A 56820-nucleotide genomic window follows, 5' to 3' on the forward strand; every position below is an offset into this window, starting at 1 on the left:
GTTCCGTAAACATCATCCAAGGCCATTGTCAAAGGAGCATTTAATGTTACTTCATTGCCATTTATTTTAGTTATAACCCTGTTCCATGAAATATCCCAATCGTCTTTTTTCCAGCCAATCCAACCTGTTTCTGCTCCAAAATCATCCATTTTCAATTCCTTAATCCAGTTTGCCGTTAAAGGTTTTGTGATGATAATTTCATCTGATGGTTTTAATTTTGAGGTATTCTTTAATTGGATTGTTTTTGTTCCGAGTGGCGTATAAGAGGTATTGAATTCAAAAGTTTCGCCGGTTTTTTTATCCTCAATTCCTAAAACCCGAATTACAGCTTCCCGCTTCAATCCGGTTCCTAAAAGAACAGTTCCGTTTTCAGTATTTCCGCTTCCACGCAACACTACGCCGGACTTCTTAATATATAAAGTTCCATTGATTTTAAAAATACCTTTGTCTAAAAGAACTGCTCCTCGAAAACCTGCTTTATTTGGTTTAAGATTGCTTACATAATCTATCGCTGCCTGAATTTTTTGAGTAGCATCGTCTTCTTGTTTTGAAACAAAAATTTTATTGTCCAGATTCGGAATTGCTTTTTCAGAAGACATGTAACCCGCATAAGAAAAATCGGGAATCAGATTTCCTTTATTATCAGCTGTAAAAGAAAGTTTTCCTTCTTTGGTTTTTATGATATCCGGGAAATTAGTTTGTGCTGATCCTGTATGAATGCCGAAAAGGATCGCGAAAGCAGACAAAATGATTTTATCTTTTTGACAGGAAATTATATTTTTTAGCTGATTGAAGTTCACTTTAAAATATTTTTTGTGGTGATTTATCCTAACAGGTTTCTAAAACCAGTTAAGTATTAACTTTACTGTTTATATTCTCGAATTAATTCTTATTTATATTCTTGAATACCTAACAGGTTTTAGAAACCTGTCAGGATAATTTGAAATAGTATTGTTAACGGAATAAATTTAAGACTTTATTGCAATAATCCTTTTAACTTAGCTAATGTGTCTGTATTGTTTTCGGTTTTTGTCCAGTCAATTTTAGATTTTGGATCAATTCCGTTAAAATATTTCTCAATATTGGTATATCCATCTCCGTTCGTATCTTTATTGGCATCTGAAGCATCATTTGGATTTAAACCAAATTTCTTTTCCCATGCATCCGGAATCCCATCGTTATCAGAATCTTTATAGGCTTTTCCTTTGTATACCGGATAACCGCCAACTTGATCAGGATGTGTTATAATTCCTTTTTTATAAGAATCTGCCGGTAATCTTCTTTTTACAAATGCTACACCAATTGCATTTTCTAATCCGTCCTTCACTTCAATTTTTCCTGTGCGTACTTGTTTGATAATTCTTTCGTCAACAATGTCTCTTTTTGGAAAAGTGGCTCCCACATTATTCAATACAAATTCATAAGCTTCTTCTGCCGTCATAATGTTGAACTTGGGCATCGAGAAGGCTTTGGGTTGCTTTATTAATTCCAGATATGATTTTTTTTGTTCATCAGGCATATCTTCCAATTGTATACCTCCATTCCAGTTGTCCGCTGTAACTTCCGGCGAACCGTCTATATAGTTTCCGGCAACATACGCTCTTCCGTATGTTTTTGGCACCATATATCCTGATTCCGGTTTTAGAATTCTATAACGAATTGGCTGATCTGTCGGTGTTATTGGTCCCGGCTTATAATAATTGTTAATGATATTAAACATCGAGCGGTAATCACCACCGTCAACAGAGCGGTTCCACCAATTGAAAATCACATTATTCACGAAATTAAAATCTCCGTACATTCCCACAGAAGCATTTCTTGAAATATTATCTGCCCACAGATTTCTCATAAAAGTACTGTTTAGTCCTCCAATTGTACTTCCAAAAGCATGATTGTAAGTGTCTAAACCTTCTGATGAAATGGTGTTTTGAATGGTAATATTACAGGCCGGTAATTTCTCTAATTTAGATTTTTCATTGACTTGAAACTGATGTCTGTACAACGAAATATTCTCGTCTAATCCCCAACTTACAGAGCAGTGATCAACGATTATATTTCCCATTGGGTTTCCTCCAAGTGCATCGTCTCTTCTGGTTACTTCAGTTGCACCACGTCTGAAACGCATGTGTCTGATGATAACATCGTGTGTATCTATTTCTAACGTTTCCCCTGCAATGCAAATTCCGTCACCCGGAGCAGTTTGTCCTGCAATGGTAACATACGGTGCACGCATACTGATTCGTTTTTTTAACTGAATAATTCCTGAAACGTTAAACACGATTGTTCTTGCTCCAACGGCTTCACAAGCTTCACGAAAAGTCCCTTTTCCGTTGTCTTCTAAACTGGTTACTACAAATATTTTACCGCCACGACCACCTTGTGTAAAAGCTCCTCCACCTTCAGCTCCCGGAAAAGCAGGAATATCTGCCTGAACAAAATCTTTAGGATAAGAAGCCCACGGTAAATAAGGTTTTCCTTGTTTGGCTTCGGCCTGAATGATATTGTAATTGGCTGTCCAAATTTCGCTTAAGCGTTTTTCTTCATCAGCCAAAATTGCATCGGCTTTTTCCTGAACCGGTTTCGGAATTACAGGATATTGCGCATACGCAGATGAAACCACTGAAAAAAATGAAGCGATCATCATTGTTCGTTTTAGAATGCTATTTGAGGGATTATTTTGCATGAGAATTATGGTTTGCTATGATAACTAAGAGGTCTTTATCTGCTTTGTCTTTTCGACAAAGCAGAAATCAGATAAGGATATCGAAAAAAGAATAATGAATTTCTGCACGAAATTTCTATTGTGATTCCTCCTTCGTCAGAATGACATTATTGTGTTTATTCTTTGCTTTTATTTTTTTCACGTTCTTCAACACGTTTGTGCCAATCGGTGCTTTCTTTATTTAAATCGTATCCTTCTTTAGATAAATAATTGTTGATTCTTCCTTTGTATTTTCCAAACCAACCGTGTTTTTCTTTAGAAGATCCACCATCCATTGCATGTTCTCTTGCTTCTACCAGAGCTTTATAGATGTATTCTTTTTGTGTTGTTGTCAAAGCAGGCAGCATATCCTGATATCCTGCATAAGTAATGGGTAAAACTCCGTAAGTCATTCCGTCTTTTACTTCTGTAATTTTATCTTCGGATAATTGTTTTCCTAATTTTTTAAGATAGGCTTTGTGCAATTTTTCGATAGACTGATCTGCTTTTGATTTTAGCTTATCGATCTTTTCGTTTTGCTTTTCTTTAGATAAACCGGTATCTTCTTTTACTTTTTTGATTTCAGCATCTCTTGGATCCTGAATTGCTGTTAAGTCTCTGAATTGCTGTGCCACAATATCGGTTACTGCTTTTTCTTTCTCAGGATTTTTCAATCCTAATTTATCGACAATTTTAGCCGCTCTTTCGTTGGTTACTTTGATGTATTCCGGATCTGAATGCTGTTGTGCAATGCTGGTAAAAAATACCATTACCATTACCAGAACACTTATATTTTTAATTGATTTCATTTTATTAACTATTATGAATTATAATATTTTTATAAAATTTGCCCAATCTGCGTGCTATTTTTTCACGCAGATCAAGCAATTTTTTTAAAACTTATTCTTGTATAGACTTTGTTAATGTCTCGTGATTGTTGCTTAAATCTTTCCAGTCTGTTTTTTGGTTTGGATCTGTTCCGTTTAAATATTCTTCGATATTAGAATAACCATCATTATCAGTATCTAATTTAGCATCTGAAGCATCATTTGGATTTAATCCGTGTTTCTTTTCCCATTTGTCCGGCATACCGTCTTTATCCGTATCTACGTAAGGTTTTCCTTTGTACTCCGGATATCCTCCAACTTGCGAAATATCAGTGATAATTCCTTTTTTATAAGAATCCATCGGTAAACGTCTGTGCTCGAATTGATAGAATGTTTTTTTCTCTAATCCTTTAGCATATTCAGGAACTCCTGTTTTTACTGTTCTTACGATTCTTTCGTCTACTTTATCTCTTATTGGTAAAGTTGCCCCTACGTTTTTAAGTACAAAATCATAAGACTCTTCAGCTGTCATAAATTTATTGAACCATGGCATCGGAAAGGGTCTGTCGCTTTTCATTTTAGCGAAATAATCTTTGGCTTCATCATACGACATTAACTCTCCTTTTTTGTTTTCGATCTGAATTCCGCCATCCCAGTTGTCTTTGGTTACTTTTTCGTTATTGTTAATAACGTTTCCGTTTACATATGCTCTTCCAAAAACCATATAAGGCAATTTGCTTCTTCCTGATTCCGGTTTTAAGATTCTGTAACTAATTGGCTGCGTTAAATCTGTAACTGGTCCCGGTTTATAAAAGTTATTGATGATATTATAATTTGCTGTATAATCACCACCATCTGTTGATCTGTTGTACCAGTTGAAAACAACATTATTCACAAAATTGAAAATTCCGTTCCATCCAATCGAAGGGTTTCTACCGGCATTATTTGCCCACATATTTCTAACAAAGGCGCAATTTTCTCCCCCTAAAGTACTTCCGAATGCATGGTTGTAAGTATCCAATGCTTCACCAAATAAACTGTTTTGAATGGTAATATTTACTGTAGGTTTCTTTTCGTCCGGATAACCTGCACCAGGACTGTACATATGTCTGTAAATTGACATGTTCTCGTCTAATCCCCAAGTTGCCGATACGTGATCGATCATAATGTTCCCAACCGGATTTCCTCCAATAGCATCATCACGACGGCCTACGAAAGTTTCTCCACGACGAAAACGCATATGTCTGATAATTACGTCGTGCGTATCAATCCAAACTGATTCTCCTGCAATACAAATTCCATCACCCGGAGCGGTTTGTCCTGCAATAGTAATATAAGGCGCACGAATGATTAAAGGGCTTTTGATTTTGATAATTCCGGCAACATTAAATACGATTATTCTTGCTCCTCCTTTTTCACAAGCTTCGCGCAAAGTTCCCGGTCCTCTGTCTTCCAGACTTGTTACCGTATAAACATTTCCGCCACGACCACCGTAAGTAAACATTCCTCCACCTTCGGCTCCCGGAAATGCAGGAATCTCTGCTTGTGGTAAATCATTTGGTCTTGATGCCCACGGAATATAAGGTTTGCCATGTTTGGCTTCTTCTTCGATAATCACGAGTGCTTTTTCCCACGCTTCGTCAGAAAGTCTCGAAGCTTCTTCTTTTATTGCCTTTTCTTGTTCCTGAACTTCTTTACTTAGTTTTGGATATTGAGCGAAACACTTTGCACTTCCTAAAAAAAGCAGGGTTGCGATAAATAATACGGAATTTTTCATGTTAATTTTTACTTTTGGTATTTCTTTTTAAACAAATCACCTGTATCTTTTGATGAGAATACAGGTGAAAAGCTTGATATATGATCTTTTTTGAATAAATATTATTCTTGATAATTGTAGGTTCCCAATCCTCCAAAATTATCATTCCATCCTATCGTTTGCAATAACCAAGGGTTTGAAGTTAAAGCAGTCGTATTAAGACCATTAATATAATAGTTAGGATTGAATTTAATGTTCACAGCGCCTCCGTTAAAATTATCCATTGGTGTAATTAGTTGGGTACGTGTAAAGTTAGTATTATAAAAAGCGGCTAAAGTTGTTAGCTGCGCATCAAAATTAGCTGCATCCGGATCTGCTACAATACTTGCACGAGCAGCCAATAAAGGATCTGTCGTTGAAGATGCTGCAGTATTTTTGAACTGTAAAAAGTTTCCTGTACGTTTTGTTCCGTTAATTGGGGTCAAGCCTAATTTACTAACAGTTCCCGCAGATACACCTGGAAGCGCCTCATTGTCATAAAGCATCCATCTTTGAACATCCCAGAAACGTTTTCCTTCGTACGCCAATTCTACTCTACGCTCATATAAAACGGCTTCTATTGCTTTATATTTATCTGCTAATGTCCCTATTCCGTAATTATTTGCAGAAGGAATACCCACACGGTTTCTAATTTTTCCTAAATATGCTATCGTATTTCCTGTTTGCCCTAATGCAGCATAACATTCAGCAATATTCAATAATAACTCTGCATAACGATATTCGAAGATGTCTGTTCCTGAATATTGGAAGTTAGTTTCTTTACTAGCTGCGGTATTGGTCATTTTTCTAACAAATGCCGGACTTGATATTGCGGTATTTCCATCTGAGAAACCTGCTTTGTTCGCATTATCTACCCAACGGTACGCCCAAAGAACTGAATTAGGAGTTTCTTTAGATCCCCATTTAGCACCGGAGAAAGTAAATGTTCTGTAAAATCTCGGGTCTCTGTTTAAAAAGAATGTAAAATCATTGTATCCGTTTGCAGCAGTAGGTCTTGATCCATCTTTCATTGGAAACAAATCGATCATTTCCTTAGGTGCAGCTACTCCTCCACCTGTCCCGCCTAAACTCAATAAACGAATTCCTTTTTCCCATGAATTGTTAACTACGGCAGGCAAAATACCTGTTCCGCAAAGCTGAACAGTGATCGCCTCTGAACAAAAAGCATTATCAATCAAAAACATTGATTCCCATTGTTTTGCCGAGTTACCATATAATCCGTATCCGTCTTGTGTCAATTGAGCTTCTGCTTCTAATCCTGCTTTTAAAGCGGCATCCCAACGCTCATTTGAGCCATCCCAGTTTTTATTGAATAACGGACTTGCAAATGTTAAAAGTACTCGCGATTTTTGCGCCAAAGCTGCTCCCCTTGTAAAACGTCCGTAAGCCCCAGAACCCCAGTTGCCTGGTAATAAACTTGCAGCCATGTCTAAATCTTTTACAATTTGGGCCACAACCTCAGAAACTTTTGCTCTTGGCAGCTGAATAGACGGATCATTAGCTGATGCTGTCTGAACAGTAGTAACAATTGGTACTCCACCATAAACACGCATCAAATCAAAGTACTGCATGGCACGCATGTAATACATTTGTCCTTTTGCCTGATCACGAAATGTTTTATCTAAGTTTCCTCCTTTTACATCAATATCTTCCAGAAAACCATTACATTCTCGTATCCTGTTATAGGGATGATTATTAATACTCGTTGTTAGCTTTGCTCCATAGTAACCACTGGCATCAGCAGAATTTATAAACGTTTTATTTGGATTGATAAGATCCTGAGTACCTCCAAATTCTTCTGTTAATTTTGAATTGGTATCTGTATAAGAACCAATAATTGTAGCACTTGGTGATTTATATGCATTGTAAAAATCATAATATTGATTGTCTACATAGGCTTGTGCACGTTCCTGAGTTTGGTAGAAGGTGTCATCATACAAACCATAAGGTTTTTTTTCTTTTAGAAAATCATCACTACAAGAAACAGCGCCTGCAGCAAGCAATAGTGATAATGTTATATATTTAAATGGTGTTTTCATAATTGCGATTAATTTAGATTAGAATGATACGTTAAAATTAAGCGTCCAGGTTCTAAGTGTCGGATAATTTACAGAAGAATTATCATACATATTTCTATAATGATCTGGATAAGGATTGTATAAATCCCAAAGGTTATTTCCTGTTATACCCAATGTGATGGCAGCAATTTTAGTATCTGCAAAAACTTTTTTAGGAATATCATACCCTACAGACAGTTGTCTAACAAAACAACGGAAAGTATTTAATTGCCAGAAATCGGATGGACTTGACATATAAGCCCACTGTGCTACGTTAGGATATTTACCATTTGGATTATCTTCAGCGTACATATCATTCCAGAAGCTTTCACGAGACCACATATTGTGTGCAGATGAAGTTCCTTGGTTTACTAAATCTACAAAGTTAGCGCCTCCCCATGAAGTAGAAATTTGACTTCTGAAATAAAACCCTTCTACTTTAAAGCCTAAATTAGTAGTAAATCCGTAAGTTCTACTGCTGTTTGCTAATTTTACGTAGTCATTGTCTTTCATGATCTGACCATCAGCCGGAGCTACAGTTCCGTCAGGATTAAGTTGTCCTGCAACATCCTGATAAGCCAAAGATCCTTTTCTCATTCCCGATTGTGAGTTAATATCTAAATACCTTGGCACTCCTCCTGCTGCAGTTGCACGCTCTGTTAGATATGACCAGTAATTTGCAATATCTTCATCTGTACGTAAAATACCATCTCCTGTAGATGTTCCTTTCCATACTGCAAATCCCCAAACAGGATTGTATCCTACTGATCTTCCTTCTCTTGTTGCATTGTTAGAAGGAAGCACATTTCCTTGGTCAGGGAATCTCTTAACTTCATTATTATTGTAGCTAAAGTTAATTCCTATGTTGTAACTAAAATTACTTTTTATTTTATCACTCCAGTTAAGGCTAAATTCTGACCCCCATGCATTAATTTGTCCGTAATTTTCCTCAGCATATCCTCCTCCTACAGAAATTGGCACACCAACAGCACTACTCATATCTGTTAGCATTTCTTTATTTTTATCATAGTAGAAGTCATATGTAAAATTCAATCTGTTTTTCAACACATTAATATCAATACCTACGTTGTTTTTTATAGAAGTATCCCAGGTAACTAATCTATTAGGATTAACTCTTGGTGTTAAACCATTGCCATTTGTTCCACCACCACCACTAGAAGTACCAGGTCCAAACTGAGCACCTTTATCTACGATAAGATCATAAAACTGCATCCATCTCCATGGCTGAATATTATCTTTACCTGTTTTACCAATCGAGTAACGAACTTTTAAGAAATCAACCCACGGTAATCCTTTTTCAAACCAACTTTCTTTAGAAACGATCCAACCCACCTGAGCAGATGGAAAGTATCCCCAATAATTTTCAGGTGCAAATTTTGTTGAAGCATCACTACGGAAAAGAAATTGTAATAGATATTTTTGTTTGTAGCTATAATTGATACGTCCAAAATAAGAAAGAGTTCCCCCTTCAACTTTAGTAGCTGTACTGTTAGAAGGACTTAATGTTCCCGCAGTACGGTAATCTCCCAAATAGTCTTTACCTGTTTGTTCATAAGCCAAACGAGTAGCTGTACTATACACTTCTGATGCTTCTCCTCCTACCATAGCTCCAATTTGGTGATCCCCAAAAGTTCTGTCGTAGTTAATCATGAAATCTCCCTGAGTACTTTTGCTATCACTATTGTTATAATAAACTCTGGAATTTCTAACGTTTGTATCGATAATATAACTACCTGTTGGGTTAGTAGTTGCATTATAAATAGTAGGATTAGCAGCACTTGCCAAGTGTTTGTCTAAAAGCTGGTAATCTCTGATTCGAGCCAAATCATAAGGCAATTGAATTTGTTCTGTATAAGAAGAATTTTGAGTTCTGGAATAAGTTCCTTTTATAGACAAACCTTTAACTGCTGCTATTTTATAGCTTAAAGATGCATTTATATTAAACGAATTATCATCAGTAATTTGATGCGAACCGTTGTTTAAGTTGGCAAAATAGTTCCAGCCTGCAATTGTAGTGTTCGCATTTGCACTTCCTAAGTTTTTGTTTGAATTAGGAAATGGCGACATATAATATTGTTTTCCATCTACTACTGTTTCCCAAGGCACATGTTGTGGCATGTGTAATAAGAATCCATAATCTGCCTGTTCTCCACCGGCAGCAGATCCATAACTTCCGTCACTAATATTCGATGATGCTTTTGTAAATGATTTATCAATTGTTCCTACATTTCCCGAAACAGAAGCAGAAAAGTCTAAATTCTTAGCGATTTTCGCATTGATTCCGGTACGGAAATTCCACTTATCATATTTTTGATATCCTAAATTGGCACCCTGAGTAAGGTAAGTTGCACCTGCAAAATATGTAACATCTTCATTACCACCGCTTACATTGAAAGAGTGTTTTTGCTGAATAGCCGGTTTCCAGGCTTCATCTAACCAGTTATAATTCAAACCTTTCATTTGCTCCAGTTCAGATTGGGAATATAATGTAATTGGATCAACAACAGCTGGCGCAGCTACTCTCGAAGTATTAAATCTATTGCTAAAAACTCCAAACTCATAAGCGTTTAATACTTTACTATGACTAACAGCATCATTCACAGCAAACTGACTGTTATAGGAGAACTTTGCTTTACCCGCTTTACCACGTTTCGTTTTTACCACAATCGCTCCTTGTGACGCGCGAGAACCGTAAATTGCAGCAGAACCATCTTTAAGAACTGTGATACTTTCAATCTCAGAAGGATCCAGTCTGTTGAATTGTTCTAATGTTGGTTTACCGTTAGCAGGATCTACCTGAATCATATCATCAATGATTATTAAAGGTATGGTTGAATTTCCATCCTTTGAGAAACCAAACGATTGACGAATCTGAATACTACCAGCATCTCCGGGACGCCCTGAACCACTTGTAACTGAAACTCCAGGAACCAGTCCTTTTAAAGCGTCAGATAAGTTTGTTACCGGCAAATCCATTAAATCATCAGGCTTAATAGTAGCAATAGCCCCTGTAAGTTCTCTTTTCTTTTGAGTACCGTAACCAACAACAACAATATTGTCAAGCTGGTTAGAATCTTCTGCTAATTTCACATTAACAATATTTCTTCCGTTTATCGGTAATTCTGATTTTTTCATTCCAATGAAAGAAAAAACCAAAGTTGCTCCGGTTTTTACTTTTATCGTATACTGTCCGTTAAAATCTGTAGTTACTGTATTTTTTGTGGATTTTTCAGTTACGTTAACTCCGGGTAACTGGCCTCCTAAATTGTCAGTAACAGTTCCTGTTACAGTTACAACAGTGTAAGTAGTTAAGTTCTGAGCATAACCCATCACCGTCATTAATGTAAACAAAAGAAAACTACATCTTTTTATAAGTGCTTGTTTCATAAATGTTTTTTTTGGTTAGTTAGTAATTGTTAAGTGTTTGTCATGTTTAATATGCTTTTCTTTTAATAAACAAAATTTAAAGAAATCTTAAACCGATTATTAAATGTTTAAAACACATTTATTAATTTTGATCCAAAAATATAACGATTGCGTATTACAACCGTCCTGCTCTATCCTGCTAAAATAGTATTATCCCAAAAAATTACACTTAAAAAAACAATATTAATAAAAAAAAGAAAAAATCAATAGGTGTATCAGAAAAAATAAGGAGAATATTTGACTATAATCCAACACAAAAACTCCTTTTGTATAAAAAAAAGAAAGAAAATCAAAAAAAGTAATTATAAGCTGTTTAATTCGTAAAATTCATAATTTGTATGTTGATACAGAATCAATTAAACGGGATAGGTCTTTAGTCATTATTTTCGTTTTCATGTAAAAAACACACTTATTAATTACTAAAAAACTTACAGTATCGCTTAAAAACATTAATAAAAACTTACTATACAATTTTTTAAAAAATTTTATTTTTTTAAACGTAAATTCTGACCAATTAAATTTGGCAAGATGTTTACGGTATAAAAAAACATTTTTGTTTAACGATATTAGAAATCATTAAATTTTACAAAAGAAAATAATTCCGGGAAAAACTATCCTTTTTTCATGGCATTAAAAACCAGTCTTGCCACTTCTCTACCGCCTGCAGTCTGAAAATGCGTATTATCGTTTTGTCCGCTGGGATATGCATGAAATGCGCCAGCTTCGAGATTCATGAAGTAATTTTTCGTAACAAAATCCTGTCCTTTAGAAGAGAAAAATTCCATAGACAATTCGTTCAGATCTATTAATTGAACGTTTAATTCTTTTGCTACATCTTTTACCGCTTGTGGATATTCGCCATGAACGTTTGTTAATTTACCATCTTTCCAGGGATAGTTTCTGGCAACGGGAGTCAAAAGTATGGGTGTTGCCCCTTTTTCCCTGGTTTGATTGATAAAAAGACGTAAAAACTCCTTATATCCTTCAATATTTACATAACGCTCTGTCTTTTCGACTGATGCATCATTGTGTCCAAACTGCATCATGACCCTATCGCCTTTTTGAAGTGATTTATAAACTGCAGCCCAGCGTCCTTCCTGAAAAAAAGTTCTGGTGCTCCTGCCGCCTTTGGCCCTGTCGTCAATTTTTACTTCAGTGGCATTGCCTAAAAAGCTTTTTACAAGTTTCAGACTGTCTTTTTCAAAAAAAGGCTGAAACATTTGTCCCCAGCCTACCTGCGGAAATTTCTTTGTCTGGTACTCTTCTTCGAGCGAATAATCCGCTACTGTTGAATCTCCAATTAAATAAATTGTCATTGTTTTAGATTTAAAACTAAAAGCGCTCAAAATTAAAATTGAACTTATTGTAACTATAGCGATTTTTAAATTTTTCATAAATATCAATTTATTATTTATTCGGATTCCATCCATTAAAAACTAAATCTCTACTGTATTTCTTTGCATCTGTTTTTTTAAGCTGATGAGACCATGAAACTCTTTGTGACACATTTTTGGCAGCTGCTCCTTTGCTTGCATATTCAGCATAATAAGCCGTTTTATCTTTATCAGGGAATCTTGAATCAATCCAGGCATTCCAGCCTTCGGGGATAATATGCGAACCTAAGTCTGTGTTTATAAAAATGGTTTGCGCGTATGGTCTCCACGGTCTTCCCAAAAATACTTTATTAACTGTACTGTCTTTTGCTGTAAGCCTGCAATCGGTAAAAACAAAACCATAAGGCTGGTCTTTAGGAGTTGAAGCGGCTGTAATATAGGAGTTAGTTAAACTTTCGATAGTACACTTATAAAAATAAGCTGTTGCAGCACCAAAAATAAAATCAGTTGTGCCGTTTATAAAACAGTTTTCAAAATAGCTGCGGGTATTACCTTCTGATAAATAAAGTGTATCCTGATTTCCTAAAATACTGCAGTTTTTCACTATAACTCTATCACTTTTGATGTGAAGTGCTACCGCCTGCCCCACTTTTCCCGCTGCATTTTCGACAGTAAGATTCTCGAGTGTACAATCATTTCCCTGAATTAAAAAGGAATAAGAAGTTGAAGTTCCGAATTCCTTCTTGCCCGATGCATCCATTTCTCTAAGTGGCTTTCCTGAGTAATCATCAAACGAAATAATCGTTTTTTCACGGTCAGTTCCTTTTAAAGTAATGAATGTTTTAGAAGGAAGAATAACCAGTTTCTCTTTATGAACTCCGGGCTTTATTGTTATCACCACGCGTTTATCCGCATTATCCTTAACATTATTAATGGCTTCCTGAATGGTTTTAAAATCACCGGATCCATCTTTTGCGACGGTTAATTCCAACCGATTATCAAGGGTTTGAGCGCTTAAAAAAGTGGTTGCTAATAAAAATAAAGCTAGAATATATTTCATGGTTTTTAATTTAAATGTTCTCAATATCTTTATCAGTTATTCAAACTTTGAGAAAGATTCGGGTATTTTTTAGTGTGACATCCAAACAGTCATCTCTCCTTTTCCTTTATTTCCCCATGCAAAATACGGAATCAATTTTATAGTTACCGATTTTCCGTCTTTAGCAGCAATTGGCTTGTAAAGTGTTTTATTCCAGGAGTTGTCCGCAATTATAGAACTGGCTTCAATTGTCATAAATTTTCTGTTTTTCAATTCGGCAAAATCAATTTTAAAATCAGAATTCAAATTTAAAATTACATCGTTTACACTTGTGTTTGCAGGAAGCTGATCTGATTCTAAGCAATAAACAAGTGGTCCTCTTTTTACAGCAACCTGATTTTTAACTTCTTCTACTAATGGATTGGCTTGCATTAACTCCACCGGCATTGGAAGATTCAGTTCGATAACATCTCCTTTTTTCCATTTTTGATTTACTTTGAAATACGTTCCGGAAACGATTTTATCATTATTCTTTTTATTATTAATTGAAATTGACGCATTTTGACTCCAACCCGGAATCCTTAGAAAAAAAGTCTGCATCTCTTTTGGTGCTTTTGTAATTTTCAAAGTTATTTTTCCGTCCCAGGGATAATTGGTCTGCTGTTCTATTTCTAATGATTCTCCGTTTAATGTTTTTGTATTTAAAGTATTGCTTCCATATAAATTTACATATAAACCTTCTTTTGAAAGATTGTAAGCATAATTTCCAACTTCGGCAACTGTTCTGGTAACGTTTGGCGCGCAGCAATTGGATAATTTAATATACCCTTCGCGCTCATTTCCCCATCTCTGCTGAAACGGCAAATCATTAGAAACATTCAACGGATTGTTATAACAAAATTTATCTCCTTCGAGGTTTACTCCTGATAAAACGCTGTTGTATAAAGCCAGCTCTACAATGTCAGCATATTTGGCATCTCCGGTAATCTGAAGCATTCTCCAGTTCCATAAGACGTTTCCAATATTGGCACAAGTTTCTGTATGAGCAGTAGCATTTGGCAATTGAAAAGGTCTTCCGTAAGCCTGATGAATTTTCTGAACCACAGTAGGATCATAAGAGGTTCCGTCTGGCGAAACTCCATCATATAAAGCCCCACAAGCGCCTGTTATATACATTTTTCGATAGGTAACATCATCCCAAATTGATTCAAGATTGTCCAGTAATTTTTTTTCTCCGGTTTCTGCATACAAATCAGCCACTCCGGCATAGAGATAATTAGCTCTTACGGCATGCCCCATTGCTGTAGTTTGCTGCCTGAACGGAACTCTGTCCTGATTATCATCAGTTCCGTCATCTGTAGTTCCTCTTATATCAATCAGATTATTGGCGAGTTCCAGATATTTTGGATTTTTAGTGGTTCTGTACATTTCGACAATTCCCATATAATGAGAAGGACAAATGGCATTTCGAGCCAGTTCCGGTGATGCTTTTTTATAGAAATCATACAAATAATCTGCAACGCCTTTTGCAATATTCAGGAAATTGGTTTTTCCCGTTGCACGATAATGAATACAGGCAGCGGTCATCAAATGTCCCATATTGTATTTCTCGAAACCCAGTTGCTTTTTAACTTCTTCAGGTCCCAAAGTTCCCCAGCGTTCGTCGATTAAAACCGGTGTGTGAATGTAGCCGTCTTTGCGCTGTACTTTGGCAAAAAGCGCAATTGCCTTATCCATTTCCTGATCCAGTTTTTTATCTTTTGTTACGGCGTAAGTAGCCGCCATTCCCTCAAAAATCTTATAAAAATCACCATCATGAAAAGAAGGTCCGCTAAATTTCCCTTTCATTAAACCTGCTGCAATTTCGAAGTTTTTATACGCATGCGAAATCGAATCGTTATGATACAAATCCCACATATAAGGCAGAGTGCTTTTGGTTTCTACATCAAATTGTTCTTTCCAGAAACCGTTTGTCCATTTTACATCTTCTAAACCTACACTTTGCAATTTAGAATAAGGGCTTTGAGAATTGGCGACCAATCCTTTGTTCTGTGCTAAAAAGGAAGTAGAAAAAAGTACTGTCGATAATAGGATTATATGCTTTTTCATTTTGAATATGTTCATAGTATTGTGGTTTGTAACGCTGATAACACGGATTGCTAAAGCAAAACGCGGAATACAACAGTTTTTTCATTTAACTGTTTTCCTAAGTCAATGCGTTAATTTTTTCACGCAGATCTAAAAAGATTTGAGCAGATTATAATTTGATTGTATTATTAAAAAATCTGCGTAGATCTGCTTAAATCTGCTAAATCTGCGTGCTATAATTTTATTTCACAAAGAAATTGATCACTCTGCTCATTGAATCTCCATCTGCATCTTTTACTGAAATGATGAATGAAGCGAAGCCTTTATTTGTTGCTGTAAACTGAACTTCTTTTCCTTTTAAAGTTACTTTTCCATTTTTTACTTCTGAAAAAGTATACACTGGTTTTTTCTCATATCCTTTGAAATAATCAGAAGCTGAAAAAGTAATTTTCGCACCGGAATTCACAAAATAATGCGGCGTAGCTAACCAATCTAAATAATTGTCTAATTGTGTAAAACCATCTTTATCAGTATCAGAATTAGCATCAGAGAAATCTCCTGCTTTAGAATTTTCATTTAATCCAAAAGCTTTTTCCCACCAGTTTGGTAATCCGTCATGATCTGTATCCCAGTCTGCCGGACGGCTTTCTGTTGCAAAATTGGGCCATCCGCCTGCATCCGCTTCATTATCGATCATTCCGCCTAAACCGCTTTTGCTTCCTTTATACGTATAAGTTCCTTTTAGGGTTTCTTCTACAATTCGTTTATCGTGTTTGTCAAAGAAAGGCTGATTGGCCCCTACATCTGAAAGTACGTCTTTGTAAGCTGTTCTTGCCGACTGAGTGTTCACAAACGATGGGAAAAATGGTTTATCAACGAAAGTTTCATAATTAACCATTTCTTTGTTGGACACAGTCATTTTTCTGCCTTTTTCCTGAGATTTCTCATCGAAATAACCCGGCATTACATTCCCGTTAAAATAATAACGCTGCATTCCTTTTCCAACTCCTTCGTGCTGTGCATTTAAAGCTACAAAAATATTGGTTGAAGCTCCGGGTTTGTAAAAATTATTAACAAAGTTTACTTCATTTGCTCCGCCATCAGTTGTACGATGTCCCCAATTGTACACGACATTATTGGTGATATCTACCCTGCCGGAATAAAAACCATCTCCGTTTAAACCTCCGCCAATACTCCAGTTACGCCCATAATTGTGCGCCAGTAAATTGTGATGAAAACTACCTATATCACCACCAATTGTTGCCGCATATCCGTGCATTTTTCCAGCCTCATATTTATCATGTCCGGCCACATTTAAAGCTTCCGAAATTAAAGTTCTCTGTAATGTAATGTGATGTGCGCCACGAGAACTAAACGATTCATCGATTGTCCAGCTTATCGAACAGTGATCGATAATACTGTAGTTTGCCCCCGTTAATCCCATTCCGTCAAAAGTCGTTCCGCCGCCAATTCTCACTTTCAAAAATCGAACAATCCCGTCATTTCCTGTAAGGCCAATTGGTGCTCTGCTCAGTGTGATTCCTTCGCCCGGAGCTGTTTGTCCTGCAATTGTAATATAGGGCTGATTGACTACTAATCTGGATGCCAGTTTGATGTTTCCCGATATATTAAAAACAATGGTTCTTGGGCCTATTTGCTGATTTACTGCATCGCGTAAACTTCCCGGACCATCATCATTCAAATTCGTTACTTCCACCACTTTTCCGCCACGACCTCCTACTGCATAACGTCCGTATCCTTCAGCTCCCTTGAAAGCCAATTGTGCAGGCTTAAACGACCATACATTGCCCAAAGTCACATCGCCTTTGCTGTCGACTTCATCAACACGCCAATAATAGGTAGTGCCGCTATACAGATCAGTAACTGGAAATGTATTGGCGGTTAATTTTCCTTTAAACTCTTTTGAGGTTTCATTTGCATTTGTAACTGCCGTTGAATCTTCTCCAAAATACAATTTATGTATTACGGCTTCTTTAGAAGAGTCCCATTTTAAAACTGTCCTTTTATCTGCCACAACAACATGTTCATCTCTACTTTTAGGTTCAGGAGAACGTGCCTGATTCATTAAATTTGGCGTATCGATTTCAAAACCATTAATCACAATTTGTTTTACAACATTAGGATTTGTGACTGGATCTATTTCAAAACGGATAATCACATCTTTAGATTTCTCTGCGTTAAAAATAATATAAGCCATCGCAGCATCAATTTTTGCATTGGCTCTTTGGCTGGCGTTTATAGTTTCTGTAAGTTTTCCGTTTACATAAATTTTGATGGGCGAAAAAGTCTTTCCTGTAATCACATCAAAAGCATTATGAAAGGTCAAAAGTGTATGTTTTCCTTCTTTTAATCCGCTTATTTTTAGTTCTAAATTTTCAGCCGTAACCAGTCCGTCACTTCCTAATCTGTTATAAAAAGGCGCATTCATACCTACTTTATACCATTTTGAAGTAAAATTTCCCTTTAGTTTAAAAGTGACATTATTAAAGGTTTTCTCTGCCTCTTTCCCATCATTAATTACCCACGAATCGTAGTTAGGATCGTGCACTTCTTCTAATCTTCTCTGGAAAAAATCAAAATCGACTTTTACGATTTGTTTTTCAGATTGTGCTTGTCCATTTGCTGCCAAAAGCGTTGCCAAGGCAAAAGAACTCACTAATTTCTTTATCATTTTGGTTTTAGTTTAATTTTGTTTTTTCTGTTTCAGATTTTCCTAACAGATTTATAATGTCTTTTTTTCTTTCTTGCGGAATCACTTTTAAAACTGTCAACTTGCCATTTATAAGTGTTGCTTCGATAGTTGTATTCTGTGTTGCATGTAATTTAAAATGAACGTTCCAGTCTTTTGGCCAGGCCGGAAAAAGATATATTTTTCCATTTGATTCCTGTAACAGCATTTCCTGCATGCCAATCATTCCTGCTCCACCCCAGTTATGATCGGGAACCCAATCAAAACCAGGTCCCCAAAATGCCGGAAATCTTCTGTCTGAGTTGGCCATTTTCAACATATTATATTTTGCTGCTTCATTGGTTACCCCTAATCTTGCAGCAAAAATATTGTCTTGTTTCCAGCCCACATGACTTCTGAATTTTATGGCATCTGTGTCGTATTTCCATGTATTTAGGGCTATTTCTAAATCCGGTTTCCCGATACCGTAAATTCCCCACGGATACACCGGATACAATTGTGGAACCTCAGAATTATTAATTCGCTCCCATGTTTTTGCCGGAACTAATACTTTATGATGATCAATCTCACCATAATTTAATGGCGGTATTCTGGTTTGAAAACCTTTTACATAGCCTAGATCTTCTTTTGATAATTGTTTCGAAGAAAGGTTTAAAAGCTGTTCTGTAATTACTTTCAAAGCCGAAATTGTACTGTTTGCATTATAAGTCATCTTATAGGTTTCTGCTGCTGAACCCGGATACAGTACTAAATGACCATTACCATCTAACGCTTTTCTTCCTCTTTGTTTGGCTAAATATTGATAATGTTCATCAAAAAAACGTAGACAGCTTATGATAAACAAATTGTATTTTTGAATGTCCTCACCTGCATATTCTTTTTGCTGCAGCATCATTTGGCAAAACTCAAAAACGGTGTCCCATTCGTATTCCAGCCAGGCATTGTATTCCATTCCCGGATCGTAATCTGCAGGACGTTTCCAATCGTATTCAGCAGGATTTGGCAAACCAAAATTCTCTAATTGTTCCGTAAATGATGCGCCGTTATGTTTCCAGTAAACTTTACTTCTTAGTTCAGCATTTTTTTGTAAACTCAGATAATAATCCAACTGTGATTTCATCATATCAAAATCACCGCTTTTTATCATCGGAAAATAAACCAATCGCTGGTTTTGAGCCGTCATTGTTCCGCCGCCCCAATTTCTGAAGTCCGGTGTGAAATTCAGATCAGGATTGGTAAAAACAGGATCAACTGTAAAAAGTCCGCCATTGAATTTCGTCGGATATTTTCCGTACGCGTTGGCCCCTAACATATAGCGAAACAATTGATAATTTTGTCCAATCTGATACACTGAATCTTTTGCGGCAGCATTGTTTTTTTGAGTATAAATAAAGCTTCGGTCCCAGAAATTATTCCACCATTTGATCGTGTTTTTTTCTGATTGTTTTGAAGTGTTTTTATTAGATGAAATTTGATTTTTCAATACAGTATTCCAGACATTCAAATCAGATTGACTGGTGTTTAAATAAAGTTCTACAGAGTGCTTTTTTGAAGGCTTTATACTCGAAAGACTAAATCCTTTAAAGTCTGTATTTTGATACGTTCCCGTATAAGTTCCGTGTGGTTTCAGATTATTTCCGGTCATGAATCCGCCAAAAGTAAGATTCGCCAAAGGATTCAGCATCTGCTCTTTTACCGATTCCATTTTTTGCTGTTTTACGGCCACATCAAAAACAGTATTTTCCCTGTTTCTGTGATAAAATTTTATGCCGTTGTTTTCAAACGAAACAGAATCTTTATACGTGATAATCTCTCCCTGAGGCGCCCATTTATAAGAATTGGCATTGTTTGCTTTTCCTTTTGAATCTCTGTTTTTATAACGCCAGCTTTCATAAGAAGCTGTCATTTGCACCGGATTTTTACTTTCTAAATCCAGATGAATAATGGGTTTAAAAACATCCACCCAAAGTTTGATTTTGGTATTGTTCTGAGCAATCAAAATACAACCGTCTTTCAATACTAATTCCTGATGAAAACCTTCATTATCCTTGAACGGATTTGGTGTTAAAGCTACTTTTACACGACCTAATTTCAGTAATGTATTGTGCTCATCGAAAGTACCGCTACGAGAAAAATAAAAATACAAATCTCCCTTTTCTACCCAAACATTCAAACCAATATCCCCTCCGCCCAAAGGCATCGATTCTGACGCATTGTTGCTTTGCGTTTTCCAAACCTGATTGTAATTATCAAGCACAGGAATCTGAGCTTTAATACAAAGCGTTGTGAAGAGAAAAAATATAAATATTAAATTTTTCAAATTTATTTATTTTTTAATGTGCAAAATCTGCGTAAAAAAAATAGTTCGCAGATTTTGCAGATTAAGCAGATTTATTTTCATTTTTTGTCATTTCGAACGAGAAATCACAGTAGAGGCTCTGTAAAGAATGTCTTCAATCTTTGTCGAATTACGAGCGTGATTTCTCGTTCCTCGAAATGACAACTAAACGTCAAAAATCTTAACTTATAACTCATAATTAATAACTCATGACTCTTTACCACTCATCTGTCCTAAAAGACGAAACGGGTAAACCTCCGGCACTAAAAAGTTCTGCTTTTGCAAAATCTTTAAACAAATATCTTACTGCAACAGGTTTAGCCACTTTATCTGATGTCAAAACCACTGATTTTCTGCGAACTACTGTTTTTGCGGGATAAAAAACTTTGTCTTCTCCTGCCAGTTCAAAACCCGTTACTTCTTTATCATACGCTGTAATTCCATTCGCGGCATCATCAAAAGAAACGGTTACCGAATTATCTTTTATTTCCATCGATTTGTATTTCGGGCTTTCAAATTCAAAACCTTCAATGCCGTAAGTTCTGGCCAAAGCCTGAAAAGCCAATCGGTTTCCGCCTTTTTCCTTGTCCATTGGGTGAATACTATTTTCTTCTCCCACATCCATCAGAACTGCCATAGCCGAATTCGGAATTTCCTTTACAGCCTTCAGCTGTGCTTCTCTTAAATAAGCTGAATTGTATTTTTCTAAATAGTCTTTCGGATGAAATGTAGCATAATTAAACGGTGCGATCTGGGCGTAATAAAAAGGGAAATCTCCTTGTTTCCATAACGTTCTCCAACTGCTTACCATTTTCTTCATTAGGGCTGCATATTCATCCCCTCTTTCGTAATTGGATTCGCCCTGATACCAGATACAACCTTTTATTCCGTAACCAATTACAGGCGAAAGCATTCCGTTAAACAATGTTGTTGCCACACGATTGGGATCTTTTGCCAAATCTTCTTTTTTAGTTGGGATTTTAGCACTTGCAAAATCCTTCAGCATTTCCTGATTCATCCAGGCTTCCATGCTTGAACCTCCGTAAGAAACGTGAATCAATCCCACCGGAACATCTAAAACCTCCTGCAAAAGTGAGCCGAAATACCAAGCCGTTGCGCTAAAATTAGCGGTCGATTTTGGCGAAGCAGTTTCCCATTTTCCTTCAAAATCATCCAACGGTTCCAGAACTGTCGCTCTTGGAATCGTAATCAAACGGATGTTCTTATTGGTTGATCTTACGATAATTTCATTGCCATTTTTTACAGGCTGTCCCTGAAAACCTTTCAAAGGCATTTCCATGTTAGATTGTCCTGAACACAACCAGACTTCTCCAATCAGTACGTTTTTTACAATTACTTTTTCAGTTCCTTCAGTCACTTCGATAGTAAAGGGCCCTCCCGCAGTTGGTGTCTGCAAGGCTACTTTCCATTTTCCCTGATGGTCTGCTTTTGCTTTATAAATTTTAGAATTCCACGATGTTTTAATCGTGATATTTCCGTTTTTCTCTGCCCAGCCCCACATTGGTGCATTCGACTTTTGCTGCAGCATCATATTATCCGAAAATAATGCCGGAAGCTTGATTTTTGCGTTGATTTGAATGCTTGCGAAAAGCAATATCATGAATGTAAAAGCGCATTTAATATTTTTCATTTTTATCTTCTTTTTTGCCACAGATTAAGAGGATTAAAAAGATTATTAATCTGTGTTGAAATTTTATTTACTCTTTTTTTATTGCCTCCAGCCTTAGCTGGAAGAATAAAATATATCTAAAATTGGCCTTAGCCAAAATGTCGCGTTTATTGGCTAAAGCTGGAAGCTATTGATCATGATTTATTTATTCAATTCATTTTCATATTTCATCTTTATTCTTTCATCTTTATTCTTTCATCTTTATTCTTTCATCTCTTTCAAAATCGTAACTGGCCCTAACAACCCTGCATTCAATAAAGGTTCTCCCTCTAATCTAAAAGGCGCTGTTGTCCAGGTTAGTCTTTTCTCCTTTGGCAATTTTTCATCACCAATTAATCGGTTTGCCCAGGTATTCGTGATCTTTATTTCGATTGTATTTTTTCCTTTTTTTAATGCTTCGGAAATATCCACTTTATACGGGAAAGTCCAAAGTGTTCCGCACTCTTTTCCGTTGATTGTTACTTCTGCAATATTGGCGATTGTACCTAAATCCAACCAGATTTTATCTGTGTTTTTTCCTTTCCAGTTCAATTCTTTTTTATAAACTGCTGTTCCTGAATAATATTTAATCTGATCGTTCTCTGACGTGCTCCAGTCAAAAAGCCGATTCATTTTTACCACTTCTTTTGGCCCGTTAAATTCAGGATCAAATCGCAATTCCCATTTTTCATCCAAAGTCTCAACTGTTTCAAATGCAGAATTCTTTTGATCTGCTTTTGCTAAAATCTCTTTTGTTGCTTCTTTAAAAATCACAAAACCGGATTCATTTTTATCTAAATTTAAAGAAACAATCGTTCGTCCATTTTCGATTTTCCAATTCGCTAAAACGGAAATTTTATCTGTTACAGGATTGTACCATTCCGGTTTTTTTCCTGTTACACGAAATGAAGCTTCAAACTCTCGTTTTTCTTCTTTTTGATTGGATATAAAATAAATATCTTCCGTTGGAGATTTACGGTGTGTCCAGGCTAAGGTTTGAGAATCAGCCCGGTTTAATTTCGGAAAATAAATATCCTGTTCAATTCCAATTGAAGTAAAATCATTTCCTGAAAAAGGCAATTTAATAACTGTTCCTTTTCCTATTTTCCATAAAGAGGCATTTGATTTATTGTTCCAGATTTCATCCAGTACATTCTGCCATTTTTTATGATCGCTTTCGGATTGAATTCCGGGTTGCAGATCTGGTTTTTCATCAATAAAAACAGTAGCTCCCTCTTTTATTAATTCCAGCATTTTTTCGGCTACAGCCAAAGAAATCATTTTATTGGGTGCCATTTTATGACTTCCCGGGAATAATAAAGCCCTGTATTCGATACTATTGCTGAAGATTCCTTTTCCGTTTTCTACTTTCGAATTATGCAACAAAACATCGGAGTTGAACGAATCATACTGATAACCATTCATAGCATTTATCCATTGCGATAAATCGGTTGAATTTTTAGTAGAAGTGACTTCTTTTGGAATTTTAATACTTGGCTGACCTTCATTTTTCCATCGAATAGCTTCGCTTTCCACTCTTTCCTGTCCAAAAACATTTGGAATAAAAGGCACTAAACGATCCGGAAGTACCGAACGCGATGGCAAATCTTCACCAATAAAAACAGCCAAATCAACAACAGGTTTTCCTTTTTGTAATTGAAACTGAACTCTCTGACAATAATCAAACCAAGCTTTTCCGGGTTTCCACCACGTTTGATCTCTTTGAAAATAAGTTCCAATATCGTTTAGAGTCATTCCGGGTTTACGATCTGTCCAGGGATTATGAACAAAAACATGATAGAAAAAACGATTAATTCCCAGTGCATAATTTCTGTCTGCCATTGTTTTAAGATTCCCCGGATGCTCATCCCAATCCATTCGCAGCTCAGTAAAAGCTTCTGCCTGAATAATGTCTTTTCCGTAAATATGTCCGCCTGATATCGCATCAAGCATATCGTTTGGTTTGTCATGTGTGGGACTTTTTAGCCAAAATTCACCACTTGGATAATCGATATGTTTAAAGTGCAAAAGTCCATCGCTCATCATGGTTGGTGCCACATTTTCTGAACTGAATTTTACATTTGCTTTTTTGGCTTCATCAGCCAAAGTGCCAAAGAAATTATCGACAATTAATTCGGAAATCGTCTTTCTCACATCGTACAATACTTTCTCTGAAGTCTGAATATCCTTTACAGGCATTCCTGCCATAACCGGCAAATAATCAACAATATCGTAGCCTCTTCTTTTTTTGAATTCGTCTCTGAAAATCGGCGACCAGTTCTGGCTTCCACATTCCCAACTGTCTATATGCAGTATTTTAACCACTTTTGAAGCCAATTCAGGTCCGGCAGTTCTTAACATTTCACCAAACCAGTGATCTAATTGAAAACGCACAGCTTCTGCGTTAAATTTATCCACTTCTAAGCCTCTTCCTGCTCCTGCTGTTGCATTTTCATGTCCGGTAGAAGTATATCCAAAACGAATAATGCGCCAATTTCCTTTTGGCGCAGTTTTCCAATTCAGCATTCCTTTTTCATTTACAAACTTCGAAATATTAATCATTTTTGATGGTTCAATACAATCCGATTTACTGATTTCCTTGTCTGTTATTTGTGGACTCAAACGCCAAATTGCACCTGATTTCCCCTGATAATTATCGATTAAGGGTTCGTTTGACAAGAGTATTTTTGCGACTTTTAAACCCTGATTCCATTTTGCGGGATCCAGATCTTCTGCACCTGGTTCTGTTCCTTCCGGATCGTAAACAAACCTGAAATATTTGGCTTTTGTTGGTACAATACTGTGTGTGTAAAAAGCATCAACATCCTGCCAGCCATGACGTGGAGTTGTTAAGCGGCCAAGGCTTTTAAAGTTTTTACCATCATCACTTACTTCAATAATTAAACGATGTGCCTGATAATTATTTCCTTTGGTTTCTATCTGAATGGATTTACATAAAAACGGCTGATCAAATTCGTATTGCACCCAGCCTTTTTCCTTTAGTCTGAACTGATCGTCTTTGCTGGCATCACTTAAAAATGACGCATCAAAATCCGGTAATGTAGAAGTAATTTTCGGACGGTTTTGATTGGATGTTGTGTAGGCTTCCTTTACCGGAACAGCAAACGTGGCAATATCCTTATAATAGTCTTTGTAATGATTTGGCGTAGGTAATTGCAGGTTTTTAAAACTATTTCCGTTTACGGTAACGTCTGCCCAAACCACTTTTTGCATGGAGATTTCCGGCGCTATCCACGGTCCTCCGGCAACGGCAAAACCATCTGCAGGATGAAAAGCAATTTTAACACCTAAACGATCTGCTTCTGTCAGAGCCCAACGCACCAAAGTCCAGAATTCCGGACTCAGTTGCAAAACCGGAGGATTCATTAATGGCGGATTTGCCGGGCCTTTAATAGTCATTAAATACGCACCTCCAATTCCGGCTTGTTTCATCGCTTCCAGATCAGCTGTAATGCCTTCTTTTGAGTAAGCGCTTTGCATCCAATACCAATATACCCAAGGTCTTGAGGATTCTATTGTGGGCTGAAACGGATTATTTTCTTTTTTATGTATTCCTTGTGCGGAAACGAATCCCGTGACAAGTACTATTAAAAAGATGATTCTCTTTTGAAACATTAGTAATTATTTTTTAAGAAATCTGCCAGATCTGCTAAATCCGCGTGCCTATTGTACTCACGCAGATTTAGCAGATTTTAGCAGTTTTTTTTGTATTTCTATTAATATTTGAATTTCTTCAAACTGCTATCTAATTCATTTTTCGAACCTGAAAAAGGAACCAGATAAAAACTGTATTGATAATCTCCTGACTTGATCTGATATTGTTCTAACGGCTGCGCTACTGTAGTCCAACTGTCGTTTCCTCCCACTCCCATTTGGACCAAATCGATATTTACGGTTAAAAATCCCGGATCTTTGAGATCAAAAGTATGTTTGGCGGCACTTAAATTTTCCTGCGTATACGGCCATGCGCTCATGCTTAAAACTTTGGCATCATCAACTACCAACAAACCTTTATTTTTCTGAGGCGTTGTAAAAGCCATCCATCTTACTTCTGTCCTGTTTGCATTTTCCTGAGGTTTTACATAATGCTCCAGAAAATCATTAATTGGCAAAGAATATTTCCCTACGAAGGATCCAAAACTTCTGTCGCTGTAATTCTCCAATTCTCCTTTTCCGTACCATGAAATCTGATCGAACTTTCTTTGCACTCCCATTTGCATTCCAATTTTTGGAATGTTGGGTAATTTGTTTGTTGCTTTTAGGTTGTAATCGACTTTTATAATTCCGTTTTCATTAATTTTATAAACAACCTGTACTTTGGCACTGTCTTTTATAACTTCATATTCGCTTGTAATTATCGTTCCGTCAATAGCAATGGCCATTTTGGTACTTATCACTTTTGGTTTTGCCTGATACCATTGTTTTAAAAGTTTATGCGATTTCCAGCCTCTTTTATCATTATCAGTAAGCGGTCGCACAAAATTAGGCAACAATGGAGCAAAAACCTGTTCTTCGCCATTGAAAACATAAGAGCTCAGGGCTCCGTTTGCCTTGCTAATACTAATTTCAAAAGACTTTCCTTTAATTTTAAAATCAGAATCTGTTTCTGTGGTTTTATATTTAGAATCTTTTTCTTTAAAATCAATTACAACATCTTGTTTTTTTAGCAAAAACTGATCTTCCGCAACAACGTAACCTTTTGTTGCCCATAATTCATCTTTTGAAAGTTGGAATTCGATATTCAGAAAATACTCGGCATCTTTTTTCAGTTTTGGTAAATATTGTTTTACATTTAAAATAACAGATTGTCCCGCTTCTAAATTAAAAGGTTTTAATACCTGAGTTTTGATCACATTTCCGTTTTCTAAAATTTTTAAAACCGGAATATAGGCAGCTAAAGATTTTACGGCCTGACGATTTTTAATTTCTAACTGAAAATTGTCTTTTAAAGTACTTGTCGCTGGCTGATAAATCCATTTGTTCTCATAAATAGAACCTTTTGGTTTTCCGTTAGAATCAACAATTCCTTTTGTATTGAAATTTCCGTCATGGTATTTTTCTCCGAAATCTCCTCCATGAGCAAAAAATTCCTGACCTGTTGCAGGATCTTTTTTCACTAATCCCTGATCTTTAAATTCCCAAATACAACCTCCAATAACTCTTGGTAGTGAACGAAATTCATCCCATAATTCTTTTAAATTCCCAACCGAATTTCCCATGGCATGAGAATACTCTACAAAAATAATTGGTCGTGTATCTTTCTTTTGATCTACTAAAAATTTAGGTGTAAAAACTCCCGGATAGAATCGGCTTACCATATCCACATACGGCTCGTCCTGCGGGTTTTCGAATCGGTAAGCGTGATCGATTGTTTTAGGATATCTTGGGTCAAGCGGATCGATATATCCGTCTAATCGTGGGTTTCCTTGCGCCGGTTCGTAATGCACCGGACGTGTAATATCAAAATCGTGAACCCAACCCGCCATTGCAGCATGATTTGGTCCTTTTCCGCCTTCGTTTCCTAAACTCCAGAACACAACCGACGGATGGTTTTTATCGCGTTCTACCATTCTTGTCATGCGCTCCAAATACGCATTTGTCCATTTAGGGTCGTTGCTTAATTTTCCGCCAATTCCGTGTGTTTCCTGATTGGCCTCGTCCATTACCATGATACCATATTGATCACATAAATCATAAAAATAAGGATCGTTAGGATAATGACTGGTTCTGATAAAGTTGAAATTGAACTTTTTAATGGTTGTAATATCTTCTTTAATATCTTCTCTTGTGACAGCTTTCCCTCTTGTTGGATGTTGGTCGTGACGGTTTACGCCATATACATACGTCTCTTTTCCGTTGATGAGCATTTTGCCGTTCTCTTTAGAGAATTCAACGGATCGAAAACCAACTTTACAGCTTTTAGCTTCAGTAATATTTCCGTTTGCATCTTTTATCGACATCACCAAAGTGTACAAATTAGGTTCTTCTGAACTCCATTTTTTTGGATTGCTGATATTTTCCTTGAACATTCCAAAACGTACATTATCCAAACGGGGATAACTTTCGTTGATCATATCGATCACCGGTTTTTGAAGTGGTGCTTTGAATAAAGCCACATTATTGGCATCGTATAATTGTGCCTGAAAAGTATAATCTTTGATTTTTTCGCCTGTTAAGTTCTCAACTTTTGGACGTAATTGAAAAGAAGCGTCTTTGTATTGCTTGTCTAATTTTGTCTGATAAAAGAAATCCTGAATGCGTAATTTTGGCTCTGCCATAATAAAAACCTCACGCTGGATTCCGCTTACACGCCAATGATCCTGATCTTCAAGATATGAACCGTCTGTCCAGCGAATTACCTGAACTGAAACTACATTCTCCCCTTCTTTCAAATAAGGCGTAATATCAAATTCCGATGGCAGAAAACTATCTTCTCCATACCCCAGAAATTCTCCGTTAAGCCAAACCTGAAATCCGGAACTTACAGCGCCAAAATGCAAAGTTACCGTCATATCTTTCCAATTTTCAGGAACAGTAAAACTGCGTTGATAAGAACCTACTCCGTTATAATCTTTAGGAATAAAAGGAGGATTTATAGGTCTAAACGGATAAACGGCACTTTTATAAATCGGAATATCGTAGCCTTTCAATTCCCAATTAGACGGCACTTCGATTTTATTCCAACCATTCACTTTTCCTTTATAAAAATCTTTCGAAGCTTCTTTGAGATTGGTTGCGTATTTAAAATCCCAATCTCCCGTCAGCATTTTTAGCCGGCTTTTGGTTCTGTCGCCTTTTAAGGCATCTTCAACATTGGTATACGAATATGCCGTTGCTCTGGAGGGTTGTCTGTTGATACTCGTAACTGTTGGATCTTCCCAAGGTGCAAATTCATATTTTTTTGGTATTTCAGGAATTCCCGCAGGCTCGCCTGTTACAGATTGTGCCTGAATGCTGACTGCTAACAGTAAGAAGTAAAATGTGAAATGTAAATTGTGAATCGAAACTCGAAACTTGAATAACCACTGACCTATTTTAACCATAATATTTTATATAACTGCAATCTGAATACTGAGACTGCGACTGAATACTTTTATTTCTTCTCTTTTTTCTCCGGTGGTGCGACAAAATTCGTTTCGCTTTTCCCTAAATCTTTTGATGTTGCAACTGCAATTCCTCTTTGTTCTGCTTTATTTACGGCACAATAAAAGTGATACACTACTCCATTATGTTTTACTACAAATGATTTATGCGCAAACATATTATCATAAGGTTCTGAAGATTTGATTAAATCATCGCCTTTCCAATCTGACCAGTTTACTAAATCATTCGAAACTGCAAAACGGTTAAATGCACCTTGATTCCAACCCGTCCAGAAAGCTCCAAAATAGAACATCACCCAAGTATCATTGATACGCTGAATATAGGCATCTCCTGAGATTCCTTTATGATGATTGATTAAAGGTTTATTACCATAACGTTTCCATTGTTTCATATCGTCCGATACTGCCATAGCAATACGCTCTGCGCCTTTAGCAGGATTTATGCTATCACCACGAGCATTATAATACATGATAAAATTGTGTCCTGTCAATTTATCCTTATCACGAATCACACTATTTTTATACATCGTACTATTATCCCACCATTTAGCATCTTTGTCTTTTGGCGTTAAAACCGGATTTTCTAATCTTTGAAATTCGTGCGGTTTTGTTGGAGATTCTTTAGTATAAGCCATCCCGATCGATAATACTCCGGCTTCGTAACCTTTGCTGTCTCCTCCAAAATAACTCATCCAGTATTTGCCATCGTATTTTCCCCATTCATAGCTTCCACCCCACGTTGGATCTTGCAATGAAATATATCCTGCTTTTTGATTGACATCCCAGTGTTGTTCGTTTTCAGAGAAAGACATTACTTTTCCTAAATGTTTCCAATGCAATAAATCGTCACTTTCTGCCAGCCAGGTTTCGTATCCTCTTCCGTCATAGATTAAATAGGTCATGAACCATTTGCCGTCTTTTCTAAATACACTCGGGCAATCCATTTTATAGGAGTTGTCTGTGGGAACCATTACTAAACCGTATTTGTAAGGCGTTTTGATTTCGTTGTAGATCTCCTGCATTACAGTTTCGTTGATGTCTCTTTTCTTGTATTTTTGAGCTTTGCAACTGCTTATCAAAAGTGCTGCAATGGCAATAAATAGGTATTTAATTTTCATGTTTTATATTTTGGCTACGAAGACGCTAAGCACTAAGTTTTTTTGTTTTTCTTTATTAATCTCTGCGGTGAAATAATCGCGCAAAGTCACAGAGCCGCAAAGTTTCTCGACATATTATTCTATTCTCTTTTCAACTCTTGCAATCTGGATTCCATTACGTCTTTGTTTAGTTTTACTTTTACCATTCCCATTGGGTGAAATCTTCTTTTCAGGTCAATTCCGGCGTAAACAATGGTGTAAACGTCATTTCCTTCTGGAATTAGACATAATGGTGTTCTCATAATATCCCACCATTTATCGACTTTGGTTTCTATAGGAAGATATCTGGCTTCCTGCCAATTTTTACCATCTTTTGATAATGAATAGGCAATCATATTGGGTAAATGATGTCCCCAGCCGTCTGGCCCACCGTCAAAAATGGCAATGTATAAACCGTTGGGTAACTGACTCACAATCGGATTCTCAACAAAAAACGGATGCATCGTTTTAATTGGATTATTACCTTCTTTTATTCTTGACCATGGACCTTCTAAACTTTTTGATTCGGCTAAAGCCACAAACCAGCCTTTTCCTGATTTCTTTGGATAATCCGCCCAGGAATTAAAAGGATAAGCTCCGCTATAAAAACCAAAATACTTATCGCCTACTTTGTATGGAAAAAAAGAAGCCACACCCTGACGTCCTTCCCACGGTTCTGAGTCTAATCCGGGTTCCATGATAATGCCCATATCTTTATATGGACCACCAATTCCATCGATTCCCTCTACTGTTGATTCGCATCTCCAAATCCTTCCAAAAGAATGGTTCGGTTCTATTTCTTTACTCACTGTATAGGCCAAATAATAGCCGTACCATTTGTTTGCCTTTTCGTTAAAAACCGGCATATACGACCAAATAGCGGCACGGCGATCATTCATTGGGTTATCGTCTTCGGTTAGGGCGTATGTTCCGCTGGCCTGATAAATTGTTGACTCTCTTTTCCAGTGAATAGCATCTTTACTTGTCCAGTGTCCAATACGGGTTTTTACACGATCATAGTAATAATCAACCCCTTTTTCTCCTGCCCTTTCGGTTGGAAACATGTGATAGGTATCACCTACTTTTACCACACGTCCTCCTTCAAAACCACCTTGAATTCCTTCGGTTCCGGGCATTCCTTCTTCTACAACAGGTTTATTTTCTCCGCCTATAATTTCGAATAGCGGTTTCTCATCTGAAAAACCTTCCACTATATAAGTCGGATTCCAAAGATTTCCGTCCGGAAGTGCCGCGTTTCTAAAAGCTAGTTCCTGATTGTTTTTTGCAACTCCTAAAACTGCAAATAATCCTTTTCCGGGATGTATTGTCTGAGTTCCTTTTGGATATGAAATCGCATAAACATTTACTGGCGGTAAACCTGTAATTGTCACACCATTTTCTAATACTAATTTTGCATTTTGCAATTTATCAGCCTGAAGATATTCTGTATTGTTTTCCTTAAAAACACCAATTAAAACCTGAACTGGTTCTTTAAATTTTAATTGTAAAGCAGTGTTCGTTCCATTTTTATAAACATTCAAAGGAAGTTCGACACCCTGCAAACCTTGCAATTCTGGAGATAAACGAACGATATTATGTTTACTTCCTGAAAAAACATGCGCGTATTGCGTTGTTTTGAATGTTTTGTAATTTGATTTTACAACTTCAAAAGAAGCTGGTTTCCAAGCCTGGTTTTGTGCCAGAACTGAAAATTGAAAGCAAACTGAGAATACTACCAGAAAAGCTGTTTTTAATTTGAAATTGTATTTTATATTTTTTGAAAACATTGTTTTTTATTTTTAATTGACTCGCGAATTTCCCCAATCTTGTAATTTCGAATAAAGAGGAATCGCACTAAAAATTCCGTAACTATAATCGACAATCTTTTGGGGTTTTGCGTGTGATTTCTTCTTTGTCGAAATGACACAACTAGACGTAAAAATTATAGCGCTTTATAACTTATTTTATATTCTACATTAGGCTGAATAATCAATTGGTATTTATTTTTAGCCAATGTTTCAATTATTCCTGAATTTGATTTGGGCTTGCCTGAACTTTCAAAAACTAATTTTCCTTCGCCTTCAGCTGCTTTTACTTTGATTTCTTTGGTACTGCAATACAATTCGACTTCTCCGTTTGGTGTTGGAACTTTTCCCTGCATCCATTGTAAACCGCCTAAGTTGGGTTTAATTTCATACTCAGAATATCCCGGCGAAGTTGGTTTTACGCCCAAATAATATTTCCCTAACAAATAAATTGGACTTGCTCCCCAAGCATGGCAAAGGCTTTTCCCGTAAGGACGTCCATACATGGCTAAATGGTCTGCTCCTTTTTTGTTTGGGTTATATTCTTCCCAGAAAGATGTTGCACCCTCTTTTAGCATTCCGCCCCAATAGTCTTTCATTTCTTTTAAAACGTAATCCTGTTCTCCCATAGCACACAAAGCCTCCAATTCGTAAAAACGCATGTATGGTGTTGTGATTTTAAGAATATTATCATTGAGCAACACTTTATTTTTTATACTTTGTTTTTGCTCTTCATTAAAATAATTAAAAAAAATACCGAACATATTAGCGTATCTCGTGACAATTTCTTCCACTTTTCCGTTTATGCGCTGGTGCTTCATGACGTTTTGTTTTTTATCCCAAAAAACATCAAATAATTTTGTTTTTAAATCATCCGCTAATTTTTGATACTGCTCTTCATCTTGCTTTTCACCAGCAATTTCAGCACTAACTACCATCGCTTCTAAACTTCTTGCTAAAAGCATTTGCTCAAAACTAACCTCGCCTGTTTTTGGCAGTCCGTCAGCCCAATCAATAAACACCCAATCGCCTTCTAATGGTTCGAGGAATCCGCTTGTATTTCTTCTTTTTAAACAGAAATCCATAAGTGATTTCATTCGCGGATAAAAAGTTTTGATAAATTTCGTATCGCCTGTGTGCAAATAATAATCGTAAACACCCACAAACCAATAGAGCGAATAATCCATTATGATATTAACATGAGCCGTCACAGGTTCTTTTCCACGAAGCGCTAACATGGTTCGTTCTACAGAAGCCGAATCAAAGAATAAATAATAATTCATTAAATAACTTTGATAAGCGTCGCCAGACCAAACCCAGCGGTCGCGTTTTATTCCGTCTATAAAAAATTCGCGAGATGTTAAATGCATCGTATAAGCCGAAACATCCCAAATTTGATTCAATTGTTGGTCTGAAGATTTGAATGCACCACGATAGTCTAATGGTAAGTATTCATAAAGCATCGAAATAGAATCGTATTTTACCGTTGCATCTGCTTGTACCTGAACATAGCGGAATGCTTTTGATCCATTATGTGTGTACGTTTCAGGCTGATTTCCATCAAAAGATAAATGATCTAATGTTTCGCATCGAGCAGAATCCAGCGCTTCCTCACGAGATTCACCATAATAAAGTGCCACTTTACCTTTTCCTTTTAAACCGTGAATTTTAATGTAACCAAAAGTTTCTTTACCGAAATCTACTAATGCGCCACCTCCTATTTTTTCTGTTTTTTTAGCGTTCATAGGTTTGGTTGTAAGTTTAAATCCCGAAGGCTTATTCTCCGGCGCATCAAAATTCCAGGAACCAACAGGTACCCATGGTGTGCCGGATTGTTGTGCTTTTCCGGTTTCATCAATCCAGAGTTTATCTTCATTGGTCACCTTCCAGGATGCATCAGATTTAACATACTTACCATCTATATAAATAGCCGGCAACACTTCCTGATTATACACTTTGAATGAAATTTTGTGTTTTCCGGCAGGAATTGCTATTGATTTTGGCTGCCCATACACCTGAACGCCATCTAAAAGTAATTGAAAAGGTCCTTCTGAATAGATTTTTACCTCGTCTGGCTTTGGAATATCTACTTCTGTTTGAAAAGTTACCAGGGCATAAGGACTATAATATTGCCAAAGCGGCGGAAATACTGCTTCGCGTTCTGTACGTTTTACCTGCATTTTATTACTTAACCAAACTTCAAAATCTCCTGGATACCAGATCCATGTCGCTTCTTTGGATTTTTCCTGCGCAAACAGAAAAACAGAAGGACAAAAAATAAGACAAACAAACAAAAATCTGGAAATTGAAAATTGGTTCTTCATATAAAAATAATTTAAGGCTAAAGATAAATGTTATTTTTACATTTCACAACCTGTACTGTCCTGTTTACACGGAATAATTAACCTTTTTTATACCATGACCGTAATTTTAGTCCCATTTTTTTATTTAATTCTTTAAATTTTATTTGATTTTTTTCCAAATAGATAATGAGTTGTGAGATTTATCATTCATTGGTTTAGAAAAGTATAGATATAAAAAATGCTTCAGGAATTCTGAAGCATTTTTTTTTATTATTTTCTAAAGTTTATCTGAATCTAATTGCCATTAAAAACAAAATACAAGCATAAAATTACAATCCCTAATAACCCAAACAACAGTTTTACTTTCTTGCTGGTTTTAGGAATATCAACTTCAACTGAAAAATTGGTTTCAGGGCTTTTATCCAATAATGAAATGATAACTGCCCCAATTAATAAAACGGCAAAAATGTAAAAGGATATCAATAAAAAGTGTGGCCAAATGGTGTAAACATCGGCAGGGAAGATCCAGAGATATAAAACCCCAACAAATAAACTAAAAGCAGATCCCCAGGAAAGTGTGGCATTTACCGCTTTTTTTGTGGTGCGTTTCCAGAAGATACTCAACAAAAACACAACGGATAACGAAGGGGCTAAAAAGCCCAAAACAGCCTGAAATATATTGAATAAATTTTGTCCCTTTATATTGTCGATTGCCACTGCAATTAGAATAGCAAACAAACATCCGGCTGCAATGGTGATTCTTCCTATCTTAATCTGATCTTTTATAGTTGCTGCCGGGTTGATTTTCTTTACATAAATATCATTGGTAAAAACGGTGCTTAACGCATTTAGCGACGAACCAATTGTTCCTACCAAAACAGCAATCATCACACAAATTACCAAACCGTTCATTCCGCTTGGGAACAAATTTGTTACCATGGTCATATACGCCAAATCAGAGTTGTTGCCTAATTCAGGATATAGCGCATAACAAAGGATTCCCGGTAAAATAAACAAAGGCAAAGCCATAACTTTTAGCCAGCCAATGAAATTTACCCCTAATTGCCCCTGTTCCAGATTCTTTGCACCTAAAACGCTTTGAACCATCGATTGATCTGTACAAAAAAAAGCCACAGCGGCCACAGGATATCCTAATAAAATCGCTGGCCACGGATAGTGCGCATCGTTTGCCGGCTGTACTAAATTCCAGAAATTAGACGGTGTTTTAGCAATTAAAACATCGATTCCTCCTAATTTTTGCAGCCCTAAAAACGAAAGTGTTAATGAAACCACAATCAGCAGAATCATCTGAAAAACATTAACTTTGGCAATGGCTTTTAATCCTCCTGCGAAAGTAAAAATTCCTGAAAAAATTACTAAAACGGTCACACTTTGCCACATCGGGATTCCAAGAATCTGACGCACTAAAACACCTCCACTAAATAATCCTAACGATAACCAGCTTACCAAAATTTTGACTAAAGCGTACCATGCCAAAATATTTTGTGTGCTGTCGCCATAGCGTTTTCCCATATATTCCGGCATTGTGCTTACTTTGCTCGCAATATAACGCGGTGCAAAAACCATTGCCAAAAGCAGTAAAAAAACAAAAGCATACCATTCGAAATTTCCCGCTACAATTCCGGTGGCGTAACCAATACTTGCAAATGCCAATAAGGATGACGGACCCACATTTGTTCCCCACATATTGAAACCGATGCTGTACCAGTTTAGTGAATTTCCGGCGAGAAAAAGTGTTTCGTTTTTCTTGCTTTGCTTGACACTAACGACCCAGCCAATGATTAATAAAGCCACCAGATAAACGGCAACAATTACAAAATCAAGCGTTGTTAATTTATCATAGATGCTGTTCATAGTCCATATTCATTAAGAACGTCAGCTATTTTTACTGGCAATCCGGTTTGCAGTGATCTGTCCATTGCCTGTAGTAAAGCTACGGTTCCAATTCCTTCTTCCATGTCCGGATAGGCAGTAAAGTTGAGTTCGATGCTGTCTACAAAATATTCCAGATAATTTTGATATTCTCCTGCGTGATGGCTTTGTCCTTCAAAACGGAAATAATGTTTTAAGGTCGAATCTCCCCACGTAATTACTTTTTCTTCCCCCGTTTTGTCTGTAACGGCATAACGCAATTCATGATAATCAGCCTGACTTGCACCTTGAGTTGCTCTTAAAATAGTGCTCATTCCGCTGTCTCTTTGCGCAGGCTGCGTTGGAGAGGTATAAACACCGCTTACTCTGGCAATTCTTCCGTCTGCGGCCTTGAAGATAAAATGCATCGTGTCTTCGTTTTTCAAGCCCGCAGCACTTCCGTTACTACTAATCATTCCGTAGCCCATAACTTCTTGAATGTTGGGTAAATACCATCTGATAAAATCTACAGGATGGCTTAAACCTCCGTACAGCCATTTGAAAGACTGCAACAACGACCATTCTTTTTCTAAAAACCATCTGTGATCTGCGTGATACTGCGCTTCGATAGTGATTAAATCTCCCAGTAAACCTTCTTCATAATCTTTTCGTTGTCTTTTTGCAGGTTCAAAAAATCTTGAACTCTGACCTATAAAAACCTTTTTACCTGTTTTTTTACTGAGTTCTAAAAGTGAAGCAGCATCTGAAAGATCATCGATAAATGGTTTGGTACAAACTACATGTTTACCATGCAATAAAGCTTGCTTTATATGTTCTGCATGCAAATGATCGGGTGTATAAATGGCAATGATATCAATTGAATTATCCTTTAATAAATCATCATAATTGGTGGTATAGGAATGGAAATCGAATTCCCTTGCTCTCTTTTTACACAATTCTTCATTTCTGTCGCATACTTTTACGAGTTCTAATTTTGAACTTCCTAAAGCAGCAGACATGGTGCTTCGGCCTTCTCCGAGTCCTAAAATGGCTATTCTTAACATTTATATTTTTGGTTTGATAGTTAGATTTTCTATAGTATCCTAACAGGTTTCTAAAACCTGTTAGGTATTACTTTTTATTTATTTTTTGCCACAGTTTAAAAAGGCTTAAAGGATTTTCAATCTGTGTTAATTCTTATATCCCAATAGCTAGCGGGAGTATCTTACCTTTTTATTGGCATTAAGCATACCTAAGAGGTTTTGGAAACATATTAGGATAAGTAATATGTCATTATTTCGTCTCTATTTTATTTAAGAAAATCCAGGTTTCGTCTGGTTTTGCGCCTTGAATTCCGGTTTGGTATTTTTTCATTAAAGCATTCCATTCCTCAACACGTGGATTGTTTTGAGTGGTCTTCGGGTTTAATTTATCCAGATTTTCTCCTTTGGGAATACTGATAATCAATATCAATTGTTTTTCATTTTTAAAAACCTGCAACTGTTGAAAATCAGCATTACAGAAACCTTTTGCGATTTCAGGCCATTTCTCGAATTGCGTGGTATGATAATCTACATATTCCTTTTGCAATTTTGAATCATCAACCAAATTGGCTGTCAAAACAACATTCTCCCATTCAGATGCCGGTTTTGAATCTTTGCATCTGTCAAAATTTTGGAAATCATAAATCGGATTTTCATAGATTTTAATTTGAAGGGATGGAAAAGCCAAAGCCAATTTTCGCTTTGTTCTTTCAGGCTGATTCATTTTTCCGTAAATCACCAGACGATTTTTCCATTGGTACAACGATTCACCTACAATTCTAAATCCTTTTATAGTCGATTTTATTTTTTCGATATCAAAGTCAGATCCTATCAATTCTATCGCAACCGGTTTTGGTAATTCTTGTAAACCCCAGCTTTCATCAATAAAAACCTCTTTTGTTAAATCCGTATACGGCGCTCTGATTCCGGCTGCCTCTTTGATTCTAGTGCTTACATACGGATTATTATCCTGCCAGATATTACCTTGAGGACCATTATTGTTTTTTAGGATTTTCTCGGTCGCAATCCAATTGTTTTTGATTGTAAATCCCTGACTTCCTTCATCTGTATACAAATACAACCACAAAAAAGGATCGTGCGCATAAGGACTGTTGTACACCTTATCGATATAATTCTCTTCAATTCTGCTGTTTGGCTGTGAAGAAAGGGTATAAATTCCTGAAACATCATGCAAATGTTTGGCATAATGATGAATTTTATTTCCAAGGATTTTATTGTTTTTCATTACGTTTGCCGTATGTGTCCAGCCCCATCCCATTGCGATTCCAGAGTAAGATACGTCTGAAATTTCGTTGTGTTCAATAGTAATATTACGAACAAAACCTGCACTGATTCCCAGTGTTCCCCAGTCTTCAGTGGTAACGTTTGTAATCAAATTATCAGCAATTAATTCATCAGAACAAATTTCTCTTTCATCTTTTACATTTAATGGTAAATGCGCCTCGAAGGCTTCTTCTGAAAATACGCCAACATTTATAGCGCTTCCACCAATGTCTTTGAATAAATTTCCTTTTACTGTATTGTGATTTGTTCCTTTATTCAAATCCAATCCTGTTGAGGCTAAATGCTCAAAACGACACGATTCAAACTGAATATTATTTGCATAATTCACTTCCACAGCCGCTCTTGGCCTGCCTACCCACGCCTGGTTTTCTAAACTGGCCTGATTTGGAGTTCCCGGAATCTTTAATTTATAAGCATCTAATAAATACAAACCAGATTGCAACGGAACATGACCTTGCTGCGAAGGACGAAGCCAATTGCTGTATTGAAATGAAATTCCTTTAAATCTAAAATCATGTACGGGAGTATCTATAGTTCCCTTTACTTCTACTAAATTTTCTAAAACAGGAACCGTTACTTTAGCCGAATTCATGTCTTCGCCAGCTCTTGGAATATAATATATTTTTGCGCTTTTTTTATCCAGATACCATTCTCCGGCTTCATTAAGCATCGAAATTCCGTTGTTTAAATAGAAAGCTGAATTTCCGTTATTTTTAGAAATCCACGGTGCCGGCCAAGGATGTTCGCTTTGAATGCGGCTTTCCGGCTCTTCAAACGAAAGTCTGGCGCTGTCTTTTTGAACTTCGATATTTTTGATTCGAAGATTCGCAACCGACCACCATTGTGTGATGAACATTTCCATTCCGGGCTCAAACTTAATCGACTTGTCTTTAAACGGAATCCAGCACGTTTGCGATACATGATCCCATGACAAAATACGATCCATCGTTTTTCCGGCTGTACTCTTGGCTCTCACCGCTTTTTTATCATTGACCCATAACTGACGGTAATTGATAATTTCACCAGCAATTTTAGGCGCATCAGCAACCCATACATTGGCTTTTTTTACACCATTTATAGTCGTAACTTTTTTCCAATTTTTAATTTCAAATCCACCATTAATAATTGGTTTTGCATTTAGATCTGCTACTATTGTTGTTGGACTTTCCGGAGTTCCTGAATCTTCAGGTCGCACAAACAAGGGTTCGTTTAAATAATAAGTACCATTCATTACGATAATCTGAATCCCTCCTTTTACAGACGGATCTTTTAGTCGGCGTAATTCTCTGGCTTTTCGCATTGCCATTTGTACTGTTGCCACAGGATTTGATTTTGTCCCTACATTAGTATCTTTTCCAGTTGGAGAAACCCAAATTTCTGCAGCGTTGGCTGAAAAAATAGAAAAGAAAATAAAAAGAACAATGAAAATTTTATGAAAAGAATTTGAATGCATTATTTTGAATTTTTAAACTTTTTTTGGTATTAAAATTATTAGGGATATAATTTAAAGTAATAAAAAATTTACATCAACAGATATTTTAACATTTACCTTAAATATATGGCACAATTTAAAAGAACATAAAAATATAAGTATCCTGTACCCTCCTGCTATTATTGAAATGAACATGGATAAACTATATTTTCTTAACTTTTACTATTTCTTTTGTGGCAATCTTTCAATTAGGAGGAATATTTAGAATATTTTTTTATAGATTTGTGTAATCGATTACATTTATGTTTTATTATTAATGCTCAATCATTTTTTCTTTATCAATAAAAAAACAAGGATCAATAAACAGATTTAGCAAATAAAACCTTCTAATACAGATCTAAATTTTAACCATAATACAATATCAATGAAAACTAACCCAATTAACTTTTTACGTATTGCTTTGGCAATTATGATTGCAAGTTGTTCGCAGAACATTGTCGCCCAAAATTCGAAACCCTATGACACTTACAAGAATATTGAGTTTAAAATGGCGAAAGTCAAAGAACCTGTAATTCCTAAAAACAGTGTCAACATAAAAGATTTTGGTGCTGTAAACGGCGGGTATGTTCTCAATACTAAGGCTTTCGCCGATGCTATAGATGCGGTTTCAAAAAAAGGCGGAGGAAAAGTAATTATCCCTGCGGGAATATGGCTTACAGGACCGATTATTTTAAAAAGCAATCTGGAACTTCATGCTGAAACCGGAGCATTAATCAAATTTTCTCCTGATAAAAGCCTATATCCAATTATCGAAACGAGTTTTGAAGGGCTCAATACATGGCGTTGCATCTCTCCTATTTATGGTAAAAACCTTGAAAATATTGCTTTCACCGGAAGTGGTGTCTGGGACGGATCCGGCGAAGTCTGGAGACAGGTTAAAAAGAGCAAATTAACAGATAGTCAATGGAAAAAATTTGTTTCTTCCGGCGGTGTTCTAAATAAAGATAAAACGAGCTGGTATCCTTCAGAAGTTTTTATGAATGCTTCTAAAGGCGCGGATCAAAACGTGCGTCCGGATTTAAAAATAAAAGAAGATTTTGAAAAAATTCACGACTTTTTACGTCCGGTATTGGTAAGTATTCAAAACAGTAAAAGAGTTTTATTTGACGGACCTGTATTTCAAAATTCTCCAGCCTGGAACATTCACCCACTAATGGTTGAGGATTTAATTGTTAGAAATATTACAGTTCGTAATCCTTGGTATTCTCAAAATGGAGATGGTCTTGATGTAGAATCCTGCAAAAATGTAATCATCGAAAATTCAAGTTTTGATGTGGGTGACGATGCAATTTGTATTAAATCAGGAAAAGATAAAGACGGTCGCGAAAGAGGTGTTCCCTGTGAAAATATCATCATAAAAAACAATATCGTGTATCACGGACACGGAGGTGTGACGGTTGGTAGCGAAATGTCCGGTGGTGTAAAAAACATGCATGTCTCAAATTGCACTTTTATGGGAACTGACGTTGGTCTTCGCTTCAAAAGTAATCGCGGACGTGGCGGTGTAGTTGAAAACATCTATATCTCTGATATTTTTATGACAGATATTCCGTCTCAGGCGATCTCTTTTAATCTGTATTATGGAGGAAAATCGATAGCAGAAACGTTAGAAGAAGGCGGAGACAAAATCATTAATAAAGCAATGCCTGTAAATGTAGAAACGCCACAATTTAAAAACATTTCCATCAAAAATGTAACGATCAAAGGCGCTCAGCAAGCCGTGTTTTTACAAGGTTTACCTGAAATGAATTTAGAGAATATCGAAATCTCTAACTTAATTGCTACAGCAGAAAAAGGTTTTTCGATCATTGATGCTAACGGAATCAAAATCACGAATGCAAAACTGGATATTGCAGAAAGCAATGTATTTGAAATCTACAATGCTAAAAATTTATCTTTAAAAAATGTGGAATTCAATTCAACTTCAGCAAAAGCAATTTCCATTAATGGAGAAGGTTCTAAGAATATTGAATTTACGTCTTCGACTAATTTTGATTTTGCAAAGAAAACTACTGTTGGAACAACTGTTCCTAAAGGAGCTGTGAAGTTTTAAAAAATGTTGGCTGTTAAAAGCGACATGTAAAATGAAAAAAAGCAGGCTTTCCGATTGAAAGCCTGCTTTTTTATTAACTCTTTTTTGTCATTTCAGTCGAAATGACAATTACACCAGACAGGTTTCAAAAAACTGTCGGGTTTAACTGGAGAAATCAGTGTGACAACTTTGCGGTTATTTACAGATTATAAAAAGAACCGGCATTTTCAAACCAAATCTTATTCTGATCTTCTGTTGAAAGTTGTGCTATATACTCTTCTAAAGTTTCTACGACTTCTGAATAATCAGAGGCAACATTTAAAACCGGCCAGTCAGATCCGAACATTAACTTATTGGAAGGGAAATTTTCAAAAATTACATCTAAGTACGGTTTTAAATCAGAAGGTTTCCAATTATTCCAACGGGCTTCTGTTACCATTCCAGAGATTTTGCAGCTTACATTTTCGTATTTTGCAATTTCCTGAATTCCTTTTTTCCACGAAATAATATCATCTGATTTTATATCCGGTTTTGCAATATGGTCGATAACAAAAGGCTGATATGGAAAATGTTTTACCAAATCTACTGCTGCAGTTAACTGACGATGAAAAATAAGAATATCGTAGGTATAATTGAATTGCTTTAAAGACGAAATTCCGTTACGGAAATCTTCTCTAAACATAAAATCATCAGCTTCGCCCTGAACAACATGTCGGAATCCTTTAATTGCTTTTTCTGAAGAAAAATGCGCTAATCTTTCTTGAATATTTTTATCCCTTAAATCAACCCAGCCAACAATTCCTTTTATAAAATCATTTTTAGAGGCTAAATCAACTAAAAAATGGGTTTCTTCTTCAGACTGACTCGCCTGAACTGCGACACAACCAGAAAATTGGTTTTGCTGCAATAGCGGCAAAAGGTCTTCGGGCAAAAAATCTCTTTGAATCTTTTGCATCGAATCATCGATCCAGCTGTCTCTTATGGGATCAAATTTCCAAAAATGCTGATGTGAATCAATACGATTATTCATCTTATATTAATTTACATCACTAATTAAGGCACGATCCAGATGTACGTAACCACCATCAACAAAAACAAATTGTCCTGTAGTATGCGACGAGCGATCTGAAATAACAAAAAGTGCCGTATCTGCAATTTCTTCGGTTTTGGTCATTCGGCTTTCAAACGGAATACTTTTATTGATTTTCTTCAACACAGTTTCTCCATCCGGAAGTGTTTTCAACCAATCATCGTATGCAGGAGTAAAACTTTCTGCGATAATAATGGCATTCGAACGAATTCCAAATTCAATTAAATCAACTGCCCATTCTCTGGTAAGTCCGAGAACTCCGCCTTTCGCAGCAGCATAACCTGAAGTTCCGCCCTGTCCTGTCAGAGCAACTTTTGAACCAATATTCAGGATATTTCCTTTTGACTCTTTCAGGTACGGAAGTGCATATTTTGTCAATAAAAAATAACTCACCACATTCAGTTTCAGCGAATTCATGAAGTCCTCATAACTCGCATCTAAACCTGCTCCGTCATTGACTCCAACATTGTTGATTACGGCATCAATCTTACCGTATTTTGCAACTATTTTTTTAACAGCATTTTCAATTTCAACAGGATCGGTAACATCTGTTTTTACGAATAATGAATCTATTCCTTTTTTTTGAAGTTGTTCGGCATAACCAAAACCTCTGTCATTTCGATCGACAAGTACCGGAATTGCACCTTCATCTGCCAGTCTTTTGATAATTGTTTCTCCTATACTTCCTTCTTTGCCCGCCGAACCCGACACGACAATAATTTTACCTTTTAAATTTAAATCCATTTTTTTACTATGTTAGAAGTAATTTGTTAGATGTGAAATCTGAAATCTGAAATGTTAGATGTGAAATGCAAATCTGAGACCTTAACTGTGAGAAGAGCTTAAAAATAAGTTCAAAGAACTTTTTAATTTACCATCTTCTCACTATTTACATTTCACATCCAACATTTCACACTTTTAAATTTTTACGCTCTTTTCTTATTCTATTTCTATTAATGCTTTAATCACATTATTTTTCGGATCAATTAAATCTCCAAAATTGTCAATCATTTCTGAAAAACTAGTTCTGTGCGTAATGTATTTTTTTGGATCTATTTTTCCGTTTTTAAGACATTCCATTACATATTCAAAATCCTGAATGGTGGCGTTTCTACTGCTCATTAAAGTCGATTCTCTTTTATGAAAATCAGGATGACTGAACGTTAATTCTCCTTTTTGAAGTCCGACCAAAACAAATCTTCCGCCATGCGAAATATAATTGAAAGCATCATTCATTACATTTCTGTTTCCAGTTGCATCAATAACCACATTTGCCATATCACCATTGGTAATTTCAGCCAGTTTTGCAGTAACATTTTCGTTTAACGGATTTATAGTTGCATCGGCATTCAGCTCGTTTTTACAAAAACCCAATCGGTATTCGTTGATGTCCATCACGATCACTTTTGCTCCGGCAATTTTAGCAAACTGAATTAGTCCAATTCCAATTGGTCCGGCGCCCATTACCAAAACAGTATCATTAGGTCCAACAGCCGCTCTTCGAACACCATGCGCAGCAATTGCCAACGGTTCTACCAATGCCAACTGATCATAATCTAATCCTTGACCGTGCAGTAAATATTGCTCGGGAATCGTCACATATTCGGCCATTCCGCCATCAATGTGAACTCCAAAAACTTTGATATTCACACAACAATTGGTTAAGCCATTTCTGCAAGCCACACATTTTCCACAATTGAAATACGGAATAAAAGTTACTTTATCTCCAGGCTCAAAACCTTCAGCGTTTCCTTTTACGTATTCTGCAGCCAGTTCGTGCCCCAAGATTCTTGGGTATTCAAAATAAGGCTGCGTTCCTCCAAAAGCGTGAATATCGGTACCACAAATCCCTATCCTTTTTATTTTTAATAATACTTCACCTTCTTTTGGTTCTGGTATTTCTTTTTCTTTTAATTTGAATTCCTGTGGTTTTTCACATACAATAAATTTCATCGCCCTTTTTTTTATTTTTAGATTACTTTTTATATGCAACTGCAGTTTGTTTACTCGTGCCTAAACCTTCGATACCAAGTTCTACAACATCACCGGCTTTCAGGTAAACAGGATCAGGTTTAATTCCTAATCCAACTCCAGGAGGCGTTCCTGTACTGATGATATCACCAGGAAGCAAGGTCATAAACTGACTTAAATAATGTACTAAATATGGGATTTTGAAAACTAGATTTAAAGTATTACTGTCCTGAAACTTTTTACCGTTTACACTCAGCCACATCGACAAATTATCAACGTCTTTTACTTCATCTTTCGTTGCTAGAAATGGTCCAAGAGGCGCAAATGTATCACATCCTTTTCCTTTAGCCCATTGTCCGCCACGCTCGATTTGAAATTCTCTTTCGCTGTAATCGTTTAATAAAGCGTATCCTGCAACATAATCTAAAGCCTCTGCTTCTTCAACATAACTTGCTTTTTTCCCTACAACAAATGCCAATTCTACTTCCCAGTCCGTTTTCACACTATTCTTAGGAATAACGACATCATCCGCAGGACCACATAACGAAGTGGTTGATTTAAAGAAGATGATCGGTTCTGTTGGGATTGGCGCTCCGGTTTCTTTGCAGTGATCTACATAATTTAAACCAATACAGATTATTTTTGAAGGTCTCGCTACAGGCGATCCTAAACGCACATTTGCATCCACTTCTGGTAAAGCAGGATTACTCTCTAATGCTTTTTGTAATTTTTCTAAACCCTTTTCCTCAAAAAAACGCTCGTTAAAGTCTGTTACAATCGACGAAACATCATATCTTTTATCACCAATTAAAACTCCTGGTTTTTCTTTTCCTATCTCTCCAAAACGTATTAATTTCATATTTTTTATTTTTATTGTAAGTTACTAAGTAGCTAAGGTTCTAAGATGCTAAGTTTTTCTTGGTGTTAAGTTTCTTAAGTGACTAACCTTTTAATTTTTTTTAAACCTAGAGTCTTAGTAACTCAGAACCCCAGTACCTTTATTTAATTATTTAATTTAATAAATCCTCCGTCGATTGGGTAATCGCTTCCGGTAATAAATCCTGCTTCATCACTGCACAGATATAAAGCTAAGGCTGCAATTTCATCCGGTTTCCCCATACGTCCGATAGGTTGGGATTGTGACAATTTCTCGAACATTTCAGCTTCTTTTCCAGCATAGTTTTTCGAAATAAAACCATCTACAAAAGGCGTATGAACCCTTGCAGGAGAAATCGAATTACAACGGATATTTTCTTTGATATAATCTTTTGCCACTGATAATGTCATCGCCATAACTGCTCCTTTTGCAGTAGAATACGCAAATCTGTCCGGAATACCTACCCAAGCCGCAATGGATGCCATATTGATTATCACACCACCTCTAGAAAGCCGAAATTGCGGAATTGCTGCAAACAAACAGTTGTAGACTCCCTTTACGTTCACCTCCATCACACGATCAAAATCAGATTCGGGTGTCGTGTCAACTTTACCCACATGAGCAATTCCGGCGTTATTGATCAGAATATGTATATTGCCAATGGCTTCAAATGTTGCAATAACCTCTTTTTGGTTTGCCACATTACAGGCATGCGAAAATACATTTCCGCCTAGTTTTTTTATATCTTCAACTGCTTCCTGAGCACTTTCGAGCCTGAGATCAATGATATGTACTTCTGCTCCCTGTTTGGCAAAAAGTGTTGCAATTGCTCTTCCAATTCCGCTACCGCCTCCTGTTATTACTGCTTTTTTATTTTGTAATGAAAACATATTTTATTCCTGTTTAGTCCTTATTTCTATCGTTGTAGTGTTCCTAAATTAATAAATGTAAAAAACACAATTACAAATGTAATTTTTAATCTCAATATACTGATAAATTTTTTTCCTTATTCCTCAAAAAATGATCATAGTCTAAGATATTATAACATTTTTTATATCATTTGTAAAAAAACAAGACCTCAGATTCACATCCTGCAAAAAACGACTGTTAATAAATGCTTCAGTCATTGCGCAATTCAATCTTATTTCTATTTTTGTAATTGTATATTTTACATTTATTATTCTTCAATCAAAATTATCACCATTAAATTATAACAAAATGACGATACTAAAAGGGATAACCTGGAATCACACAAGAGGTTTATTGCCAATGGTTGCCACAGCACAGCGTTTTACAGAACTACATCCAAATGTTGAGATTACATGGGAGAAAAGAAGCCTGCAGGAATTTGCTGATGCATCAATTGAAGATTTAGCCAAAAGATTCGACTTATTGGTTATCGATCATCCGTGGACAGGTTTTGGAGCGCACACCAATGCTATCCTTCCTCTCTCCGATCATCTTTCTGCTGAATATATAAAAGATCAGGAACTTAATACTGTTGGGCGTTCTTACGAAAGTTACGTTTTTAGCAACAAACTATGGGCGTTACCAATTGATGCCGCGACTCCGGTTGCAGCCGCACGTTTGGATATTTTAGAAAAAAAAGGTTTGAAAGTCCCTCAGACTTATGACGATTTATTGGCTTTAGCTAAAAAAGGATTGGTCGCTTTCGCAGGAATTCCGGTTGATGTTTTAATGAGTTTTTATCAATATTGCTGCAGTTTGGGTGAAGCTCCGTTTCAGTCTGAAGAAAAAGTAATCTCAACAGAAACAGGAAAAAAAGCGTTACAAATGTTCCGCGAATTGGCACAGCTTATCGATCCTGCGAATTTCAACAGAAACCCTATTCAGGTTTACGAAGCTATGGTCAATTCTGATGCAATTGCCTACTGCCCTTTTGCCTACGGATATTCTAACTATTCGAGAACGGGTTACAGCAAAAACTTACTTCACTTTTATGATTTAGTACGTTTGAATAATAATCCGATGATCAGTTCTCTGGGCGGAACGGGTTTAGCGGTTTCTTCTTTTAGTAAAAATATTCCCGAGGCCATCCAATATGCTGAGTTTACCGGATCGTCTAACGTTCAACAAAATATATTTGCCGATAACGGTGGACAACCCGGCCATTTACAGGCCTGGAAAAGTGACAGAATAAATGCTTTAACTCATGATTATTTCAAAAATACCTTACCGGCTCTGGAACGTGCTTTTTTACGTCCGAGATATTCCGGACACATGTATTTTCAGGATCACGCAGGCGATGTAGTTCGTGATTATCTGATGAATGGCGGAGATGAAGAATTGGTTTTAGAAGTCCTGAATTCGCTTTATGCGAAATCACTAAACCTGCAAACCACATGAGACCACTTGAAGGATTAGTTGTATTGGAGTTTTGCCAGTTTTTGGCAGGTCCGTCAGCGGGATTAAAACTGGCTGATTTGGGTGCCAGAGTCATCAAAATCGAACGTCCTGTAAAAGGAGAAGCCTGCAGGCAACTGAGCATAAAAGATCTCTTTGTTGATGACAGCAGTTTGTTGTTTCATACCATTAACCGAAATAAAGAATCTTTTGCAGCCGATCTTAAAAACCCTGAAGATTTAATTTTAATTAAAAAACTGATCGCTCAGGCTGACATTATGACACATAATTTCAGACCGGGCGTAATGGAAAAAATAGGACTGGACTTTAATGAAACATTGGCTATCAACCCCAAAATAATATACGGAACTATTACAGGTTACGGCACTATTGGTCCGTGGTCAAAAAAACCGGGACAGGATTTATTGTTGCAATCATTATCAGGATTAAGCTGGTTGAGCGGCAGAAAGAGTCAGGAACCCGTTCCGTTTGGTTTGGCTGTAGCCGATTTAATGTGCGGTAATCATTTTGTTCAGGGAATCTTGGCGGCATTACTCAAAAGAGCCAAAACCGGAAAAGGAGTTTTGGTCGAAGTAAGTTTGTTAGAATCGGTTTTGGATGTTCAGTTTGAAGCGATTACTTCTTTCTTAAATGATGGAGGTCAGTTGCCTGAAAGAGGTGATATAAAAGGAAGTGCACATGCTTTTTTAAGCGCTCCATACGGCGTTTATCCCACTCAGGAAGGTTATCTTTCCTTAGCGATGGGCGATTTGATTTTTATTGGAAATGCTTTAGGATTAGACTTAAATAAGTACGCTGACAAACAGGATTGGTTTACGCATCGGGATGAAATCAGGACTATTTTAAGTGAAAAATTAGCCTCTCAAACAGCCGATTATTGGCTGGAAGTACTCCAAAAAAAAGGAATATGGTGCGGAAAAGTATTTAATTATGAAGAATTGGACAACCAGCCTTTCGTAAAGGAATTACAACTGAAACAAATCGTAGAAAATACCGACGGAAAAACAATGATCACTACGAGAAGTCCAATTCAGCTTGACGGAAAAATTTTAATAAGCCCAAAAGCAGCTCCTAAAGTTGGAGAAGATAATTTAGCCATACACAAACAATTTTTAAACAACGCATGAAACCATTAGAAGATTATTTAATAGTAGATTTTAGCCAGTTTCTTTCCGGGCCATCAGCAAGTTTGCGATTGGCTGATTTGGGTGCGCGCGTGATAAAAATTGAGAAACCGGGAACAGGCGATATCTGCCGGACCTTATATACTTCTGATTTGATTATGAATGGCGAATCGTCAGTATTTCATACCATCAACAGAAACAAAGAATCATTTGCCATTGATTTTAAAGAACCATCAGAATTAGAAAAATTAAAGAAACTATTGGCTAAAGCCGACGTTGTCATGCATAACTTCAGACCCGGAGTTATGGAACGCGTGGGTTTAAGTTATGATGATCTCAAAGCCATTAATCCAAATGTAATTTATGCTTCTATTTCAGGTTTTGGCGAACATCCAGACTTAAAAGATTTACCGGGACAGGATTTATTATTACAATCCTTAACGGCCTTGACATGGCTGAGCGGGAATCAGGATGATGGTCCGGTACCAATGGGTTTATCGATCGTCGACATGCTTGCCGGAGCACATCTGGCTCAGGGAATTTTGGCCGCTTTGTACAGAAAAGTCACTCACAATATTGGCGCTTCGGTACAGGTCAGTATGCTGGAATCGGCTTTTGATTTTCAGTTTGAAACGATCACGACTTATTTTAATGATGGCGGTGAATTACCTGTTCGAACTAAAACCAATAATGCTCACGCCTATTTAGGGGCACCATACGGAATTTACAAAACCAAAAATGGCTTTCTGGCTTTGGCGATGGGTTCGATTCCGGTTTTGGCTTCACTTTTAAAATGTGATGCGCTTTTGGCGTTTCCTGAAAATAAATTTACTTTAAGAGACCAAATCAAGAATATTCTGGCAACTCATTTGCAAACCCGGAATACTGATTTTTGGCTGAATATTTTAGAACCTGCAGACATTTGGTGTGCCGGAGTTTTAAACTATCAGGAGCTTTTTGCTGAAGATGGATTCAAGATTTTAGACTTTACGCAAAAAGTAACAATGCTGGATGGTTATTCGTATCAAACGACAAGATGTCCCATTAAAATTGACGGGGAATATTTGACTTCAAGTAAAGGTTCTCCAAAATTAGGACAGGACAATGAGAAAATTATTAAAGAATTTATAGCTGTATAATGAAGAAAATAAGAATCGCTGTCCGCAAATTCGATCCTTTCGAAAGTACGCTGCAAAAGCTATGGGATTTATTTTGTATTGAAAATAATATTCAGATTGAAGCCGAAATGGTTCCCCTCGAATTGCACGAACTTTATGAAACTACAATTTTAAAAAAAGGTTTAAAAGAAGGAAAATGGGATATTGCACACCTCAATACCGATTGGATTTATGATGCCGTACACGAAAAAGCGGTTCTTGATTTGTATTCATTCATAGCAGAAAATCCTCCTGAAAGTTATCCCTACGGATGGCACAAATCGCTTTTGCATTTGCAAAAATTGGATAATGGCACATACGGACTTCCTTTTCACGATGGACCAGAATGTTTAATTTACAGAAAGGATTTATTTGAGAACGAAACTGAAAAAGAGAATTTCAAAAAGCAGTTTGGTTATGCGCTTTCTACTCCAAAAACCTGGACAGAATTTACAGAAATTGCAACCTTTTTTAACCGTCCCGAACAAAATCTATACGGCTGTATTTTTGCTAATTATCCGGACGGGCACAATATGGTTTTTGATTTCTGCCTGCAGTTGTGGACTCGTGGCGGATCGTTGATCAACGAGAAAAATCAAATCTCGATTCATAGCGACGCAGCGGTTCAGGCTTTAGATTTTTATCGTAAAATCGTAAATAACAAAAATGCTGTTCATCCCAAGTCGAAAGAATTTGGTTCAGTTGAAGCCGGAATGGCTTTCGCCGATGGACAAGCAGCAATGGCAATCAATTGGTTCGGATTTGCTTCGATGGCTGAAGTTATCGAAGAATCAAAAGTGAAAGGAAAAATTGATATTACTTCTCTCCCATCCGACCCAAATCATAAAACAGCTTCTTTGAATGTGTATTGGCTGTATACAATTGGTTCGGGAAGCAAACACAAAAGATTAGCTTACGATTTTTTACGATTTGCCACTACACCTGAAAGTGACAAACTATTGACCATCGAAGGCGGAATTGGCTGCCGAAAATCGACCTGGAAAGATGAAGAAATTAATACTTTAATTCCGTTTTACCATAAACTGGAAATGCTTCACGAAAATGCGCTGACATTACCACAAACGCCAATTTGGCCAAAAGTTGCTGAATTTATCGATCATATGGTTTTAAAAGCCATAAATAGTGATATTCCTTCGGCACAATTATTAGAAGAGACACAAATTAATATTCAAAAAATAGAATAGACATGAATATTCCCTATCAACCTAAATTACCGGAAACGAACCAGCCGATCATCATCATCGGAGCAAGCGGAATTGTAAAAGATGCGCATTTGCCTGCTTATGAAATGGCCGGTTTTACTGTTTTTGGTATCACCAACAGAACGATTTCTAAAGCACAAGATCTGGCAAAACAATTCAAGATTGCCCATGTTTTTGAAAACGTTGCTGACGCAGTTAAAAATGCACCATCAAACGCTGTTTACGACATTACAGTGCTGCCCGATCAGTACATCGAAATATTGGAACAATTGCCTAACGGAGCCGCAGTTTTGATCCAGAAACCTATGGGAAATGATCTTGCTCAGGCACGTGAAATCATCGCGGTCTGCGAACGTAAAAACCTGGTGGCAGCAATTAATTTTCAATTGCGTTTTGCTTCATTTGTAAGTGCTGCAAGACATTTGATCAATGAAGGAATTATTGGTGAATTGTACGATTTTGAATTTAAAGTTACCGTAAACACCCCTTGGGAATTGTTCCCGTTAATTAAGGAACATCCTAGATTGGAAATTCTTTTTCATAGTGTTCACTATATCGATTGCATCAGGTCCTTTTTGGGAAATCCGAAAAGTGTGATGGCCAAAACAGCAAAACATCCGTTAAAGAAATTATCCTCCTGCCGTTCTACCATTATTTTGGATTACGGAGAAGACAAACACGTCGTAATCAACACCAATCACGACCACCATTTTGGTCCTAAACATGAAGAAAGCTACATCAAATGGGAAGGAACCAAAGGAGCGATCAAAGCCAAAATGGGTTTATTAATGAATTATCCTGATGGATTACCGGATGAATTTGAATATTCGATACTAAATGAAAACGGCGAATACGAATGGAAAAAAATCGAATTGGAAGGTTCCTGGTTTCCCGAAGCTTTTATAGGAACAATGTCAAATTTAATGCGATTTAAAGAAGGCTCTGACACTAAATTACTGGCAAGTGTTCTGGACGTTCTCGACACTATGAAAGTTGTTGAAGCCTGCTATGTCAGTAATAAAAACGGAGGAGTTTCTCTTGGCGAACTGTAAAATCAGTCGCAAGTCGAAAGTCATAAAGTCAAAAGTGATTGACTTTATGACTTTGCAACTTTTAAACTAAAAAATATATGTATTTCAAATCAACCTTTTTTGAAGAGTATCAAATTGGCGATAAACGCGTCACTTTTGGCCGAACAATTACCGAAACTGACTTTGTGGTTCACGCAGGTCACACAGGAGATTTTTTTCCGCATCACATGGATGAAGAATGGTGCAAAACACAACCTTTCGGACAGCGCATTGCACACGGAACTATGGTCTTTAGCATCGGAATCGGCCTGACCGCATCTGAAATTAATCCGGAAGCTTTTTCTAAAGGATACGACAGAATGCGATTTGTAAAACCGGTGCACATTGGCGACACGATTCATTCTGAAATTACCATCTCAGAAAAAGCAGAAGCTAAAAAACCGGATATGGGAACTGTAACAGAACACGTTGAAATTATCAATCAAAAAGGAGAAGTTGTTCTCGTTTGTGATCATTTATTACTCGTAAAAAAGAGGCTCTAAGTTTCTAAGCTGCTAAGTGTAGCATTAAAATAATCGCGCAAAGTCGCAGAGTTGCAAAAAAAAACTTCTGAACCTTTGTCACTTTGCACCTTGAACCTATTAACTAAAAAAAACTATGCAAATAACCAATCAAACCGGCGATCAACACGAAGCTGCCACAGAAAAAGGAACAGGTAAAAAATACCTTTTGCCTTTTATACTAATTACCAGTTTATTTTTCCTTTGGGGAATGGCGCATAATCTGGATTCTATTTTAATTCCACACCTAAAAAAGGCTTGCGAATTAAACAATCGCCAATCTACTTTGATTGATACTGCCGTATTTTTTGCTTATTTTATAATGGCCATTCCGGCAGGGATGCTCATAAAAAGATTTGGTTATAAAAACAGTATTATTACCGGATTGTTAGTTTTCGCAACTGGTGCTTTTCTGTTTGTTCCTGCGGCAAATACCAGAACTTACGAATTGTTCTTATTCGCTTTATTTGTAATTGGCTGTGGACTAACAATTCTTGAAACGAGTGCCAATCCGTATGCAGCAATTTTAGGTCCCCCTGAATCCTCCTCAAAACGATTGAATTTAGCGGCTTCCTTCAATGGTTTGGCTGCGATGGTTGCGCCAATTGTGGGTTCATTATTTATCCTTTCGGGAACCAATCATACACCGGAACAAATGACTGCAATGCCAGATGCTGCAAGAGCGGCCTATTTGTTAGAAGAAGCTTCATCTGTAAAATTACCTTATATTATTTTGGGAAGCGTATTGGTTTTGGTGGCGATTTTATTTTATTTCATGCATTTACCTTCTATGAAAGCAGAGCATGCAGAAGTTGAAGTAAAACCGGGATTTTTCTCTGTATTAAAATTTCGTCATTTAAGCTGGGCAGTTGTAGCGCAGTTTTTCTATGTAGGTGCACAAGTTTGTATTACCAGTTTCTTTATCAGAATTGCACAACAAGGTGCAGGACTGGACGAAAAAACGGCCGGATATTATCTTGGTATTTATGGATTCCTGTTTATGGCCGGACGTTTTATTGGAACTTTCTTTCTGAAATTCGTTAAAGACTATGTGCTTCTTTCAATCTATTGCATATGCAGTATTTTATTATGTTTAGTCGCCATTTACGGAACAGGAATTTACGTAATTTACGCGCTTGGCGGAATCGGGTTTTTTATGTCTATTATGTTTCCAACGATCTTTTCTTTGGGAATAGTGGGCTTAAAATCGAATACAGAAACCGGGTCTTCATGGCTTGTAATGTCAATTGTTGGCGGTGCGATATTACCTTACGGAATGGGAACTTTAATTGATATGAAACACGACGATATTCAATCGGGATATATAATTCCGTTGTTGTGTTTTATTATTATTTTATCTTTTGGCGTTTTTGGACACAAGGTAAAAGAGGTAAAATAAACTTTTCGTTTTGATCTCTTATAAAAAAGGTTTGAATCAAAAATTATTTGATTCAAACCTTTTTCATATTTATTATAGTTTAATTGGAAGTACTTATTTTTAACACATCGAAACATAGATTTTGTATCCTTAAAAAAGACGTTTCACTTTACATCAATTCACATAGCAACATTTCTCAGATCTGTTTTTAGTACATTATCCGCTCTTTTTTCTATACTCTTTCTTCTTTACTCTAATCTCTATTCTCTGCTTAGAGACTAAAATTCCAAAACAGGCTCTTTCATATCATGATACAAAAGAACTTTCCAATGTTCTTCTTTGGCTTGTTGCTCCCACTTTTTACGGGATTCCATCGCACGTTTACCATCATAATCTGTTTTGTATGCCACATGAAGTTTTAAGTAGGCTTCTTGCGGCAAATCATCTGCTCCGTAAAAGGTGATTTCGTTATTTTTCCTGATCCAGAATACCTGATGAAACGGTGAATGTCCTCCGGAAACTTCATAGAAAATTTCATCGGTTATTTGTCCCTTATCCTCTTTCAGTTTTACAACATTAGAAAACGATTGTAACTGATTTAATAGCTCCAAATTATAAGATGGATGCTGCTGTGACAAAGCAAAATCAAGTTCTCTGCTTTGCAAATAAATAGTGGCCTGTGGAAAATTCTGGATAAAAGTATCTCCTTCAAAAGAACCAATACCTTCAATATGATCTTTATGAAAATGCGAAATCAGCATCTTTGTAATTTGTTCTGGTGCAACACCATGACTTTCTAGTAAATGATGAATTAAAGGTTTTCCGTTTTTCTTCAATCCCAACCCTAAATCTAAAAGTATACAATCATTTTGAGTAACGATCAAAAAAGGCTGAATAGCCATCTTAAGTCCTGAATCTAATGGGAATTCATCAATAAGCCTGAACTCTTTATCACTATTAACCACGTAATTCCCTTCTTGTAACGGTATTATTTTCATTTTGGTTCAATCATTATTTGGTACAAAGGTCTAAAGAATTTCTATATTTATAAAACCTTATTTTTCGATATCATCAATCGATAAAACCGATTTAAAAACAGAGCTAAAACAACGATTAAAATTGTTTCCGGCGATTATTTATGATATGTTAATACTGGGTAAACCGATGAAAAATTAAAAAATCAACATAAAAAAACGCCTCAATTATGAGGCGCTTTCCATCTATTTGTATTTTAATTAACGGTGATCACCGTGAGAATGATTCTGATCTTTTTTAGAATTTCCATTAGATTTGTGTGAATTATCTTTTTTAGAATTTCCGTTGTTATTTTTATACTTGTTATTTTGTTTATAGGCCTTATCGGGTTTATTTCCTCTATTTTTCTGAGGTTTTCCGTGATAGCCTTTTGGATATTCGGCTCTGTGTTTTTTATGATAACCATAAGGAGCATCTCCTCTATAATCACTTAAAACTACTTTATAACCTCCATAAAGATCATATTGTCTGTACTGCGATGGCAATCTGCTTGCACGAATCCATCTGCCATTATTGTCATAAATAAACTGTTTTTGTGAGACATCATAGTAGGTATCAATATCGGGCAGATAGTAATATCTACTCTCGTCATAACCTTGTGGGCCCCAGCTTGGAGGTGTACCAATATTAACATTGATCGAAACTTGTGCGTGCGCAAAAACACTCATCAGTAGTATTAATGCAAATCCTATTTTTTTCATTTTTCGTGGTATTAAGTATTAATGTTATTTAATATTAATCCAAAGTAGTGCCAATGTTTTAGGATCTAGCCTTGATTATGCAGAAAGGCAAAACTAATCGACGAAAAGGTATTTTTAACCGATGCAGACCAAAAAAAAGGAGCCGTCTCA

General features: G+C 36.5%; 35 protein-coding genes (1 of these 35 cut by a window edge). 8 read left to right on the forward strand and 27 right to left on the reverse strand.

The genetic code is table 11. The features are described 5' to 3' along the window. The 20 genes from B0A67_RS18145 to B0A67_RS18240 all read right to left on the reverse strand — a co-directional run. Positions 1-800, reverse strand: partial view of a DUF6298 domain-containing protein gene (locus B0A67_RS18145; RefSeq protein WP_072958061.1) — the 5' portion only. It extends 2359 nt beyond the left edge of the window; the window shows 800 of its 3159 coding nt (coding positions 1-800); it begins with the start codon at positions 798-800; its stop codon lies off the left edge, out of view. 176 nt (positions 801-976) lie between these two features. After that, on the reverse strand, positions 977-2683 hold the full coding sequence (locus tag B0A67_RS18150) for a polysaccharide lyase (RefSeq protein ID WP_072958058.1): 1707 nt from the start codon (positions 2681-2683) through the stop codon (positions 977-979). 155 nt (positions 2684-2838) lie between these two features. Then, complete coding sequence (locus B0A67_RS18155) at positions 2839-3510, reverse strand: DUF3826 domain-containing protein (RefSeq protein ID WP_072958054.1); 672 nt, start codon at positions 3508-3510, stop codon at positions 2839-2841. Positions 3511-3601: 91 nt separating this feature from the next. Further along, a complete protein-coding gene (locus tag B0A67_RS18160; protein WP_072958051.1) occupies positions 3602-5305 on the reverse strand; it encodes a polysaccharide lyase in 1704 nt (567 codons plus the stop codon). A gap of 101 nt (positions 5306-5406) precedes the next feature. After that, positions 5407-7383 (reverse strand): RagB/SusD family nutrient uptake outer membrane protein, encoded by a 1977-nt coding sequence (locus B0A67_RS18165; RefSeq protein WP_072958047.1) that lies wholly within the window; start codon positions 7381-7383, stop codon positions 5407-5409. 18 nt (positions 7384-7401) lie between these two features. Beyond that, on the reverse strand, positions 7402-10809 hold the full coding sequence (locus tag B0A67_RS18170; protein WP_072958044.1) for a SusC/RagA family TonB-linked outer membrane protein: 3408 nt from the start codon (positions 10807-10809) through the stop codon (positions 7402-7404). A gap of 650 nt (positions 10810-11459) precedes the next feature. After that, on the reverse strand, positions 11460-12164 hold the full coding sequence (locus B0A67_RS18175; RefSeq protein WP_242670985.1) for a rhamnogalacturonan acetylesterase: 705 nt from the start codon (positions 12162-12164) through the stop codon (positions 11460-11462). A gap of 91 nt (positions 12165-12255) precedes the next feature. After that, positions 12256-13242 carry a pectinesterase family protein gene (locus tag B0A67_RS18180; RefSeq protein ID WP_072958669.1) on the reverse strand — a complete coding sequence of 329 codons (987 nt, stop codon included), beginning with the start codon at positions 13240-13242 and terminating at the stop codon, positions 12256-12258. Positions 13243-13311: 69 nt separating this feature from the next. Next, positions 13312-15330, reverse strand: coding sequence for an aceric acid hydrolase (locus tag B0A67_RS18185; protein ID WP_072958664.1), 2019 nt, complete (start codon positions 15328-15330; stop codon positions 13312-13314). A 220-nt stretch (positions 15331-15550) separates the two neighbouring features. Beyond that, positions 15551-18001 carry a pectate lyase family protein gene (locus B0A67_RS18190; protein ID WP_072958041.1) on the reverse strand — a complete coding sequence of 817 codons (2451 nt, stop codon included), beginning with the start codon at positions 17999-18001 and terminating at the stop codon, positions 15551-15553. A gap of 7 nt (positions 18002-18008) precedes the next feature. Next, positions 18009-20339 carry a DUF5703 domain-containing protein gene (locus B0A67_RS18195; protein ID WP_072958038.1) on the reverse strand — a complete coding sequence of 777 codons (2331 nt, stop codon included), beginning with the start codon at positions 20337-20339 and terminating at the stop codon, positions 18009-18011. A 235-nt stretch (positions 20340-20574) separates the two neighbouring features. After that, the gene (locus B0A67_RS18200; protein WP_072958035.1) at positions 20575-22008 is read right to left on the reverse strand and encodes a sialate O-acetylesterase; all 1434 of its coding nucleotides are present in this window, start codon (positions 22006-22008) and stop codon (positions 20575-20577) included. Positions 22009-22248: 240 nt separating this feature from the next. Next, positions 22249-25662: a glycosyl hydrolase gene (locus B0A67_RS18205; protein WP_072958032.1), complete on the reverse strand. Its 3414-nt coding sequence runs from the start codon at positions 25660-25662 to the stop codon at positions 22249-22251. 101 nt (positions 25663-25763) lie between these two features. After that, positions 25764-29090 carry a glycoside hydrolase family 2 TIM barrel-domain containing protein gene (locus B0A67_RS18210; RefSeq protein ID WP_084074509.1) on the reverse strand — a complete coding sequence of 1109 codons (3327 nt, stop codon included), beginning with the start codon at positions 29088-29090 and terminating at the stop codon, positions 25764-25766. 50 nt (positions 29091-29140) lie between these two features. Then, a complete protein-coding gene (locus B0A67_RS18215) occupies positions 29141-30268 on the reverse strand; it encodes a glycoside hydrolase family protein (protein ID WP_072958028.1) in 1128 nt (375 codons plus the stop codon). 119 nt (positions 30269-30387) lie between these two features. Beyond that, entirely contained in the window at positions 30388-32073 is a 1686-nt protein-coding gene (locus tag B0A67_RS18220) for a glycoside hydrolase family protein (protein ID WP_072958025.1), read from the reverse strand. 155 nt (positions 32074-32228) lie between these two features. Then, on the reverse strand, positions 32229-34415 hold the full coding sequence (locus B0A67_RS18225; RefSeq protein WP_072958022.1) for an alpha-L-rhamnosidase-related protein: 2187 nt from the start codon (positions 34413-34415) through the stop codon (positions 32229-32231). Between the two features lie 273 nt (positions 34416-34688). After that, on the reverse strand, positions 34689-36269 hold the full coding sequence (locus B0A67_RS18230; protein ID WP_072958020.1) for a sodium:solute symporter: 1581 nt from the start codon (positions 36267-36269) through the stop codon (positions 34689-34691). After that, positions 36266-37330 carry a Gfo/Idh/MocA family protein gene (locus B0A67_RS18235; RefSeq protein ID WP_072958018.1) on the reverse strand — a complete coding sequence of 355 codons (1065 nt, stop codon included), beginning with the start codon at positions 37328-37330 and terminating at the stop codon, positions 36266-36268. The genes B0A67_RS18230 and B0A67_RS18235 overlap by 4 nt, the downstream gene beginning before the upstream one ends. Before the next feature lie 229 nt (positions 37331-37559). Continuing rightward, complete coding sequence (locus tag B0A67_RS18240) at positions 37560-40067, reverse strand: right-handed parallel beta-helix repeat-containing protein (RefSeq protein ID WP_072958015.1); 2508 nt, start codon at positions 40065-40067, stop codon at positions 37560-37562. 403 nt (positions 40068-40470) lie between these two features. On the opposite strand from B0A67_RS18240, the gene B0A67_RS18245 reads away from it, so the two are divergent. After that, a complete protein-coding gene (locus tag B0A67_RS18245) occupies positions 40471-42159 on the forward strand; it encodes a glycoside hydrolase family 28 protein (RefSeq protein WP_072958011.1) in 1689 nt (562 codons plus the stop codon). Between the two features lie 178 nt (positions 42160-42337). Here the strand turns inward: B0A67_RS18245 and B0A67_RS18250 are convergent, their stop codons facing one another. From B0A67_RS18250 to B0A67_RS18270, 5 genes are all read right to left on the reverse strand, one after another. Continuing rightward, positions 42338-43168 carry an amidohydrolase family protein gene (locus tag B0A67_RS18250; RefSeq protein ID WP_072958007.1) on the reverse strand — a complete coding sequence of 277 codons (831 nt, stop codon included), beginning with the start codon at positions 43166-43168 and terminating at the stop codon, positions 42338-42340. Between the two features lie 6 nt (positions 43169-43174). Further along, positions 43175-43972, reverse strand: coding sequence for an SDR family oxidoreductase (locus tag B0A67_RS18255; protein ID WP_072958005.1), 798 nt, complete (start codon positions 43970-43972; stop codon positions 43175-43177). 195 nt (positions 43973-44167) lie between these two features. Beyond that, positions 44168-45181: a zinc-binding alcohol dehydrogenase family protein gene (locus tag B0A67_RS18260; RefSeq protein ID WP_072958001.1), complete on the reverse strand. Its 1014-nt coding sequence runs from the start codon at positions 45179-45181 to the stop codon at positions 44168-44170. 22 nt (positions 45182-45203) lie between these two features. Continuing rightward, positions 45204-46058, reverse strand: coding sequence for a fumarylacetoacetate hydrolase family protein (locus B0A67_RS18265; protein ID WP_072957998.1), 855 nt, complete (start codon positions 46056-46058; stop codon positions 45204-45206). A gap of 143 nt (positions 46059-46201) precedes the next feature. Further along, a complete protein-coding gene (locus tag B0A67_RS18270) occupies positions 46202-46966 on the reverse strand; it encodes an SDR family NAD(P)-dependent oxidoreductase (protein ID WP_072957996.1) in 765 nt (254 codons plus the stop codon). 328 nt (positions 46967-47294) lie between these two features. Here B0A67_RS18270 and B0A67_RS18275 point away from each other — a divergent pair, with 328 nt between their 5' ends. From B0A67_RS18275 to fucP, 7 genes are all read left to right on the forward strand, one after another. Then, complete coding sequence (locus tag B0A67_RS18275; protein ID WP_072957993.1) at positions 47295-48443, forward strand: ABC transporter substrate-binding protein; 1149 nt, start codon at positions 47295-47297, stop codon at positions 48441-48443. Next, a complete protein-coding gene (locus B0A67_RS18280; protein ID WP_072957991.1) occupies positions 48440-49588 on the forward strand; it encodes a CaiB/BaiF CoA transferase family protein in 1149 nt (382 codons plus the stop codon). The genes B0A67_RS18275 and B0A67_RS18280 overlap by 4 nt, the downstream gene beginning before the upstream one ends. Beyond that, complete coding sequence (locus B0A67_RS18285; RefSeq protein ID WP_072957989.1) at positions 49585-50724, forward strand: CaiB/BaiF CoA transferase family protein; 1140 nt, start codon at positions 49585-49587, stop codon at positions 50722-50724. The genes B0A67_RS18280 and B0A67_RS18285 overlap by 4 nt, the downstream gene beginning before the upstream one ends. After that, complete coding sequence (locus tag B0A67_RS18290; protein ID WP_072957986.1) at positions 50724-51947, forward strand: extracellular solute-binding protein; 1224 nt, start codon at positions 50724-50726, stop codon at positions 51945-51947. Before B0A67_RS18285 ends, B0A67_RS18290 begins: the two co-directional genes overlap by 1 nt. 2 nt (positions 51948-51949) lie before the next feature. Beyond that, positions 51950-53017 carry a Gfo/Idh/MocA family protein gene (locus B0A67_RS18295; RefSeq protein ID WP_072957983.1) on the forward strand — a complete coding sequence of 356 codons (1068 nt, stop codon included), beginning with the start codon at positions 51950-51952 and terminating at the stop codon, positions 53015-53017. 77 nt (positions 53018-53094) lie between these two features. Next, complete coding sequence (locus B0A67_RS18300; RefSeq protein WP_072957980.1) at positions 53095-53538, forward strand: MaoC/PaaZ C-terminal domain-containing protein; 444 nt, start codon at positions 53095-53097, stop codon at positions 53536-53538. Between the two features lie 115 nt (positions 53539-53653). After that, the gene (fucP, locus tag B0A67_RS18305) at positions 53654-54955 is read left to right on the forward strand and encodes an L-fucose:H+ symporter permease (protein ID WP_072957977.1); all 1302 of its coding nucleotides are present in this window, start codon (positions 53654-53656) and stop codon (positions 54953-54955) included. 257 nt (positions 54956-55212) lie between these two features. Here the strand turns inward: fucP and B0A67_RS18310 are convergent, their stop codons facing one another. Then, positions 55213-55932: an MBL fold metallo-hydrolase gene (locus B0A67_RS18310; RefSeq protein ID WP_072957974.1), complete on the reverse strand. Its 720-nt coding sequence runs from the start codon at positions 55930-55932 to the stop codon at positions 55213-55215. 237 nt (positions 55933-56169) lie between these two features. Next, positions 56170-56670: a hypothetical protein gene (locus tag B0A67_RS18315; protein ID WP_072957971.1), complete on the reverse strand. Its 501-nt coding sequence runs from the start codon at positions 56668-56670 to the stop codon at positions 56170-56172. Positions 56671-56820: the final 150 nt, after the last annotated feature.

It is taken from the genome of Flavobacterium aquidurense (genome assembly GCF_002217195.1).
Classification (GTDB): domain Bacteria; phylum Bacteroidota; class Bacteroidia; order Flavobacteriales; family Flavobacteriaceae; genus Flavobacterium; species Flavobacterium frigidimaris.

What these genes read in the sequence shown, in the direction of transcription:
- B0A67_RS18150 (WP_072958058.1), bottom strand. Translation starts at nt 2,683, where the DNA reads ATGCAAAATAATCCCTCAAATAGCATTCTAAAACGAACAATGATGATC.
- B0A67_RS18155 (WP_072958054.1), bottom strand. Translation starts at nt 3,510, where the DNA reads ATGAAATCAATTAAAAATATAAGTGTTCTGGTAATGGTAATGGTATTT.
- B0A67_RS18160 (WP_072958051.1), bottom strand. Translation starts at nt 5,305, where the DNA reads ATGAAAAATTCCGTATTATTTATCGCAACCCTGCTTTTTTTAGGAAGT.
- B0A67_RS18165 (WP_072958047.1), bottom strand. Translation starts at nt 7,383, where the DNA reads ATGAAAACACCATTTAAATATATAACATTATCACTATTGCTTGCTGCA.
- B0A67_RS18170 (WP_072958044.1), bottom strand. Translation starts at nt 10,809, where the DNA reads ATGAAACAAGCACTTATAAAAAGATGTAGTTTTCTTTTGTTTACATTA.
- B0A67_RS18175 (WP_242670985.1), bottom strand. Translation starts at nt 12,164, where the DNA reads ATGACAATTTATTTAATTGGAGATTCAACAGTAGCGGATTATTCGCTC.
- B0A67_RS18180 (WP_072958669.1), bottom strand. Translation starts at nt 13,242, where the DNA reads ATGAAATATATTCTAGCTTTATTTTTATTAGCAACCACTTTTTTAAGC.
- B0A67_RS18185 (WP_072958664.1), bottom strand. Translation starts at nt 15,330, where the DNA reads ATGAAAAAGCATATAATCCTATTATCGACAGTACTTTTTTCTACTTCC.
- B0A67_RS18190 (WP_072958041.1), bottom strand. Translation starts at nt 18,001, where the DNA reads ATGATAAAGAAATTAGTGAGTTCTTTTGCCTTGGCAACGCTTTTGGCA.
- B0A67_RS18200 (WP_072958035.1), bottom strand. Translation starts at nt 22,008, where the DNA reads ATGAAAAATATTAAATGCGCTTTTACATTCATGATATTGCTTTTCGCA.
- B0A67_RS18205 (WP_072958032.1), bottom strand. Translation starts at nt 25,662, where the DNA reads ATGTTTCAAAAGAGAATCATCTTTTTAATAGTACTTGTCACGGGATTC.
- B0A67_RS18210 (WP_084074509.1), bottom strand. Translation starts at nt 29,090, where the DNA reads ATGGTTAAAATAGGTCAGTGGTTATTCAAGTTTCGAGTTTCGATTCAC.
- B0A67_RS18215 (WP_072958028.1), bottom strand. Translation starts at nt 30,268, where the DNA reads ATGAAAATTAAATACCTATTTATTGCCATTGCAGCACTTTTGATAAGC.
- B0A67_RS18220 (WP_072958025.1), bottom strand. Translation starts at nt 32,073, where the DNA reads ATGTTTTCAAAAAATATAAAATACAATTTCAAATTAAAAACAGCTTTT.
- B0A67_RS18225 (WP_072958022.1), bottom strand. Translation starts at nt 34,415, where the DNA reads ATGAAGAACCAATTTTCAATTTCCAGATTTTTGTTTGTTTGTCTTATT.
- B0A67_RS18230 (WP_072958020.1), bottom strand. Translation starts at nt 36,269, where the DNA reads ATGAACAGCATCTATGATAAATTAACAACGCTTGATTTTGTAATTGTT.
- B0A67_RS18235 (WP_072958018.1), bottom strand. Translation starts at nt 37,330, where the DNA reads ATGTTAAGAATAGCCATTTTAGGACTCGGAGAAGGCCGAAGCACCATG.
- B0A67_RS18240 (WP_072958015.1), bottom strand. Translation starts at nt 40,067, where the DNA reads ATGCATTCAAATTCTTTTCATAAAATTTTCATTGTTCTTTTTATTTTC.
- B0A67_RS18245 (WP_072958011.1), top strand. Translation starts at nt 40,471, where the DNA reads ATGAAAACTAACCCAATTAACTTTTTACGTATTGCTTTGGCAATTATG.
- B0A67_RS18250 (WP_072958007.1), bottom strand. Translation starts at nt 43,168, where the DNA reads ATGAATAATCGTATTGATTCACATCAGCATTTTTGGAAATTTGATCCC.
- B0A67_RS18255 (WP_072958005.1), bottom strand. Translation starts at nt 43,972, where the DNA reads ATGGATTTAAATTTAAAAGGTAAAATTATTGTCGTGTCGGGTTCGGCG.
- B0A67_RS18260 (WP_072958001.1), bottom strand. Translation starts at nt 45,181, where the DNA reads ATGAAATTTATTGTATGTGAAAAACCACAGGAATTCAAATTAAAAGAA.
- B0A67_RS18265 (WP_072957998.1), bottom strand. Translation starts at nt 46,058, where the DNA reads ATGAAATTAATACGTTTTGGAGAGATAGGAAAAGAAAAACCAGGAGTT.
- B0A67_RS18270 (WP_072957996.1), bottom strand. Translation starts at nt 46,966, where the DNA reads ATGTTTTCATTACAAAATAAAAAAGCAGTAATAACAGGAGGCGGTAGC.
- B0A67_RS18275 (WP_072957993.1), top strand. Translation starts at nt 47,295, where the DNA reads ATGACGATACTAAAAGGGATAACCTGGAATCACACAAGAGGTTTATTG.
- B0A67_RS18280 (WP_072957991.1), top strand. Translation starts at nt 48,440, where the DNA reads ATGAGACCACTTGAAGGATTAGTTGTATTGGAGTTTTGCCAGTTTTTG.
- B0A67_RS18285 (WP_072957989.1), top strand. Translation starts at nt 49,585, where the DNA reads ATGAAACCATTAGAAGATTATTTAATAGTAGATTTTAGCCAGTTTCTT.
- B0A67_RS18290 (WP_072957986.1), top strand. Translation starts at nt 50,724, where the DNA reads ATGAAGAAAATAAGAATCGCTGTCCGCAAATTCGATCCTTTCGAAAGT.
- B0A67_RS18295 (WP_072957983.1), top strand. Translation starts at nt 51,950, where the DNA reads ATGAATATTCCCTATCAACCTAAATTACCGGAAACGAACCAGCCGATC.
- B0A67_RS18300 (WP_072957980.1), top strand. Translation starts at nt 53,095, where the DNA reads ATGTATTTCAAATCAACCTTTTTTGAAGAGTATCAAATTGGCGATAAA.
- fucP (WP_072957977.1), top strand. Translation starts at nt 53,654, where the DNA reads ATGCAAATAACCAATCAAACCGGCGATCAACACGAAGCTGCCACAGAA.
- B0A67_RS18310 (WP_072957974.1), bottom strand. Translation starts at nt 55,932, where the DNA reads ATGAAAATAATACCGTTACAAGAAGGGAATTACGTGGTTAATAGTGAT.
- B0A67_RS18315 (WP_072957971.1), bottom strand. Translation starts at nt 56,670, where the DNA reads ATGAAAAAAATAGGATTTGCATTAATACTACTGATGAGTGTTTTTGCG.